Source organism: Paraburkholderia rhizosphaerae (assembly GCF_004366595.1).
Taxonomy (GTDB): Bacteria; Pseudomonadota; Gammaproteobacteria; order Burkholderiales; family Burkholderiaceae; genus Paraburkholderia; species Paraburkholderia rhizosphaerae.
This window is the reverse complement of the sequence record NZ_SORE01000034.1, coordinates 1-57,324: the sequence shown is the minus strand read 5'-3', so window position 1 is coordinate 57,324 and position 57,324 is coordinate 1. Positions and strand designations below refer to the sequence as shown.

Annotated in this window: 52 protein-coding genes and 1 pseudogene (1 of these 53 only partly in view); 34 read left to right on the top strand and 19 right to left on the bottom strand. The window is 60.1% G+C overall.

What is annotated here, in order from left to right:
- Both BX592_RS30250 and BX592_RS30245 read right to left on the bottom strand, forming a co-directional pair.
- On the bottom strand, positions 1 to 561 hold the 5' portion of the coding sequence (locus BX592_RS30250; protein WP_134196968.1) for an alpha/beta hydrolase family protein. Its footprint begins 210 nt before the window's first position; only the first 561 of its 771 coding nucleotides appear in the window; its start codon is at positions 559 to 561; its stop codon lies off the left edge, out of view.
- Positions 562 to 1,105: 544 nt separating this feature from the next.
- Entirely contained in the window at positions 1,106 to 1,375 is a 270-nt protein-coding gene (locus BX592_RS30245; RefSeq protein WP_134196967.1) for a DUF2818 family protein, read from the bottom strand.
- A 641-nt stretch (positions 1,376 to 2,016) separates the two neighbouring features.
- Here BX592_RS30245 and BX592_RS30240 point away from each other — a divergent pair.
- Entirely contained in the window at positions 2,017 to 2,277 is a 261-nt protein-coding gene (locus tag BX592_RS30240) for a hypothetical protein (RefSeq protein WP_134196966.1), read from the top strand.
- Positions 2,278 to 2,577: 300 nt separating this feature from the next.
- On the opposite strand, the gene BX592_RS30235 is transcribed toward BX592_RS30240, so the two are convergent.
- Positions 2,578 to 3,693 carry a lactonase family protein gene (locus tag BX592_RS30235; protein WP_134196965.1) on the bottom strand — a complete coding sequence of 372 codons (1,116 nt, stop codon included), beginning with the start codon at positions 3,691 to 3,693 and terminating at the stop codon, positions 2,578 to 2,580.
- A gap of 592 nt (positions 3,694 to 4,285) precedes the next feature.
- On the opposite strand from BX592_RS30235, the gene BX592_RS30230 reads away from it, so the two are divergent.
- A complete protein-coding gene (locus tag BX592_RS30230) occupies positions 4,286 to 4,684 on the top strand; it encodes a RidA family protein (protein WP_134196964.1) in 399 nt (132 codons plus the stop codon).
- A 251-nt stretch (positions 4,685 to 4,935) separates the two neighbouring features.
- Here BX592_RS30230 and BX592_RS30225 read toward each other — a convergent pair whose 3' ends face one another.
- From BX592_RS30225 to BX592_RS30205, 6 genes are all read right to left on the bottom strand, one after another.
- Positions 4,936 to 6,420, bottom strand: a complete 1,485-nt coding sequence (locus BX592_RS30225; RefSeq protein WP_134196963.1) for a mechanosensitive ion channel family protein — start codon at positions 6,418 to 6,420, stop codon at positions 4,936 to 4,938.
- Positions 6,421 to 6,658: 238 nt separating this feature from the next.
- The gene (locus BX592_RS30220; RefSeq protein ID WP_166676512.1) at positions 6,659 to 8,497 is read right to left on the bottom strand and encodes a flavin monoamine oxidase family protein; all 1,839 of its coding nucleotides are present in this window, start codon (positions 8,495 to 8,497) and stop codon (positions 6,659 to 6,661) included.
- A gap of 336 nt (positions 8,498 to 8,833) precedes the next feature.
- Entirely contained in the window at positions 8,834 to 9,004 is a 171-nt protein-coding gene (locus tag BX592_RS34085) for a hypothetical protein (RefSeq protein WP_166676511.1), read from the bottom strand.
- Between the two features lie 109 nt (positions 9,005 to 9,113).
- On the bottom strand, positions 9,114 to 9,824 hold the full coding sequence (locus BX592_RS30215; protein ID WP_134196961.1) for an SDR family NAD(P)-dependent oxidoreductase: 711 nt from the start codon (positions 9,822 to 9,824) through the stop codon (positions 9,114 to 9,116).
- Between the two features lie 57 nt (positions 9,825 to 9,881).
- Complete coding sequence (locus BX592_RS30210) at positions 9,882 to 10,514, bottom strand: FMN-dependent NADH-azoreductase (RefSeq protein WP_134196960.1); 633 nt, start codon at positions 10,512 to 10,514, stop codon at positions 9,882 to 9,884.
- A complete protein-coding gene (locus BX592_RS30205) occupies positions 10,511 to 10,708 on the bottom strand; it encodes a hypothetical protein (protein ID WP_134196959.1) in 198 nt (65 codons plus the stop codon). The genes BX592_RS30210 and BX592_RS30205 overlap by 4 nt, the downstream gene beginning before the upstream one ends.
- Before the next feature lie 324 nt (positions 10,709 to 11,032).
- Here BX592_RS30205 and BX592_RS30200 point away from each other — a divergent pair, with 324 nt between their 5' ends.
- Positions 11,033 to 12,469, top strand: a complete 1,437-nt coding sequence (locus BX592_RS30200; RefSeq protein ID WP_134196958.1) for a TldD/PmbA family protein — start codon at positions 11,033 to 11,035, stop codon at positions 12,467 to 12,469.
- An 8-nt stretch (positions 12,470 to 12,477) separates the two neighbouring features.
- The gene (locus BX592_RS30195; RefSeq protein WP_134196974.1) at positions 12,478 to 13,857 is read left to right on the top strand and encodes a TldD/PmbA family protein; all 1,380 of its coding nucleotides are present in this window, start codon (positions 12,478 to 12,480) and stop codon (positions 13,855 to 13,857) included.
- 93 nt (positions 13,858 to 13,950) lie between these two features.
- Here BX592_RS30195 and BX592_RS34685 read toward each other — a convergent pair.
- A pseudogene (locus BX592_RS34685) lies at positions 13,951 to 14,109 on the bottom strand (PLP-dependent aminotransferase family protein); the annotation flags it as partial.
- Between the two features lie 306 nt (positions 14,110 to 14,415).
- On the opposite strand from BX592_RS34685, the gene BX592_RS30185 reads away from it, so the two are divergent.
- Together BX592_RS30185 and BX592_RS30180 are read left to right on the top strand one after the other, a co-directional pair.
- Complete coding sequence (locus BX592_RS30185; protein ID WP_134196957.1) at positions 14,416 to 14,691, top strand: hypothetical protein; 276 nt, start codon at positions 14,416 to 14,418, stop codon at positions 14,689 to 14,691.
- On the top strand, positions 14,688 to 15,632 hold the full coding sequence (locus BX592_RS30180) for an AraC family transcriptional regulator (protein ID WP_134196956.1): 945 nt from the start codon (positions 14,688 to 14,690) through the stop codon (positions 15,630 to 15,632). The genes BX592_RS30185 and BX592_RS30180 overlap by 4 nt, the downstream gene beginning before the upstream one ends.
- Positions 15,633 to 15,672: 40 nt before the next feature.
- Here BX592_RS30180 and BX592_RS30175 read toward each other — a convergent pair whose 3' ends face one another.
- Positions 15,673 to 16,128, bottom strand: coding sequence for a DUF3788 domain-containing protein (locus tag BX592_RS30175; RefSeq protein ID WP_134196955.1), 456 nt, complete (start codon positions 16,126 to 16,128; stop codon positions 15,673 to 15,675).
- 840 nt (positions 16,129 to 16,968) lie between these two features.
- Between BX592_RS30175 and BX592_RS30170 the strand changes: the two genes are divergently transcribed.
- The 6 genes from BX592_RS30170 to BX592_RS30145 all read left to right on the top strand — a co-directional run bounded on the left by BX592_RS30170 (position 16,969) and on the right by BX592_RS30145 (position 21,815).
- Positions 16,969 to 17,886: an NADP-dependent oxidoreductase gene (locus BX592_RS30170; protein ID WP_134196954.1), complete on the top strand. Its 918-nt coding sequence runs from the start codon at positions 16,969 to 16,971 to the stop codon at positions 17,884 to 17,886.
- Between the two features lie 49 nt (positions 17,887 to 17,935).
- On the top strand, positions 17,936 to 18,571 hold the full coding sequence (locus BX592_RS30165; protein ID WP_134196953.1) for a nitroreductase family protein: 636 nt from the start codon (positions 17,936 to 17,938) through the stop codon (positions 18,569 to 18,571).
- 186 nt (positions 18,572 to 18,757) lie between these two features.
- Positions 18,758 to 19,303 carry a carboxymuconolactone decarboxylase family protein gene (locus BX592_RS30160; RefSeq protein WP_134196952.1) on the top strand — a complete coding sequence of 182 codons (546 nt, stop codon included), beginning with the start codon at positions 18,758 to 18,760 and terminating at the stop codon, positions 19,301 to 19,303.
- A gap of 147 nt (positions 19,304 to 19,450) precedes the next feature.
- Positions 19,451 to 20,164, top strand: coding sequence for a glutathione S-transferase N-terminal domain-containing protein (locus tag BX592_RS30155; RefSeq protein WP_134196951.1), 714 nt, complete (start codon positions 19,451 to 19,453; stop codon positions 20,162 to 20,164).
- Positions 20,161 to 20,919: an SDR family oxidoreductase gene (locus BX592_RS30150; RefSeq protein ID WP_134196950.1), complete on the top strand. Its 759-nt coding sequence runs from the start codon at positions 20,161 to 20,163 to the stop codon at positions 20,917 to 20,919. Before BX592_RS30155 ends, BX592_RS30150 begins: the two co-directional genes overlap by 4 nt.
- Positions 20,920 to 20,987: 68 nt before the next feature.
- Entirely contained in the window at positions 20,988 to 21,815 is an 828-nt protein-coding gene (locus tag BX592_RS30145; protein ID WP_134196949.1) for an aldo/keto reductase, read from the top strand.
- A gap of 190 nt (positions 21,816 to 22,005) precedes the next feature.
- On the opposite strand, the gene BX592_RS30140 is transcribed toward BX592_RS30145, so the two are convergent.
- The gene (locus BX592_RS30140; protein ID WP_243849804.1) at positions 22,006 to 22,752 is read right to left on the bottom strand and encodes a response regulator transcription factor; all 747 of its coding nucleotides are present in this window, start codon (positions 22,750 to 22,752) and stop codon (positions 22,006 to 22,008) included.
- A gap of 412 nt (positions 22,753 to 23,164) precedes the next feature.
- Positions 23,165 to 23,530 (bottom strand): response regulator transcription factor, encoded by a 366-nt coding sequence (locus BX592_RS30135; protein WP_166676510.1) that lies wholly within the window; start codon positions 23,528 to 23,530, stop codon positions 23,165 to 23,167.
- A gap of 726 nt (positions 23,531 to 24,256) precedes the next feature.
- On the opposite strand from BX592_RS30135, the gene BX592_RS30130 reads away from it, so the two are divergent.
- On the top strand, positions 24,257 to 24,760 hold the full coding sequence (locus BX592_RS30130) for a DUF3331 domain-containing protein (protein ID WP_166676509.1): 504 nt from the start codon (positions 24,257 to 24,259) through the stop codon (positions 24,758 to 24,760).
- 223 nt (positions 24,761 to 24,983) lie between these two features.
- Here the strand turns inward: BX592_RS30130 and BX592_RS30125 are convergent, their stop codons facing one another.
- Positions 24,984 to 25,601, bottom strand: coding sequence for a nitroreductase family protein (locus BX592_RS30125; protein WP_208327999.1), 618 nt, complete (start codon positions 25,599 to 25,601; stop codon positions 24,984 to 24,986).
- A 1,109-nt stretch (positions 25,602 to 26,710) separates the two neighbouring features.
- Here BX592_RS30125 and BX592_RS30120 point away from each other — a divergent pair.
- The 8 genes from BX592_RS30120 to BX592_RS30085 all read left to right on the top strand — a co-directional run bounded on the left by BX592_RS30120 (position 26,711) and on the right by BX592_RS30085 (position 32,259).
- Positions 26,711 to 27,127: a cupin domain-containing protein gene (locus BX592_RS30120; RefSeq protein WP_134196971.1), complete on the top strand. Its 417-nt coding sequence runs from the start codon at positions 26,711 to 26,713 to the stop codon at positions 27,125 to 27,127.
- 250 nt (positions 27,128 to 27,377) lie between these two features.
- Complete coding sequence (locus BX592_RS30115) at positions 27,378 to 27,692, top strand: cupin domain-containing protein (protein WP_134196946.1); 315 nt, start codon at positions 27,378 to 27,380, stop codon at positions 27,690 to 27,692.
- A 96-nt stretch (positions 27,693 to 27,788) separates the two neighbouring features.
- A complete protein-coding gene (locus BX592_RS30110) occupies positions 27,789 to 28,310 on the top strand; it encodes a YkgB family protein (protein ID WP_134196945.1) in 522 nt (173 codons plus the stop codon).
- A gap of 40 nt (positions 28,311 to 28,350) precedes the next feature.
- Positions 28,351 to 28,800 (top strand): GNAT family N-acetyltransferase, encoded by a 450-nt coding sequence (locus BX592_RS30105; RefSeq protein ID WP_134196944.1) that lies wholly within the window; start codon positions 28,351 to 28,353, stop codon positions 28,798 to 28,800.
- 270 nt (positions 28,801 to 29,070) lie between these two features.
- On the top strand, positions 29,071 to 30,033 hold the full coding sequence (locus BX592_RS30100) for an AraC family transcriptional regulator (protein ID WP_134196943.1): 963 nt from the start codon (positions 29,071 to 29,073) through the stop codon (positions 30,031 to 30,033).
- 203 nt (positions 30,034 to 30,236) lie between these two features.
- Positions 30,237 to 30,776 (top strand): carboxymuconolactone decarboxylase family protein, encoded by a 540-nt coding sequence (locus BX592_RS30095; RefSeq protein ID WP_134196942.1) that lies wholly within the window; start codon positions 30,237 to 30,239, stop codon positions 30,774 to 30,776.
- A 123-nt stretch (positions 30,777 to 30,899) separates the two neighbouring features.
- Complete coding sequence (locus tag BX592_RS30090) at positions 30,900 to 31,535, top strand: nitroreductase family protein (RefSeq protein ID WP_134196970.1); 636 nt, start codon at positions 30,900 to 30,902, stop codon at positions 31,533 to 31,535.
- 178 nt (positions 31,536 to 31,713) lie between these two features.
- Positions 31,714 to 32,259, top strand: a complete 546-nt coding sequence (locus BX592_RS30085; protein ID WP_134196941.1) for a carboxymuconolactone decarboxylase family protein — start codon at positions 31,714 to 31,716, stop codon at positions 32,257 to 32,259.
- A 151-nt stretch (positions 32,260 to 32,410) separates the two neighbouring features.
- On the opposite strand, the gene BX592_RS30080 is transcribed toward BX592_RS30085, so the two are convergent.
- The gene (locus BX592_RS30080; protein ID WP_134196940.1) at positions 32,411 to 33,007 is read right to left on the bottom strand and encodes an RNA polymerase sigma factor; all 597 of its coding nucleotides are present in this window, start codon (positions 33,005 to 33,007) and stop codon (positions 32,411 to 32,413) included.
- 859 nt (positions 33,008 to 33,866) lie between these two features.
- Between BX592_RS30080 and BX592_RS30075 the strand changes: the two genes are divergently transcribed.
- The 6 genes from BX592_RS30075 (at position 33,867) to BX592_RS30050 (ending at position 41,985) form a co-directional block, all read left to right on the top strand.
- Positions 33,867 to 34,922: a nucleoside hydrolase gene (locus BX592_RS30075; protein WP_134196939.1), complete on the top strand. Its 1,056-nt coding sequence runs from the start codon at positions 33,867 to 33,869 to the stop codon at positions 34,920 to 34,922.
- 99 nt (positions 34,923 to 35,021) lie between these two features.
- Positions 35,022 to 35,387 carry a hypothetical protein gene (locus BX592_RS30070; protein ID WP_134196938.1) on the top strand — a complete coding sequence of 122 codons (366 nt, stop codon included), beginning with the start codon at positions 35,022 to 35,024 and terminating at the stop codon, positions 35,385 to 35,387.
- A gap of 109 nt (positions 35,388 to 35,496) precedes the next feature.
- The gene (locus BX592_RS30065; RefSeq protein ID WP_134196937.1) at positions 35,497 to 36,801 is read left to right on the top strand and encodes a TolC family protein; all 1,305 of its coding nucleotides are present in this window, start codon (positions 35,497 to 35,499) and stop codon (positions 36,799 to 36,801) included.
- Between the two features lie 8 nt (positions 36,802 to 36,809).
- Complete coding sequence (locus BX592_RS30060) at positions 36,810 to 38,405, top strand: efflux RND transporter periplasmic adaptor subunit (protein WP_134196936.1); 1,596 nt, start codon at positions 36,810 to 36,812, stop codon at positions 38,403 to 38,405.
- Positions 38,402 to 41,635: an efflux RND transporter permease subunit gene (locus tag BX592_RS30055; protein ID WP_134196935.1), complete on the top strand. Its 3,234-nt coding sequence runs from the start codon at positions 38,402 to 38,404 to the stop codon at positions 41,633 to 41,635. The genes BX592_RS30060 and BX592_RS30055 overlap by 4 nt, the downstream gene beginning before the upstream one ends.
- The gene (locus BX592_RS30050; protein ID WP_134196934.1) at positions 41,632 to 41,985 is read left to right on the top strand and encodes a copper-binding protein; all 354 of its coding nucleotides are present in this window, start codon (positions 41,632 to 41,634) and stop codon (positions 41,983 to 41,985) included. Before BX592_RS30055 ends, BX592_RS30050 begins: the two co-directional genes overlap by 4 nt.
- Before the next feature lie 94 nt (positions 41,986 to 42,079).
- On the opposite strand, the gene BX592_RS30045 is transcribed toward BX592_RS30050, so the two are convergent.
- Complete coding sequence (locus BX592_RS30045; protein WP_134196933.1) at positions 42,080 to 42,829, bottom strand: sulfite exporter TauE/SafE family protein; 750 nt, start codon at positions 42,827 to 42,829, stop codon at positions 42,080 to 42,082.
- 116 nt (positions 42,830 to 42,945) lie between these two features.
- On the opposite strand from BX592_RS30045, the gene BX592_RS30040 reads away from it, so the two are divergent.
- From BX592_RS30040 to BX592_RS30015, 6 genes are all read left to right on the top strand, one after another.
- On the top strand, positions 42,946 to 43,842 hold the full coding sequence (locus BX592_RS30040; RefSeq protein WP_134196932.1) for a LysR family transcriptional regulator: 897 nt from the start codon (positions 42,946 to 42,948) through the stop codon (positions 43,840 to 43,842).
- 93 nt (positions 43,843 to 43,935) lie between these two features.
- Positions 43,936 to 44,685, top strand: coding sequence for a sulfite exporter TauE/SafE family protein (locus BX592_RS30035; RefSeq protein ID WP_134196931.1), 750 nt, complete (start codon positions 43,936 to 43,938; stop codon positions 44,683 to 44,685).
- Positions 44,686 to 44,716: 31 nt separating this feature from the next.
- Complete coding sequence (locus tag BX592_RS30030; RefSeq protein WP_134196930.1) at positions 44,717 to 45,256, top strand: carboxymuconolactone decarboxylase family protein; 540 nt, start codon at positions 44,717 to 44,719, stop codon at positions 45,254 to 45,256.
- Between the two features lie 214 nt (positions 45,257 to 45,470).
- Positions 45,471 to 46,103, top strand: coding sequence for a LysE family translocator (locus BX592_RS30025; RefSeq protein WP_134196929.1), 633 nt, complete (start codon positions 45,471 to 45,473; stop codon positions 46,101 to 46,103).
- 291 nt (positions 46,104 to 46,394) lie between these two features.
- Positions 46,395 to 47,231: an arylamine N-acetyltransferase family protein gene (locus tag BX592_RS30020; RefSeq protein ID WP_134196928.1), complete on the top strand. Its 837-nt coding sequence runs from the start codon at positions 46,395 to 46,397 to the stop codon at positions 47,229 to 47,231.
- Between the two features lie 72 nt (positions 47,232 to 47,303).
- Positions 47,304 to 47,672 (top strand): hypothetical protein, encoded by a 369-nt coding sequence (locus BX592_RS30015; protein WP_134196927.1) that lies wholly within the window; start codon positions 47,304 to 47,306, stop codon positions 47,670 to 47,672.
- Between the two features lie 35 nt (positions 47,673 to 47,707).
- Here the strand turns inward: BX592_RS30015 and BX592_RS30010 are convergent, their stop codons facing one another.
- Positions 47,708 to 49,705: a phosphocholine-specific phospholipase C gene (locus BX592_RS30010; protein WP_279589216.1), complete on the bottom strand. Its 1,998-nt coding sequence runs from the start codon at positions 49,703 to 49,705 to the stop codon at positions 47,708 to 47,710.
- A gap of 567 nt (positions 49,706 to 50,272) precedes the next feature.
- Between BX592_RS30010 and BX592_RS30005 the strand changes: the two genes are divergently transcribed.
- Positions 50,273 to 51,223, top strand: a complete 951-nt coding sequence (locus tag BX592_RS30005; RefSeq protein WP_243849802.1) for a Vgb family protein — start codon at positions 50,273 to 50,275, stop codon at positions 51,221 to 51,223.
- Positions 51,224 to 51,289: 66 nt separating this feature from the next.
- On the opposite strand, the gene BX592_RS30000 is transcribed toward BX592_RS30005, so the two are convergent.
- Complete coding sequence (locus BX592_RS30000; protein WP_243849801.1) at positions 51,290 to 51,895, bottom strand: autotransporter outer membrane beta-barrel domain-containing protein; 606 nt, start codon at positions 51,893 to 51,895, stop codon at positions 51,290 to 51,292.
- 317 nt (positions 51,896 to 52,212) lie between these two features.
- Positions 52,213 to 56,217: an autotransporter outer membrane beta-barrel domain-containing protein gene (locus BX592_RS34680; RefSeq protein WP_134196924.1), complete on the bottom strand. Its 4,005-nt coding sequence runs from the start codon at positions 56,215 to 56,217 to the stop codon at positions 52,213 to 52,215.
- Positions 56,218 to 57,324 lie beyond the last annotated feature (1,107 nt).

The window sequence follows — 57,324 nt, the reverse complement described above, 5'->3', positions numbered from 1 at the left end:
CCGGGCGATCCGCGATGCCATTTCGCGACGCGTCAGATCGCCGAAAAAACTCTGTCGCACTGCGAGCGGTCGGTCGGCCAGCAGTACCTCCGCATCGCCACGTGTATCAACAGTGTGAGAGCTTTGAAGCTCAAGCTGTTGCAGAACATGGCGGACATCAAAGGGCGCACCCAGCGTGGCCGCCGCAAGAATGCCCGGCATCTCGCCCGCGGCCATCAAGACGGCCGCGCCACCGAGGCTGTGGCCGATGAGAATGGAGGGTGACTTGCCGTCTCTGGTCATCGCGTCGCCGGCCGCTACCAGGTCTTCCACATCGGCGGCGAAAGTCGTGTCGGTAAAGCTTCGTCCACTATTTACCAATCCGGCAAAATGAAAGCGCAACACGCCGATACCACGAGCGGCCAACGCGCTTGCCAGGCGATTGGCAGCCCGACTGTCATTGCCGTACGTAAAGCAGTGGGCAAGTATGGCCCAACCTTGCGGCTGGCCGTCCGGCAAATCCAGTTTGCCCTCAAGCCGGTCGCCTCGCGCTCCGTGAAATTCGAAGGTTTGTGCAGTCATAAGTCGATACTCTCGTATTGTCGTGAACGTTTATGAGGTGCGTTGCAACATCAGAGTGTGTGATGCGATGCGGGCCCGGCAAAACGGCTTACTCGACGGGCAAGAAGTCAACGTCTGCGCACGAAGCGGCTCAAGTTATGCCTCTTTCGTCAGGGGTTTAAGAGCTTCCACTTTAAGCCTCCTCTGCCTCGATTTCGAGGCTAGCCTTACTCAATAAGACGCCGAAAAGGATCAACCAGACGATGCGGTCCGTGCTTCCTGCATGGCTGCGGAGCCCTTGGGCAGGGGAATACCTTCGCGCGGACGAGAGCGCAGCAATCAGCAGCGCTCGCCCGTTCAGACATCGGGCAAATGGGGGTGCGAGCGCCGGGACGCACGAGAGTAATTGCCTTCCCGCTGATCCGCGCGAGCGAATTGAAAGTGGCGACAGCCATCCGGCATCCGCTGGACGATCTCAATCAGATGGGCGCAATCGGAGGTGTCGAGGTCGAGAGAGTCGAGCGTCTTATGAAGATCAGTCGATAGTGGTTGCGCAATACCGACGTCACAAAAGGAACCGCCACACGAAACCCGGAAACGAGAACACGGTGAGCAGCGATACCGTGATGGCGTAGAATTGCCAGTTCTGGACAAATACGACACCCAGCCGGGCCTCAAGCGAGTAAGCAATCACGGCAAGAACTGCATAAGTCAAAGCGGATTCGGTTATGTAGACCCAGAACCGCTTACCTTGCCGAAGCGGAACAATGCCGAAAGCCCTATTAGTGACGAACGGCAGATTAGCAAGCGAAAGAGCCAATGCGAGAATAAACATCCGGAGGCTGACATATGGTGAGAATCAATAAATGGCGTCGTCTGCAATACGCTATGACGAAAACAAGGCGATCAGGGCTCACAACGAGATAGTCGCGCCCAATCCACACATCGCCCGTCGTCGACATTCGCGGTTTCCCAGTCTTAATTAGATTAAACCTTGGAACGGCGGTCAATATTCCGTTCGTATATCGAAGCACTCCGTGTGGTGTTCGAAGGCCATTTTCGGTGCAGGTGAGTGGTGCACGTCTTCAATGACATTGTCGCGTCATATTTCCGTCTGTTTTGTCATCTGACAGTTAGCAGACGGGAATGATCTGGATGGCGTCGGTGGTGGACGTTACCTTCATTTTTCTTCCGTTTTAAGCGAGCAGGCACCCTGTCGAATCCGGTGTATCCGGATTAAAGGCACCCCTATTGCGCAATCCGGGGAACGGGCTTCGATCTGCGCGGCTTCCCGCCGCCGGTGATGAAAACGCTGAGCGTGGAGACGGGCGAGCCAGTGTCGTCTAACGCACGTGAGCAGGAACCCGCAACAATGAATCTCGCCAGCGATGCTCATTCTCGAGCAACGGAACGACTACACTCAATCGTCAGATGCATACGAGATCGAACGCAGCAGATCCTTCCGGAGAGAAAGTCATGAAAATCCCGCAGATCATCGTCGCAAGCTTGCTGGCCATTCCGTCTGCCTTTGCGTTCGCGCAGTCCACGCCGCCATCGATCAACGACGACGTAAGGGCACAGATGACACAACAGCAGATGACCTATCGATATCCGGATCAAGCCGTTCAGACACAAGCCGCGATAAACGATGCCAAGCGGACCGGCCTGTTGCCGCATCAAATGGCCGAGATGAACATGGGTCGTTATTCGCTGTCAGTCGTGCGCCCGTCGTTTTGATTGGATCGGTCGCGTCCGACGATGCAAGCGTGATGTAACGTAGGCCGTATTGAATTCGTCACCCGCTCGAGCTGGACAACGCCAGCGCGACGATCAGGCAACCCGGACGCCACGCGAACGGGGCGTGGCGGGCCGGTGCTGCTTGCACGTGCGCCGGCTTCAAAGGTCGCGGATCAGGTGCGGCCCTACGGGTTCTTCTACGGGTAGTCGGCCCCGTATCCGCAGGGCGAGGTGGAACTCTCGGCAGCGGCGGCCCGGAACCGTTGCGGGGCTATCGACGGCCCCTTCGCACAGTCAACCTCAGCGCGCGGCGATTCCTTGCGCACCCGCGGGTAGTCCAGTCACAGACCCAATTGGGCTGAGCGTACCGTCAGCGGAAACGCGAAAGCCGGTGATGGCGCCGTTTCCTTCGCGCACATACAGGAACTTGCTGTTTTTGGTGAGCGCGAGATCAAACGGCGCAGTCAGCGCTGCGGCTGTCGCGTTCAGCACGCGGGTTGTACCATCCGCACCGATCTTCAGACTGCTAATCGTTTGGCTGCCGGCGTTTGCCGTGTAGCCAAAGCGGCCATCGCCCGTGGTAACAAGCCAGCATGGCGCATTTTGTCCCAACGGGACAGACCTGCTGATCGTCGTGAGGTGCCCGTTGTCTTCGACTTCATAGGAAGACACTGTTCCTGAACCCGCTTCAGCGACGATGTCATAGCCGCGATTAGTGACAGAGAACCCGAAGGGTGTCACGCCGTTTGATGGATGCTTCCGCGGGCCCGTCGTATAACCGGGCACGCCGACCTTGAACGTATCGATGAGCTGCGTTCCTTTCTCAGTGACGAGTATCTCGTCGCCGTCCGCGGTGAAACCGACCTGCGCCGGTTGAGCATTAGCGCCACCCGCTAGAGCTCGCCTCGAGTTCGGCAGCGGTACGAGACGCCTTCTGAACGCATCGATCAGATAGCCATTGATATTCGGTTCACGGCCGGCGGCGTTCACCACGTATGCGTCGAATCCCTTTACGGCGACGCTTACGGGCATTTGCCCACCGGAAGGCTCCCGGTCGAGCAGCGTCAACCGCGTTCCGTCGACCGCAAACATCGACACATCGTTGCTTCCCGCATTCACGGCGAAAAGGTAGCCCGAGCCAAGCGTCAAAGAACCCTGCGAGCCCAAAGGATCGGTTCCCGTGCCCGCCCCTTTGCCGCCGGTCGGGTAGGAAGCCTCGAATTTGAGGTTGCCGCTTGCGGACCGTGAGTAGACTAGAACGGAGTTCCCGGAGGGCTGGTTAGATAAAACATAGACAGCACCGCTAGATTCGGTCTCGGAGTCCGCATGTGCTGCGTTATCCATTGTTGCAAAGAGAGCGAACGTGATGATCGCACCGCGAAACCAGAACAGAGAACTCGACTGACGTCTTTCCATTACAGAATCTCCATGGTGTTCCGATGAACGGCAGCGGGACGCAACACTCCGGCGCAAACCCCGGAGATGGCTCGCCACCCACCACCCTAAGTTGAAGTACGGTTAAACGCTTGAGGCCGCGCGGATTCTCGCGGCAAGGCTCCACGTTCGGTGTAGACCAACGTAATACGGACGTGCGATAGATCACACCCGCGATTGGTCACGTGGATTTGTCGTTGGCTAATGCGGTAGCGGTGGGGGGCTGCTCTGCCGGACAATAGTATGTGTTCGGTCCCGGACATACAAAACTCAACGGGTATATCTTTTCTATCGCTGTGGCACGCGTGCTGATCGCACGCAGCAACACTTGCCCGGAATTCGTCCATACCGACGTATAGCAACGGTGTACTTCAACGCCGTGGACAACGGTCATCGTGGTCCTAGAATTGAGTGACCATTCCCGACGTTATCTTTTACAGGCACGAACACATTAGATGTGCTCAGTGCCCCAAAACCCGCAAGGCCAAAGGTTGTCGAGCCAGATCGTTAGGTCAGGCATTTTCACTGCGGTGGCTGATGGTCAACCGCCGCCTCACTTTTCACGGAGCAAATCATGACCAGCCGACAAGTCATTTCCCCGAACGCCCGGCAAGCTCTTTACAAAGACCATAGCTATTCGCCGGCTATCCGTGCAGGCGATCTGCTGTTTGTGTCCGGGCAGGTAGGCAGCCTCGAGGACGGCTCGCCCGAGCCCCATTTCGCCAAACAGGTTCAGCTTGCCTTCGACAATCTCGTTGCCGTGCTCGCGGCGGCGGGTTGTACGCTCGACGATGTCGTCGACGTCACCACGTTCCACACAGACCTGAAGGCGCAGTTCGAGGCCGTGCAGCCCATTCGCATCAACGCGTTCGGCAACGGACCTTTGCCGAACTGGACTGCCGTCGGCGTAACCTTCCTTTCCGGTTTCGACTTCGAAATCAAGGTTATCGCTCGTATCCCCGGATCGAACTAAGCGTTCGACGGGATGCTGCTATTTGCGCTTGATACCTGCATCCGCACGTTGCGCCAGCCTTGCCTGGCGCACACGATGTTCGCGTGTATCTTGCGTTCATCGGGGCTTGCGCATTGATGTCTGGCGTTGAAATCACGGGTGCGGTGCTTCGCATCTGATCGAGAAACATGACTGCCGCCGCGATTCCCGCGATGGCGACCATGCAACGAAAGCAGTCAGTCTTCATCTTCCACCTCTTCCAATAGCGGACTTCACCGGTCCCGAATGATGAAGTCGTGCAATAGCTGCAATCTTTCCAGCAGCCAGTCCGTGAAATCGCCCGATGGTCGCGGCATCGCCGGCGGGCTGCCGAAAATCGATTCGTCAACCGCCATCTGTCTCGCCAGCAGGCCACACATTCGTCTCGCAATCTCGGGATGCTCCTGAAGAACCGGCGTCAACGTCTCCTTGCTCAACAACAGCATCGTGACGGCCGTCAATGCCCGGATCGTCCCGTCGATCTTCGTGCCGACCAGGATGCCCGATTGACCGATCGAATCGCCCGGCGACATCCGGCGCACTTCCACTTCCCTTCCGTCCCGCGTGGCGGTCACCGAAGTCACGCCCTTCGCAACGATCTGCAGCGCCTGGTGCAACTCCATACACTCGCCGTCGCAACTCAGAACGACCTGGCCTGCTTGAAAGTCGCGTACCTCAAGGCTTTTCGCGAGCTCCATCAGTTGTCCATCGCCGAGTGTGTCGAGCATCTCCACACGACGCAAAAGACGCATCGTGGAGTCGGTATCGTTGACACGCGATGCCTCACCGACCAGCGGACGTAGCCTGATACCCGCCGCTTCGAGATGACGCTGCGCAAGATCGAGCAGCACATTGCGCGCATGACTCTTGGTTGAACGATCGTCGACGAACGCGACCAGTTCGTACTGGATCGAGTGCGGTGTCGCACGCAGTGCTTTAACGCGGGGTTCCGGAGATGCGAGAATGCAGGTGGCACCGATCGCGCTGTGCGTCAGTGCTTCGACAATCCGGCCAGCATGCTCGTCAGGTGCGATCTCAAGCAATAGCGACAAACCGTGTACACGCGCCGGGCGGCTCTGGTTCACGATGTTCGCTTTTGCCGCCACGCTATTCGGAATCACCACGGTATTGCCGTGCGGATTCATCAGCGTGGTTGCCCGCCAATTGCTTTCGATAACCTCTCCCTCAATCTCGCCAATGAATACCCAATCGCCTATCTCGAACGGTTCCGTCGCGTTCAGCACGACGCCTGAGAAGACGTCGCTCAACGTACTCTGTACGGCGAGGCCCAGCACGACCGCCACCGCGCCCGACGTGGCAAGCAGGCCTCGCACCGGCAGTTCCAGCACGTGCGCAATCGCCGCAACCCCGGCACCAACGAAAATCACCGCCCGGATGATGTCGCGGATCAGTTGTTCGCGGATCCATGCGCGCGGTAACGCCCTGCTCGCGAGAGTCGACGATGCCACGATGGCAAGGTGAAACCACCAGAGCAGCTCAACAAACCGGGAAAAGAAATAGACGAACCGAGGACCTGGAGGCGCAGGCTCGAACGGGTTCAGATTTGCGCCCAGCAACACCGCGGTGAGCGTGACGAATGACGCGAACCGGACCAACAAACGTGTGCGCTCGAACCTGCTCCCCAGAATACGCCACGCGGCGAAGTCCAGAATAAATACAGCCACGCCGAGTGCAATGTCAGTCTTAAGATGACCCATGATGCAAGTCAGAATTCTGCGTCAGCGTCTGCCTCGCGGCAGTATCCGTAGCGCCAGTCAAATCACGAACGGGCAGCAGCGATTCGTCTGCTTTTGCATGCGATGTCGACTGATGCACAACTCATGACATTACAGGTCAATCGACCCTCGTACGCAATATGCTTTAAAGACATCGGGGTAGAGGCTTGATATAGGACTTTATACTTTTGTATTTTTCAATTTTTTCGGTGTCCTGCCGTCACAACGTAAAGCGTTCTGTACTACGTTGCGGATACGCCGAGTCGAATGTGAACGGCGCGGAAAACGCGGCGTCGTGGTTTCGCAGCAGATGCAATACTGCATCGAGCGACATCCGCATCGCCGATTCGACCCAGCCACCGTCGATCGCATAGGCTTCTCCGGCAAGATACAGTTTCGACATCGCGCTGTGCGCCTCGTTATAGCGAAGGAGCGCGTGATTCGGCTGCGCAAACCCCGCTCGGTACATGCGCCCTGCTCCACGTATCGTCGGTTGCCGAAACCAGTGGATCACCGCGGACTGTCCTTCATCGACGTAATCCGACATCTTGCCGCCGATGCCGCTTTGCCTGAGCATCTGATCGAGCATGGCGATGCAGCGCGATACGAGCGCGGTGTCATTGGCTTCGCTTAGCAGGCTTTCGGACAGCTTGTCCCACGTGTAGCTCAGCAACAGCACACCTGGATCGGAAATACGAGGTGTCCTGACCGCGTACCCGTAGGTTGCTTCGAGAAAATTGTCGGCCGCAATCAGTTGTGGAATGTTCGATTTCTCCCAGTAACGAGCCTTCAACGCGACGTACACCTTCGAACTGGCGAGCCACTCGGACATGCGATCGCCGCCGACGACGTCTGGCGGCAACTCGCCGTCGGTGAATCCGATCATCCGGATGCCACACCGGTTGCCGGCCATCGGTGCCGTCAGTAGCACCGCATCGTAATAGCGCTGATGCGAGGAGCACTCGATACGCACCTCGTCTTCGACGCGCATGATCGATTGAACGGCGCTGCGCGTATATAGCCGTACACGGTATCGGTCGTCACGCGACGCGTCATATACGGAGATCGGCCCGATATGCTCACTTTCCACCGGAAAGTACAGCATCGCTTCAGCGACCGATTGCACGCCAAGATATCGTGGCGCGGCTAGCGAATTTCCGAGGCTATCCGTGAGCGATGTGTCACCGGCATGCGGTCCACCGGCGTGGTCGCCATCCGCGTCGAAGCGGCCTTGAATGAGTTGCAGATCATCGAAGAAGCCGAAGAAAAGCATCCGGAAGACGAGCATCGCGGAAAAGTCGAGATAGGCGGCCCATGGTCCTTCGCCAATACCCGCTCGCTCTAGAACGCAAAGCTCATCTTCACTCATGCCGGCACCGCCGAGCTTGCCCGTTGCACCGCGATCGTCCTGCGCGCGTGCCGGCGTCAGCATCACATTGCGAAAGCTGTCGCGCCAGTAGCGTTGCTCGAATGCGTGCCAGAAGGCTGGCCACTGCGGCGTGCCGAACGAGGCCCGCACCGCCGTCACGACGCGCGACGCGAAAAGCTCCCATTTTTGCCGCACGCTTTCCACCTCCGGCGCGACCGGCAAGATGCCGCCGCCCGCCTTCAGGTTGAACGCCGTAGCGCGCTCCGAGTAGACGCCAAACGAAACATCGGCGGTATCGGCTGTCGGAAACGGCTGCGAGGTCACACCAAATCTTTGCGTGTATTGCGCGAAGACCGCCGCCGGGCCAGTTGGTTGCGTGAACATCGGAATGCGCATCGCACCGAGTTCGAAGACGGTATGCTGCCCCTCCACCGGTTCCGAACGCAACCGTCCGCCGATGCGCTCGGACGCCTCGTAAATGTCGAGGTTTGTCACCCCGCAACGGAACAGTTCGTGAGCAGCGGTTAGCCCGGCGATGCCCGCGCCGACGATCGCGACGCGCAAGTCGGGCCGTGCATTCTTCGCGATACCGGCGTGCCGCGTATCGCGTAGTAGCCGCGAGAAGTCAAAATTGAAATCGGCGGGGGACGGATAGCCGACGCGCCAGGTGCCGGAGGGGATGCAGTTCATGCGCACTTTCATCGGTGACTGGTTGGAGGAAAAGAATCGACGCTCTCGCACCACGGGGCTATCGCGACTTCCGTCATGCTTGCGCTACTTAGGTTACCGGGATTGGAAGATCGTCGGACCCGCCTAAGCGCTTCGACGCCGATGCCCGCGAAGCGCCGTCGTGACGGCCGCGTATCGATCCAGCCACGCGTGTCTCTCCGCCGGAAATGACTAATCGATCAGGCGGGAGTTGGCATGGAAAACGATACGAGCGCTGCTGATCGAACCGGACACGACGTGTTTGCGCGGCGCCGGGCGGTACGATCAACGGTGGTTCGATTGTGGACGAACTACGTCCTACGGATAAGCACCAGGAACGGTCGCTTCGACTAGTGCATGTCGGCATGCGCCTGCGTGCCCATAGCCATACGCCGGTGCCCGCGTGTGCGCAATCTTTTCCGTCCAACTGAAACTCGACTCGATCGCGACTTCCAGCGAGAAGCCCTTGTAGTGATAGGTTCGTGACATTGAACTCTCAACCACGTTCACGCAGCGAAACCACCGCGCGCGTGCCAGTCCATCAACGCGCGCCCCAATACCGAAACCGATCGATCATGGCGATCATTGCGATCGCCGGCTAGTGGCCAGCACTTTGCCCGCCGTCGACGTGCAGGATCTCGCCCGTGATGAACGGTGCGGAATCGAGAAAGAGGATCGCGTCGGCGATATCGCTGGTTTCACCCAGGCGTCCGTTAGGGTTGAACGCGGCTAACGCTTCGTGAATTTCGGGCGGGTACATCGGCGTCTTGATGTGCCCCGGAGCGACGGCGTTCACGCGAATGCCCTTCTTCGCGTACTCGATTGCCAACGACCTCGTGGCGGCATTGATACCGCCCTTCGTCATCGCGGCGAGAACCGTGTAGACCCCACTCATTGCGACCTGGTCAACGCTGGCCGTGACGCTCACCACATGGCCGCCCGACTGCTTTTCCATCTCGGCGATCGCGCGCTGCGTGATGTGATAGAAGCCCGACAGGTTCACATTCATCACAGCCGCGTAGTCTTCTTCGGTGTGTTCGGTAAAAGGCTTTCCGATGTAGATGCCGGCGTTGTTCACCAGCGTATCGATCCGGCCAAATCGTGCGACGCCCTCCGAAATGACACGCTGTGCAGTTGCGGGGTCGCCGATGTCACCGGCAATGTTCAGGACGTTCTCGTCGTTAGACGGCTTGATTGACCGTGAGGTTGCGACAATGCAGTAGTCGAGCCGCCGGAAGGCCTCTACGACTTTCGCGCCGATGCCTTGCGACGCACCCGTGACGACAACGACCTTCCGTGATCTGCTCATGCTTCACCCCCTATCAATGTTGTTTCGCCTCAATGCCGATTGTCGGCGCACGAATACTCAAACGAGGCTCTGCACGAGGCCGACCATCGCCGGCTCGAGCGTCTTGACGAGTGAAACGCGAACTTCATTTGCCCGAGCTTCGTCGATAAACGCTGTGGCTTGCATCGTCACGTAATGGACTGTATTGAGACCGATGCAGCGGAATATGGCGGTCAGATACGGAGTCAGAAAATCGGGCTGATTGGCTCCGTCACCCGCGAACACACCACCTGACGTAATCCCGATGAATACCGGACGGTCCTGAAGCAATCCGACCTTGCCGGCTGGTGTTGATTTCATCGTGCGGTCGACACGGAGCACCTGGTCGATCCACGCCTTCAGGACGGACGGTACTGTGAAGTTGTTCATCGGCGTGCCGATCACAACGGCATCGGCGCGCTCGACCTCCTCAATGAGTTGCTCGGCCAGACGTAATTCGTCGGCGGACCGCCCCGCGGCGGCCAACGACGCGGGCGTGGCAAGCGCGGCGGCATACGCGGCGCCCGCATGAGGAATCGGTTCATATCCCAGATCCCGGCGAATAACACGCGCGTCGGGGAGGATCGTAAGAAGCTTTTCGACGACCGCTGCCGACAGTTGTCGACTGTGCGACTCCGGTCGCGGACTGCAATCGATGTGCAGGATATTCATACGACTGTCTCCGGCCGCTTCACGAAGCCATTGGCGGCATTGAGAACCGGTTCGCACTGGGTGAACCGGTTACGTTCGGTGATGATTTCAGATGTCGGCGTGTGGGTCGAGCCGTCGCAAGACGAGTCGTCACGCAACGCTGACGTCATGAAGCGTTGATTAAATGAAATCTCCGAAGACCGGTCAAGTTCCATTGGTATATGAACCTGATACTTTCCACGGAAATTTTCGACGATGATGAGACGGTTCGGGGCACTCCGTGTGCTATCGCGTTCAGTTCGAACTAACGCTCCGTCACGCATGCAATTCAGAATTTCGGCTACAGACAATGAGCCGGAATATCCTGCCTGATTGGAGCGTTCTTCAACGACTTATGGAAGCGGTGTCGCGTGTCACCCGTTCTTACGTTTACGCTTGCGTTTATCGTGGCGGTTAACGCGTGTCCTGCACTTTTCTTACACAGTCGTGCTCGCGGCCTCGGTGCCGCGGCGTCCGGCTACACGCGAGGAGAACTTCGCATGATCGAAGAACACTGGACCCTGGCCGCGCGCGGGTTGCGCGGCGCGGCCGATTTCTGGTCAGTGCGTTTCGTGGACGAACGCACGGACGACCACAGCGTGCGCAACGATATAGCGCTGCCGTCGCGTCACGTACGCGAGCGCGGAGCGATGGTCACGGCCTGGGTTGGCGCCGGCGCCGGCTACGCAGCGACAGCCAATCTATCGGCGGACGGCGTACAACGCGCGCTGGACATCGCCATCGCGCGGGCTCGGGCGTGCGCCGCGCACGCGCTGATCGATCATCGCGAGATAGCGCGGCCCGCGCACAGCGGCAGTTATGAGTCACCGAACGCGCGGGCGGCGCTGCCGTCACGACGTGAGTGGCTCGAGCGTCTTGCGCACGAATGTGCAGCGGCCCATGTCGATGCGCGCATCGTCGAGCGGGTCGCGGGCGTGCAGGTCACACAAAGCGACCAGCTTTACCTGAGCAGCGACGGCGTACGCATCGAACAACAGTTCCGCTTTCTGATGCCGAGTCTGTCCGCGGTCGCGCACGATGACGACGATACCCAGCAGCGCACGCTCAACGGAAACTTCGGCGCGCTCGCGCAGGGTGGCATCGAAGTTCTGGCGCGTTATGGCTTCGACGGTGCGGGCGCGCGCGTCGCCGACGAAGCACTGCAACTGCTCACCGCGCCGAACTGCCCGACCGGGCGGCGCGACCTGCTGCTGATGCCCGACCAGATGGCGCTGCAGATTCATGAGTCGATCGGTCATCCGCTCGAACTCGACCGCATTCTGGGCGACGAGCGCAACTTCGCCGGATGGAGCTTCGTGAAGCCCGAGATGTTCGGCCACTACCAGTACGGCTCCGCGCTGCTGAATGTCACTTTCGATCCGGAGCTGCGTGAAGAGGCCGCCGCCTATGCATTCGACGATGATGGCAATACAGCCAGCAAGCAATATCTGATTCGTGCGGGCGTACTCGAGCGCGCACTCGGCAGCGCGCTCTCGCAGCAGCGCGCGGGCCTGCCGGGCGTCGCGAACTCGCGCGCAGCGGGCTGGAACCGGCCACCGATCGATCGCATGGCGAACCTCAACATCGAACCGGGTGACCAGTCGATCGACTCGATGATCGCGGGCATCGAGCACGGCATCCTGATGAAGACGAACACCTCGTGGTCGATCGACGATCATCGCAACAAGTTTCAGTTCGGCTGCGAGTTCGGCCAGCTGATTGAGCAGGGCAAGCTCACGCACGTCGTCAAGCGACCGGGCTACCGCGGCATTTCCGCGAGCTTCTGGCGCAGTCTCGCGGCGGTCGGCGATGCCTCCACGCGCAAAGTCTACGGCACGACGATGTGCGGCAAGGGCGAACCCGGGCAGGTGATCCGCGTGGGCCACGCGTCTCCCGCGTGCGTGTTTTCGGATGTCGAAGTGTTTGGAGGCGTGTGATGGATGAGATGTTTATTGCGCACGGCGTCGAGCTGGCCGTTATTGTGCGCGGCGTCGACGCGTTCGACTGGCACGCGCACTTCACGCTGCTCGCCGACGCGATCGAACGCATGCGCCGGCCCGGCGAAACGGTGCTGAGTGTGTTTGCGGGCGAGCAGTCCGATTTCATCCGCTTCAACGCGGGCAAGGTGCGTCAGAGCGGCCAGGTCGAACAGGGGCGTCTTACGCTCCGGCTCGTGCAGGATGCGCGCCAGGCATACTCCACCCTTGATCTCAGCGGCAACGCGCACACCGACCTGAGCGACGTGTCCGACGCGCTCGCCGTACTGCGCGAGAGTCTGCTTGACGCACCCGACGACCCGCACCTGCTGTTCGACACTCGTGCGTGGACGAGCAGCACCCGCCGCGACGGCAAATTGCCCGATCCGCAGGCGCTCGTCGAACTCGTCGCGCGCTCGGCGCAGGGGCTGGATTTCGTGGGCTTTTACGCAGGCGGCGCGCTTTCGCGCGGCTTCGCGTCGACCACCGGCAGCCGCGGCTGGTACGAGGTCGAGAATTTCAACTTCAGCTGGTCGTTGTATCAACCGAACGGACTGGCGATCAAGACGACCTACGCGGGCGACGCCTGGGACGACGCCGTATTTGCACACAAGCTGCGCGAGGCAGCCGCGCGTCTACCGGTTCTATTGCGAACGCCTCGCGTACTGAAGCCCGGTGGCTATCGCGCCTGGCTCGCGCCCGCGGCGCTCACGGAACTCTTGCAGTCAGCCGCATCGGACGGCTTTTCGACGCGCGCCCAGACGTCTTCGACGAGTCCGCTCTACAAACTCAATACCGGGGCTGCGACATTCGACGCACGTGTGTCACTGGCGGAATCGCTCGAACTCGGCATTTCGCCGGCGTTCAACGACGATGGCTATCTGCGCGCGAGCGTGCCGCTGATCAGCGCGGGCCAAAGCGTGGGTCGGCTCACAAGTGCGCGTTCGGCGCGCGAGTATGGGCTCGAACCCAATGGCGCGTTACCGCAGGAAATGCCGACCTCGCTTGCGATGGCGGGTGGCGACCTCGCGCAGGACGATGTGCTCGCGCGGCTCGATACCGGGCTTTATATCGGCAACCTGTGGTATGTGAACTTGTCGGATCGCATGAATTGCCGGCTGACCGGTATGACGCGCTTCGCGACGTTCTGGGTGGAAGGCGGCGAGATTGTCGCGCCGATTCCCGCGATGCGCTTCGACGACACCCTGTATGGCCTGCTTGGCGATCGGCTCGAAGCACTCGGCGCGCGGACTGAGCTGATGCTGTCCAATTCGACATGGGGACAGCGCGCAACCGGCGGAGTGCAATTACCGGGCGCACTGGTGAAGTCGTTCGAGTTGGTGCTGTAGTGCTGCCGTGCGCGCACGCGTTGGCGCGCTCGCGCTGCACGATATTCTTCGTGCGCCCAAGTAACGCCTCTAACTGCGCGCTAGCAATAGCGGTAGTGCCATCGCATCCCACGCAATCTGCACGTCGGGCGCGCCGTCCGGGAGCCTGAGCAGTATCGCCAGACCTGCCCTGATTCATTGAGCGTCGTGCATTCCCAGCTGCTCGAAAACCGCATCGCGCTGCGCGGAATATGGACGCTTGAGCCGGCGGACAGCTTCGCGGTCCGGTCGACATGAATTTGCAGGTGTGAGTCCATATCCTTGGTATACATAAAAATGAAGGATCTTGGTTCTTATATTTGCACCGTCGAATGCTCAAAATTCACCGGTCAAGGCCGTGCAATCCGATCATGATCAGTCGTCTGATTCCGTCTTCACTTTACGTGACAGTGGCGATCTTCACGGTGTAGGCTCCGCCGCGCATCGCCCTGGCGAATTCGCGAAACGGAATTGCTAAACCACGGATTCCGGATTTGACAGCGCAAGCACGGGTCGTCTCAGCAGCCTCGGAAATAGCGCGTGGCGCGGTCGGGACGGCTTCGAATCGATCTCGCCGCTTTTTATCTCGGCATTTCAAACGGATTGTTCGTCACGCGCGGCTTTATCACTGCTTCCGGCGTCGCCGGGACTGCCGATGCGACGATCGCGATCGCATTGATTTTGCTGTTCTACACAATGGATGAATCAGGAATGGTGCAGTCGATCAGCACGCTGCTGTGCGGGCTACTGGTTATGCCGAAGCCCGCCGGTTCCGGACCAAACACCGCGTGGAGGAAAGGCAGGACGTCGCAATGATGCAGCTCTCCAGAATCTCCGCGACCGATCTGGACAGCCTGCTCACGCAACTGGATGTCAAAGTTTTTGACCTTGCCGAATGTCACGTAAATCGCGGCTGGCGCCTCACGTTTAGTCCGTCGAGGATGCCCGTCATGCTTTACAACCTCGGCGGTACCGGTGAACTCGTGGTGAGCGGCAATGCGCCAATCCGCTTCTCATCGCACATGCTGATTATCGCGCCGGCGGAGTGTCCATTTCACATTACTGCTTCCGATCCGGCGGGCCACATGCCGATGCGAAAAGTGATGGACTTGCAGCCTGGCGAAGCCGGTGAACGGGAGCACTACGCGGCGGAAAGCGACACGCCGGAAGTGATGCTTGTATGCGGCTATTTTCAGGCGATCTATGGGATAACAATCGGACTGTTCTCGGGACTGACATCGCCTATCGTCGAACAATTCGGTGTCGAAGACCGACTCGACCAGAAGCTGAAATCCGTCCTTGGAGAACTCGCGCGGCAGCAGGTCGGCGCCAGCGCGATGACGACGACGTTGCTCAAGCAAGTGCTTGTCATGTTGCTAAGGCGTTCGCTCACATCGACAAGGGTGTTAAGCGAGCGTTTCTCAATGCTAAGCGACCCTCAGATCGCACGCGCATTCTCGGAGATGGTCAATCGGCCCTGCGCGCCCCATTCGATCCGTTCGCTCGCGCAGCTGGCCGGCCTAGGCCGATCGTCGTTCATGATGCGCTTTGCCGAACTGATCGGCGAGTCGCCGATCGCCGTATTGCGTCAATTACGCATGCGACAGGCGGCGACGATGCTCGCTTCGAACGACCAACTCTCGATCGATCAGATTGCGTCTAACGTCGGCTATTCGGGTCGCAGCAGTTTCCTTCGGGCATTCCGGAAGGTGTACAACATGGACCCTTCCGAATATACGGAAATCGAACGACTGTAGTCGTACCCGTCCGGCGCGCGTCCTGGTCCTTCAGCGACATTCAATCGACTGATGACGGAGGGCGCTTCATACTCACAAGCTCGATCACTTCACGGCGATCGGCTGCGGATGAGATCGGAACCGTCAACCATTTCCCGTCAGGATAGGCTCGGGCTTCATCGTAGAGCTTGACCAGTTGAGGGCTCCATACGTAACGCCGCTCCTCGAACTTCGTCCGCTCTGCTTGCCCCAGCACCACCAGAACCGAAAACGACCTGTATGCCGGCATCAACGTGCAGAATGCCTTGGTCTTCTTGTAGCGCAGTGACCACCCGCGCTTCTTTCCGCCATAGAGCCAATCCGGTTCGAAAACACCCGGGTAGGATGTCTCGATCCAGCTCTGCAGCTCGGTCCAATGCTTGAACGCCGCCGCGCCGATCCAGTCGCGGATGGTGCGCTCATCGGGCGGCGCTGATTTGTCGGTGATCCTGTCGCCGATTTCGGGGGACTCTGTCATGTCACTTTCCTCTTCCTCTTCCTTTTCACGAATGGAATCGCGCTTTAGCGGACAATTTGTTCTAATCGGAGGCTGCAATGACTGCGACCTCAATAAAGCAACCAGGCGGTACTCGTACCGCCAGACTTCCTCACGCAACCGTGACGTGATGCGCCGCCTTCCGGCGCGAGACCGCGTTCGGGCACCCTTCTGACGCATTTTATCCACGCGTTAAATCCCGTTAGAAACGCTCTCGTATTGAGTCCATATACCTATGGAACGTTGACCGGCATCCTGAGATTTCATTTAATCGAAACGTACGAGCGATTTGCGTGAACACCGAAGGATCGGTAGATCGAGCGATGGCGCAGAGATGCGGGCGTCTGCCTGATGTGCGGTGTGGTTGGTCCGTCGCCTTGGATGTCAGGAACAGTGCCATGAGTATCGTCAGTGCCCTGAACCACTTGTCAGCCTCGTCGCATTGAGGCGTTTGTTGCAAACGACGGTGCGGGATCGAAGGGGATGCACAACCCTATCAAACCGCAATAGCTAGTGATACATACGATATCTACGCCTCGCTCGTCATATTGAATGGAACCGTTGGCTTCCTTCCATGAGACGGGTTTTGGAGCGAATCCCAACGCGCGTCTATCGTGCCCCTGAATCGACAAGCGACGCATAGCGTCGACGCTGTGTCGACGATCGCTGTAGCCCGGCAATAAGCGATCCGGCAAGCGAGGTCACGTCGACACCGGCAAAGGGCTACTTCACCTTCGCGTCCGGAAGCTGCCTGTGCCCCTTGGCATGAGATGCCGCATCGGCATTTCAATGCTGCAACATTTCACCAAGGAGAACATTTTCATGAAGGCGATCATTGTGACGGACCAGACCGCTGGAACCGCCGGGATGCAGCTGAAGGAGCGGCCCGAGCCGGAGGCAGCGATAAACGATGTCATCGTTCAGATTCATGCGGCGGGATTCACCTGGGATGAGCTGACGTGGCCTCCGACCTGGACCGATCGCCAGAACCGCGACCGGACACCGTCGATTCCCGGGCACGAACTGGCGGGCGTGGTGACCGCGCTCGGCTATGGCACGACGGGGCTGTCAGTCGGGCAACGCGTATTCGGTCTGACCGACTGGACTCGTGACGGCACACTGGCCGAGTACGCGGCCGTCGAGGCTCGCAATCTCGCGCCGCTGCCGGGCGACGTCGACTTCACGGTGGGCGCGAGCCTGCCGATGCCGGGCCTCACTGCATGGCAGGGGCTGTTCGACCACGGTCGCCTGCGGGCGGGGCAGAGCGTGCTCGTGCACGGTGCGGCAGGCGTAGTCGGGTCGATGGCAACCCAGCTTGCACGTGAGTTCGGCGCGTACGTCATCGGTACCGGACGCGCCGCGCAACGGCAGGCAGCGCTCGACTTCGGCGCGCAGGAGTTCATCGGCCTCGAGAACGATGCGTTGGAAGACGTCGGTGGCGTCGATCTGGTTTTCGATGTGTTTGGCGGTGACATCGTGAAGCGGTCTGCCGGCCTGATTCGAACCGGAGGCACGCTGGTCACTATCGCTGGGCCGACCGAGGCACGGCCTGCCGAAGGCCTGACGGTTGACTTCGTTGTCGAGTCCGATCGTGCACAGCTAGGTCAGATCGTTCAGCGGGTACGCGACGGACGGCTGAGGACGCATATCGGCAACGTGTCGAACCTCGACGAAGCCGTCGCGACCTTCAACGCACCCAAGCGGGTCAGCGGAAAGACGATCATCCGCATCCGTCCGTGAACCACTTAGTCGTGTATCTGAACCTATCCATTTACACGGAGGACTCCGCATGAAAAACGAAATCACCCTGACCAACGCGGTCATCGAATGCATCCTGAGCCGCACGTCCGTCAAATACTACGATCCTGCCGCCACTTTGAGCGACGACGAAATCCGCCAGCTGGTGCAAATCGGCACCACCGCGCCGACATCCTTCCACTTGCAGAACTGGCGCTTCATCGCCGTGCGTACACCTGAGGCCAAAGCACGGCTGCGTCCAATCGCCTGGAACCAGCCGTCGATCACGGATGCGGCCGTTACCTTCATCGTCTGCGGTCAACTGGCCGATTCCAGCGTGATACCGGATCGTCTTGCGCCGCTGGTGAAAGCGGGCGTGATGCCGGCAGCGACGGTGCCGGAATGGGAAATCCCCGCACGCGATATGTATATGGCGTTCCCGCAGCGCCAGCGCGACGAGGCACTACGCTCCGCGACCTTCGGCGCGGCGGCGATGATCTATGCGGCCCGCTCGCTAGGACTGGGTTCGACGCCGATGATCGGTTTCGATGCCGAAGCGGTGCACCGCGAGTTCGGACTGGGTAAGCACGAAATACCAGCGCTGTTGTTGGCGGTCGGTGCCGTGCGCTCGGGAAACTGGGCGCAGAAACCGCGCCGTCCGGTGGCCGAAGTGCTGGATCTCGTGTAGATGCATCGCTGCGGCGGTGCCGCGCTTAACCACCAGTTGGTGGAAGCGCGAGCACTCGCGAGGCTCCTCCCAACTGAAGGCCCGACCCGCTTTCACCGATGAGCGGGGCGCGTCCAGGTAACCCGGGGGAAGGCTCCCATATGCACTCCCCCCGATTTGTGGAACCTGTAACTTACGGAGAATACGATGCCCAGAATAGCGCTGCCCACGCCGGACCAGGTGCCGGCCGAATCGAAACCGACACTCGATGCATTCACCAAAAACATCGGGTTCACGCCGAACATGATGGCGGCCTTCGCGAAGAGCCCGATTGCGTTCAACTCATGGGCCACGCTGCTCGGCTCCTTGAGTAAGGCGCTCGACGTGAAAACGCGTGACAGTATCGGTCTCGCCGTCTCTGAAGTGAATGGCTGCAACTACTGCCTGACGGTTCACAGCTACACGGCGGAGCACATGGCGAGGCTGCCGGCCGATGAAATCATTCTCGCCCGCAAGGGTCATGCGACCGACCCGAAGCGCGATGCCGCGGTCCAGTTTGCGCGCAAGGTCATCGAGACGCGCGGCAAGGTCAGTGACGCCGACCTGAAAGCGGTCCGCGATGCGGGTCACACCGACGCAAACATCATGGAAATCATCGCGCTGGTGGCGCAGTACTCGATGACGAACTTTTTCAATAACGTGTTCGATCCCGAAAAGGACTTTCCCTCCGTTACGCCAGCCGGATCAATCTGAGCTCTTTCCGGTCGCATCGCTCATCTCGCGGTTTCCAGGCGCTCTGATGTGATGCGAACGTAACGCCAAGCCCGGAGGCGCCCAGGGACATGTCCTGGCAACGCTTCCGGGCTTTTTGCATGAGCCGAAAAGTCCACGAGGAAGACAGTGACACTCAATCATCCCATTTTCACGCGCTGGCCGGCGCGGCAGCCGGATCGGCTCCAGCTCTTTTCATTGCCGACGCCTAACGGAGTGAAGGTCGGCATCATGCTCGAGGAGACAGGCCTCGAGTACGAGCCGCACCGCATCGACATCATGGCGAACGAGAACCATGACGCGGCCTTCCTCGCGCTCAATCCGAATGGCAAGATTCCGGCGATCTACGATCCCGACGGGCCAGGCGGCCGACCGCTGGCGTTGTTCGAATCGGGAGCCATCCTGATCTATCTCGCCGACAAGAGCGGCCGGTTCCTGTCGAGCGATCCCAACACGCGGTATGAAACGATCCAGTGGCTGATGTGGCAAATGGGCGGAGTCGGGCCTATGTTCGGTCAGGTCGGCTTCTTCAACAAATTCGCCGGCAAAGACTATGAGGACAAGCGGCCGCTCGACCGATACGTGCGTGAATCGGCACGGCTGCTCGGCGTTCTCGACCAACGGCTCGCGGACCATGAATGGGTCATGGGCGCGGACTACAGCATCGCCGACATCTCACTGCTCGGCTGGGTGCGTAACCTGATCGGCTTCTACGAAGCGCGGGAGCTCGTCGGCTTCGACAACTTTCTTCATGTGCAGACGTGGTTCGGTCGCGGTCTCGCGCGTCCCGCCGTGCAGCGCGGGCTGTTAGTGACGGCAACTGACGAAGGAGGCAAACCATGAAAATCGTCGTAATCGGCGGCACGGGCCTGATTGGCGCGAAGACTGTCGCGATTTTGCGCCAGAGCGGCATGCACGATGTAGTCGCAGCGTCGCCCAAATGTGGCGTCAACACCATGACCCGCGAAGGACTCAGCGAAGCCATGACCGGCGCGCAAACAGTGATCGACGTCTCCAACGCGCCGTCACCAGACCGCGACGCGGTGATGGAATTCTTCGTGACGTCCGGACGCAACCTGCTCGCGGCCGAGGCCGCAGCGCGCGTTCGGCACCATATCGCGCTATCCATCGTCGGCACCGACCGCGTACCGGACCAGGCCTACTTCCGAGCGAAGATCGCCCAGGAGAAACTGATCGAGGCTTCCGGAATTCCGTACACCATCGTCCGCGCGACACAGTTCTTCGAATTCCTCGGCGGCATCGCCGATGCGAGCACGGATGGAAGCGTCGTCAGGCTCTCGGCGAGCCGGTTTCAGCCTGTCGCGGCCGATGACGTTGCTGCCGCGGTCGCTGAGCTGGCCTTCGCCCACCCGCGAAACGGAATCGTCGAGATCGCGGGCCCGGAACGAGCGCCGTTCAGCGAAATGATCGCGCGGTATTTGAAGTCTATTGGCGACCCGCGGCAGGTCGTGGACGATCCCGACGCGCGATATTTCGGCGGCCGACTGGATGACAAATCGCTCGTGCCATCAGACGGCGCGCGACTCGGCCACCTTAATCTGGACGCGTGGTTACGCAACGCGCGGAAGCAAGCTTGATTGCGCCATCTTAGGCGGCATCGACACTGCGCAATGCCGCATTGAAATTAATCGCAAAGGGAAATACCGTGAACAGTTCACATAAGCTCATTTTGAACGATGGCCATACCATTCCGCAGCTTGGCCTCGGTGTCTGGCGCGCGAGCCCTCAGGATACGGTGGTGGCGGTGCGCGAGGCGCTCCTGGCGGGCTATCGTCACGTCGATACCGCTTCCATATACGGGAACGAAGAAGGCGTGGGCGCTGGGCTCCGCGAGAGCGGCGTGCCGCGCGATCTCGTCTTCGTCACGACAAAAATATGGAGCGACGCGCACGGGAAAGACAACGTTCGGCCAGCGCTTCAGAAAAGCCTTCAGCGACTGAAGCTGGATAACGTAGACCTTCTGCTCATCCATTGGCCGATTCCCCAGAAAAACCAGTTTGTCGAAACCTGGCAAGCGATGATCGAGCTGCGGCGTGAGGGATTGGCACGCTCAATCGGTGTCTCCAACTTTGCCACGGCGCATCTGCAACGTATGGTTGATGAGACCGGCGTCCCGCCTGTCATCAACCAGATTGAGCTCCATCCGTACATGCAGCAACGCGAGATGCGCGAGACCCACAACCGGCTCGGCATTCTCACCGAGGCATGGAGCCCGCTGGCACAGAACCTCGCGCTCGCCGATGCCGAGATCAAGCGAATCGCTGAAAAGCACGATAAAACGACAGCACAGGTCATTATTCGCTGGCATCTCGACAATCAGTTCGTGGTCATCCCGAAGTCCGTGACGCCGAGCCGCATTCGAAGCAATCTGGATGTGTTCGACTTCACGTTGGACGCGGATGACATGGCGTCAATCGCGACGTTGAATCGCGACCAGCGCCTCGGACCGAACCCCGAAACCTTCGGCGAGTAGCCGACCCGCTTCCCGCAGGTCGCCGCATCGGCATAATGCGTTCGTTCATCGTCAAAGCGTGTCGCCCAAAATCGAATGGCGTGAATCTCTACGCGGCCTGAAATTCAGCGCGCGCATTTCAATTATCCAATCCTCACGCGCCGACGATAGACCGTTCATCAGCGCACACATGCGCTAGCCAAGCTTGGTGTCACTCCGGGTGGTCGCGCAAGAAACGTACGAATCCTGGCAAAAAACCATTAGACACTTCGCTTGCGCCTCCATCGTATGAGGTTGGGATTGTCTGGCCCACCAATCCCCTCGTGAGACTCTCCACCTTGATCAGTTGCGCGAAGTTGCGCGCTTTCATCTTTTGCATCAGAGTCCGGCGGCCGACCCTGACCGTGATTTCGCTCACGCAAAGTTTCGCTGCAATCTGCTTGTTCGTGAGTCCATCGCCTAACATTCGCAACACCGTTCGCTCGCGAGGAGATAGAGAACGATAAAGTTCTTGCACAGTGTCGCGCGATTCCTCGATCGCGCGCATCCGTCGGTCGTATTCCAGCGCGCCGACTACCGCGTCGAGCATGTCCTGATCGCGAAATGGCTTCTGCAGGAAGTCCCTCGCGCCCGCCTTCATCGCCCGCGCTGTCATTGCCACATCGCCGAACGCCGACATGAAAATGATCTGCCGTGCGCGGTTCTTTTCCACGAGGCGGCTTTGCAGGTCAAGACCGCTGATCCCGGGCATGCGGACATCGACGATCAGACAGCTTAACTGCCCGCCCGTGTCGCTCCCGTCGAATTCGAGAAATTCCTCGGCATTCGCAAAAGCCTTCGAACGAAGGCCCACCGACAATAACAACTCCTGAAGCGCTTCTCGAACCGAATCGTCGTCGTCGATAACAAAAACTATCGGAGCAAGCTGATCGCCCGATCCGATCGCAGATGCTGCCACGCTTGCCTCCTATACGACAGTGTGCAGAGCACCTCACCACCCCGTGCGCACCTGTGCGGAAGCACATCAGCGGAGAAGCGGCGATGGATGATGAAACGAGTTTATAGGGCGCCTCGAATCAGAAAGTCCCAATAGAGTCGCCATTCGTCCGATTTTAAATCGTGTCGATTCGATTCATTGTAAATAACTGAGAATTCTGTTTTGAATGCCGCGCCGTGGCAGTTAAATACGTTTGTCGATTAAACCGGACAAGGCAGAAATGATGCACTTAGCGGAACTCTGCCTTATGGCCTCTGGTTTTTTGTTATCAACCTACGTACGCCCAAATAACTATCAGGATTGGATATCCGGTCTGCGGTTAGTGAAGACGGGACAAAGTGGCGACAGCATAGGTGAGCCGTTCCAGCGGAAATCACGGCGATTCGCGCGATGACAACACCCTTTCGATATGTCCGATCAGCTCAGCGCTGTTGAAGGGCTTCCCCAGGTACGCCGCCGCGCCACGGGCCATCGCCTCGCGCCGCGCGTTCTCGTCGAAATAGGCAGTCATCAGAATAACAGGCGCCCGGCACCGAATCGCACACAGATAATTCTGCAATTGCATGCCGCTCATTCCCTGCATCTGGATATCGGTCACCACGCAATCAACTGAATCAAGATCGCTTGCCGCGAGGAATTGCTCCGCAGAACTATAACTCCTGACTGGTAAGCCCAGCGAGGCGATGAGATTTTCAACGGCCTCGCGAACTGACGTGTCGTCGTCTATGACTACGATCATCTTGCGCTCTAGAGAACAGGAGGCGGGACGTGCTTGAACAGCGATGCAAGGCTCGCGTTGGTTAATCGTGTTCCGCAGGCCTCCGTCGCCAATTGACGTGTGGGAATAGGGACGCGAGGCTAATACGATAGTACTCCACACATAGCGGACCGAGCTTATACATTCGTATCGATTTTTAGTTGCCATTTAATCGGGCACCGGTATAAGCGCATTCACGGTATTTTGAATATGCGTTACCGAATAAATCCGATATCAAGTGTACGTCTATATGCAAAATTCACCAATCAACCGATATGGAATGAGCGAGAGATCGAATATATGACCCGATTCGAAGTGATGAGAACCTTTTCGTTCGTTGTTTAGATGAATCACTATACGAAGGCTTCTCAGTTATTGAATCTCTCGCCATCTGCGAAGAGATTTTGTCCGATTCGTGCGCTTTGCGGTCGCGTTGCTCAACACGCTGGCAATCGGCAGGAAAACCCGCCGCGACGTTCCTGGAAGAACATACCGCCGGATGGAAATCAATACGTTCGTTTGGTTGTCTATGTCGAGTGATCGTGGCGTAATGGACGACAAGGCTCCTGGCCGTCCGTCGAGATCAAACGATGCACGTAGGTACGGTAACGAATAATCATAGAAGTAGAGAATGAGTCGCTCGACATGACTTCCTGCGAGGCCGGCGGAAACTTGAGGTGACTATCACAGGAGGGAAGCATGGGCCGGATGAGCAAAGACGAACTCATCGAGCGAGCGCTCGTGGACCTGGTTGTTCGACCGGCGCAGACTGTCGAGGAAATCCGCGCGCGGCTCCACAGGAAGTGGGCGAAGATCCACGCGTGCGGCGCACTGCTCGACGAGGCCGATAGGCCCCGCGCGCATACGACAAAGCTTAACGCAGAGATTGTCGACAGACTGACCCTTAGCACAATAGCGGTGCGCTGGAGCGACTCGCGATCCGGTGTCTATGGCGAGCAGACATGGCGTATATCGCGGGCCAGTCGCTACTCGCACTGCGCGGCTACAGGTCTCGACATTCAACCGGGCGATGCCGTCTTCAAACCGGCGCTCATTCACTACAAGGTGCCATTCAACGGGAATCGAATGATCCTGGCTTCGGCTGTCGAATCATGCATGACCGGAGGCGGTGGAGAGAGCGCGGTAGGCCGGATCGATCCGCGGCGCGTTGACAGGTTGAGGATACGACACGTGTCGCAGCAGGAACGCTGAATGTGCGCGTCAATGCTCGAGACGGAAGCCGCAATCCGTTTGAATTCGCCGCTTATGCCGGACGCGCAACGATACGGTTAATTCTGCGCGTGACCCGTGTATCGACGATCGTGTATGTCTCGCTCATCGAAACCGGCCCAGGCCTTCAGGCGGGAGGTATCTTGCGATCGCCTCCCGCGTTGCAGCCTCGTCATTCGACGCTACCGCTGTCGCAACGATGCATCTATACGAGATCCAGCACTTCGGCCACCGGACGGCGCGGTTTCTGCGCCCAGTTTCCTGGACGTTCCGGTCCCACGGCCAACAGCAAGACCGGCACTTCGTTCTCCCCCAGCCCGAACTCGCGGTGCACGGCTTCGGCATCGAAACCGATCATTGGCGTCGAACCCATGCCTAGCGAGCGCGCCGCATAAATCATCGCCGCCGCACCGAAGGTAGCGGTACGCACAGCTTCGTCGCGCTGCCGCTGCGGGTACGCCATATACAGATCGCGTGCGGGGATTTCCCATTCCGGCACCATCGCTGCCGGCATCACACCCGCTTTCACCAGCGGCGCGAGGCGATCCGGTATCACGCTGGAATCGGCCAGCTGGCCGCAGACGATAAAAGTAACCGCGGCATCCGTGATCGACGGCTGGTTCCAGGCGATCGGCAGCAGCCGCGCTTTGGCCTCAGGTGTGCGTACGGCGATGAAGCGCCAGTTCTGCAGATGGAAGGATGTCGGCGCAGTGGTACCGATTCGCACGAGATCGCGGATCTCGTCGTCGCTCAAGGTGGCAGACGGATCGTAGTACTTGGCTGCGGTACGACTCAGAATACATTCGATGACGGCGTTGGTCATCGGAACTTCGCTTTTCATACGTATTCCTATTCGTAAAGGCAGATTCACGTACGCGAGTGATTTCGCTCGCTTCTCAGGAAACGTCGAAGGGATGGGTCCGCTCGACATCGAGTGCCAAGGTCACCGGAAGTTACCCAGGTTGCCCCAGCGGACCCGACAGGACGCGTCTGGCCGGAAGTAATCCGTCGGTATCCTTATCATGAAGAACAGGTCAGGGAACGTATATGCATGGCTAATGGGTCCGGTCGCCACCTGCTTGAACAGGACTAACCAGAGCGAGACAGCACGCGGAAGTTCATATTTCTGCACTATCTCCTGGTGATTGTATTTTTGACGTGACCGACAGCCATCGTTAAGACGACTTGATTAAATGAGATATGAGAATTGCGGTCAACGTTCCATTGGTATATGAACGCAATACGTTTAAACCGGGGATATTCGACGAAGATGAAGCGCGCATACAGTTGAATCCGTCCGGATGGTCTAAATACGATGGATACCTTACCGCATTCCGTGGAATGTCAGCGATAGGAGCGCGTAAGAGGCGACAGCGACTGGCAAAGTTTGTGCTGTACGGACTGATCGTCTGTAGTTCTTCGCGGGCGGACAGCCGGTTCACCATCAAGGTTCATCGCGCGGCGGATGCTCGCTCAAGATGGACACGCGGCCGCTGGGCCCAAGGTTCGCCTTTTTCAACGCGTTGCCGCACATACGGAGGTATAGCAACTATGTACTTCCTGCGCCGTGAATAACGGTCGTCTGTATCTTAAAATCGATTGTGCGGGCCCCACGTCGAAGGTTAACCGGAGACCGCAAATGATCCGTATCACCACCGCGAGGCGACGCAGTGCTGGTCGCCTCGCAATCGACGCTCGACGCGTTGACAAGCAAGTCAGATTTCCGCAGAACGTGGTCGGGATCATGCCAATCAGTCTGAACGCTTCTACGGGCTGGTCAGGTTTCCGGTGCGGCGATACGGACTTGAGTTCGTTGAGCGGGGCAATCGTTTAGGCGCGCCCGCGAGACATTTGCGGCGTGTCGATCGGACCGGCCGAGTCCGCTTGCGAGCCAAAAATCACTAATACGGGGTTTAAAGGAGAAACATGCTCATGAACATGAGGTCTGTCATCCGTGCTTCCCTTACGGCCGTTGCGCTCAGCGCGGCGTTGCCGGCCATGGCGGACGGCTCCGGCCAAACGGTCACGCCTACTTTTAATCACGCTATTCCCAACATTCCCGGCAAATCGTTGATTGCCGTAGTGGTTGACTACGCGCCAGGCGGCACATCGCCGTCGCACGTGCATGCAAAGTCCGCCTTCATCTATGCGTACGTCGTATCGGGTGCTGTCGAGTCGCAGGTCAACGACGGCCCGGCGCGGGTGTATCACGCAGGCGAAAGTTTCCTCGAGGAGCCTGGTTCGGTTCACCGTGTTAGCCGCAATGCGAGCAAGACGAAACCCGCGAAGCTGCTCGCGGTGTTCGTGGTGGATACTGAAGACAAGACGCTGACCACTCCAACCAGGTAATGTTGTGCGTCAAGGAGTAAGCCGATGAGCAAGCGCCTGACCACAATCCGATCGTGCTGACGTGCGCGAACGGCCTTGCCGGTGTCCTTCGATGCATCGTGCAGAGTCGCCTTCGGCCAATACCCGGCGATCTGGCGGTCTTCGCAACGGTAGCGGGTCGTTCAGCGCGACATTGTCGCTTCCATGTCGGACGACGAGGAATACGACTTTAGGCGAAAACGTTCGACAAACTCTTTCAGGCTATCGACGCATGAAATTGTTTTTCCCCAACATTCCCGGCAAGTCGTTGACCGTCGTGGTCATCGACTATGCGCCCGGTGGCGACTCGCCACCTCATGAGAATGCGAACTCGACATTCATCTACGCCCACGTCGTATCGGGCGCTATCGAGTCGCAAGTGAAGGATGGGCCGAAGCGGGTCTATCAAGCGGGGGAAGGCTTTTTTGGGGAGCCTGGCGCTCTTCATCGTGTTAGCCGCAACGCGAGCAAGACGGAAACGGCGAAGCTGCTTGCGATGTTCTTTGTTGATACCGGTGGCGAGGCCCTTACCCATCCCCCCGGGTAATCCGATAGATCGATGAGAAAACAGATCAAGGCTTTCAAGGCATGACGTTTTTTATTAAGAGAGGCATATATGGTTTACCTGGATGAGGAATCGCGAATGACCAATAGTACGAATCATCTTCGCCTGCAGATTGCGGAAAGGAGTGCTGGATCTCTGTATATGCTCGGTCTGCTCAGGTGGGCGCTGGTGGTTATCTTTCTGTGGTTTGGGGGAATGAAATTCACCTCGTATGAAGCGAATGGTATCGCTCCGTTCATCGCACACAGCCCGTTCATGAGTTGGCTCCATGCCGCGTTCGGCGTCAGGGGCGCGAGTAGAGTCATCGGCGTGCTTGAGTTATCGACTGCGGCTGCGCTCATTATCGGGGCATTCAAGCCGTTCTTTTCCGCGTTGGGCGCGGCGATGTCCGCGATGACCTATTTCTTCACGCTGAGCTTCTTCTTGACCACGCCGGGTGTGGCAGAGCCGACGGCAGGTGGATTTCCGGCAATTTCAGCTGCGCCCGGCCAGTTTCTTCTTAAAGATCTCGTTTTGCTTGCGGCTTCACTGTGTCTGCTCGGCGCATCCGTGAGGGGATCGTGGCTTATGGTCAAGGAGCCGCAGGAAAAGAAGTCGTAGTGCGTTGACGTCAGCAGGTTACGTGTTTCTGGAGAATGCTATGCAGTCCGTGGAGATCAAGGTCATTGATCGCAGCGATTTTGATGCGTGGTTTTCGCTGTGGAAAAACTATCAGCGATTTTATAAAGTGGACCTGCCGGAGTCCGTGACGCTCGAGACCTGGGCGCGCTTGCTGGACCCGGTCCAGCCGATGCATGCAGCGCTTGCGATGGTGGGCGAACAGGCATTAGGGCTTGCGCATACGATCTACCATCGATCCACCTGGGCCACGGCCGACGACTGTTATCTTCACGACCTGTTTGTCGCGCCGGATGCACGTGGGAGCGGCATCGGGCGCGCGTTGATCGATCACGTCTATGAGGATGCAAGACGTCGCGGAGCGTTCCGTGTGTACTGGCTGACGCAGGAATCTAACCATAACGCGAGGCAACTTTACGACCGCGTCGCCGATCGCTCCGGTTTCATCCACTACTGGAAACGATTTGACTGACGCGCGGGTACGGTCCGCGCGCTGGCCTCGACGCTGCACATCGCTATGCTCCGCGATCGTGGATAGACCGTGATGGAGGGCTGCCCAGCGTAGCCCGACCGGCAAGCAGCCTCCTTGACGGCGCCGCGAGCGCAACGGAACCGTTTGCCGTCCCGTTTTCCGGGCGAGTGCGCGCCACGTGTCCCGGCACCCCGGCCCCGGAGCGAAGAAACGCGTACGACCGTATGCACATCAACACGATGCTTGAGCGTTTCGCGCTCCTTTAGACCTATGTCTGGATCCGACTGGCTAAGCCATCTCGTGCAAATGATCGCCATCACTGGCCGACCGGAGATCCGCTGCACGTACGGGGCGCCCTGGCGGGTGACCTGGCCTCAGTCGGGGGCGCACGAGATTCCGTATCACGTCGTGCTCAAGGGTCGGGCGATTATCGAGGATCCGAAGACCGAGACGGCCAGGGAACTGATAGAGGGCGATATCGTGCTGCTGCCTCACGGGTCGGCGCATGTGCTGCACGATGGCAGCGGACATACGCCTGGACCGACTCAAGAACGCCAGGATCCTGCCGGATTGACGTTCAGCGAGAACGACGGTCAGGGCGAGCACCTGGACATGCTGTGCGGGCGATTTCTCATCGGGCCGCCTCATGATCGGCTGATTCACAATTACCTGCCCACGAATCTCGTGGTACGGACGATGAAAGGCCATCATGAAACCGGTAGCGGGTCTGCTTCGAACCATCTGGCCAGTTTCGTCGGGTTGATGCGCGAGGAATTTACTAGCGACAAACTGGGCGGATACGCGATTCTCAACGCCCTTTCCTCCGCGCTGTTTACGCTGGTCCTGCGCGCGGCGAGCGAATCCGAAGAGGCCCCGGCGGGCTTGTTGGCGCTCGTCGGCAATCCAAGACTCGCGCCGGCCATATCAGCGATGTTCGCCGATCCCGCGCGGCCCTGGAACCTGCCTGAACTGGCCGACTTATGCAGCATGTCACGCGCCACCTTCATGCGCCACTTTCAGGACAAGTTGGGGTTCTCGGCCGTCGAACTGCTGACTGACATCCGGATGAGCCTCGCCGCCAACGAGCTAAAGAAGCCGGGGGTGACCACCGAGGCAGTGGCCGAGTTCGTGGGTTATCGATCCGTTTCGGCCTTTGGACGCGTGTTTGCCGAGTGGACGGGAATGAGACCGGGCCGATGGCGCCGTCTGGCGCGCGAAAGCCGTAGCGACTAGTTAATCGCTTCGCTTCCGGTGTCAAGCATCGGTGAAATGTCAGCGGAGTGCACGCGAAACGGCCGTTTCTACTCGCAAAAGACCGACCGATTGCCGGCGTCGTTTTGATCCTTTTGCGATATTTGTTGAGCAGATTCAGTCTCGAACTTGATACCGGGTAGGCCTAAAGTGGGGACTCCACGCCACTGATGAAGAGTTCCACCATGAGCCGAATCACGATTCCCGATGTCACGTCCGCCACCGGCGCCACTGCTGATATCTACGCGCGGGTCAAGAAGATCTCCGGTAACCGCGTCCCCAATACGTACGCCGCGTTGGGCTACCTTGTTCCGGCGTCTCTGGGTGCGGTGCTCGACGCCCAGGGCACCTTGAACTCGGGCGGCTTGAGCCGGCAGGAGCACGAAATCATCAAGCTGTTAGTCAGTGAGAAGACCGGTTGCGACGTTTGTGTCGCCGCGCACAGCTTCGTGGGCAAACTCGTAGGTCTGCCAGTAGATGTGTTGCGTGCCGTTCGCGCGGAGCAGCCCACCGGCGACGCCAAACGCGATGCGTTGGTGCGCTTCGTGTCCCACCTGCATACCACACGCGGCACGATCAGCGACGACGAGTTTAACGCGATCCGCGCGGCCGGCTACACCGATGCGCAATTGGCAGAGATCGCGTTGACCATGGCGCTCGGCATCTTCACCAATACCTTCAATCGTATCAACGGCACCGACGTCGATTTTCCGGCTGTCGAGTAAGTCGCATTGCCGGGCGTGCATCGCATCACCCATTCAGGTCTCGCCCGGCCCGTTGAACGACAGCGACTCTGCATCGAGCGAGAGCTCAAGTACCGAATCCCTCCCTTTACACCGAGGAACACCATGAAGCGCGAAAACATCACCTCTAACGTCGTTATCGAAAACATCCTGAGCCGCAGCGCCGCGAAGTACTACGACCGTAACGCCACGTTGAGCGACGACGAAATTCGCAATCTCGTGCAAATCGGCACGTCCGCGCCGACCTCGTTTCACATGCAGAACTGGCGCTTCATTGCCGTGCGCACAGCAGAAGCCAAAGCCCGTCTAAGTCCGATTGCGTGGAGCCAGCCGGCGATCACCGATGCGGCCGTGACCTTCATCATCGTCGGCCAGCTGGCCGATTCCAGCGTCATACCGGATCGCCTGGCGCCGCTGGTGAAAGCGGGGGTCATGCCGGCCGAGATGGTACCGGAGTGGGAAATCCCCGCACGCAATCTGTATATGGCGTACCCGCAGCGCCGGCGCGACGAGGCGGTTCGCACCGCCACTTTCGGCGCGGCCGCGATGATTTATGCGGCCCGCTCGCTGGGCCTGGGCTCGACGCCGATGATCGGTTTCGATGCCGAAGCCGTGCAACGCGAGTTCGGCCTGCGCGAGAACGAAGTGCCGGTGCTGCTGTTGTCGGTCGGCGCGGAGCGTCCGGGAAACTGGGCACAGAAGCCGCGCCGTCCGGTAGACGAAGTGCTGGATCTCGTCTAAGTGCTCCGCGGTAGCGATGGCCTTGAGCAACCAGGCAGCCTCAAAGTGGGAGTCAACCGCAAAGACCTCTCACCTGGATGCCTCCCCTTCGACCCGGTTTCCGGGGCGCGAAGTAACCCGAGGGGGTTCCCGCATGAACCTCCCCAAGCAGTGAAATCTGTTACTTACGGAGATTGAAATGTCGACCACTACGACTGTAAAACCGGACCACGTACCGGCCGAATCCAAACCGACGCTCGACGCGTTCACCAAAAATATCGGGTTCACGCCGAATATGATGGCGACCTTCGCGCAAAGCCCGATCGCGTTCAACGCATGGGCGACTCTGCTTGGCTCGTTAAGCAAAGCGCTCGACGTGAAGACGCGTGACAGTATCGGCCTCGCAGTCTCCGAAGTGAATGGCTGCAACTACTGCCTGACGGTGCACAGCTTTACCGCCGAGCACATGGCGAAGCTGCCGGCAGATGAAATCATTCTCGCCCGGAAGGGACATGCTACCGACCCGAAGCGCGACGCCGCCGTCCAGTTTGCGCGCAAGGTGATCGAGACGCGTGGCAAGGTCAGTGACGCCGATCTGAAGACGGTCCGTGATGCAGGCCACACCGACGCGAACATCATGGAGATCATTTCGCTGGTGGCCATGTATTCGCTGACGAACTTCTTCAACAACGTATTCGATCCCGAGAAGGACTTTCCCGCTGTTGCGCCAGCGGGCTCGATCTGAACGCTATCGGTTCGCATCGACCCTCTCCGGTGGCTGGAAGGATTCACCCGATGCGAACGTAGTGCCAGGCCCGGAGGCGCCCAGGGACATGTCCTGGCAACGCTTCCGGGCTTTTCGCGTGAACCGAAAAATCAACATTCTGTTCGGCCCATCACCGGATGCTGCCATCTTTCTCGCGGTTCGCAAGCTCGCTTGGACGAAGGCCGTTACTCAGCGCATCCTCAATTTCACCGAGAACGGACGGTCTTACGTGGTGGTTCCTGTCGCGGCGCCGGTCGCCCCTGCGTCTGGCATTCACGTACCGGCTGACCTTGAAGTGCGCCATGGACAGTGCATTCAACACACGGCTGACGGGTTCGTTCGTGATCGACGCGATATCCCACAGGCTCAGTTGCTCAAGGTGTACCAGCAGGACGACAGCGCGCTCCAGACCTGACAAAGACAGCACCGCATTGACAAGTTCTTTGTGGTCCGCGTCGACGTTTGCCACATCGGGCAAAGATTCCTGCTCGCAAGCCTGGAAGCAAGTGCCTCCCAGGTCGCATTTCCATGCGGCGTACATTTCCCGCAAAGCCAGGGCTGGCGTAATCCTCTCGTTTGACGATATGTCCGCCAGACCCGCGAGGCGGATCAATGTGCGACCCGTCAGATTCTCAGCAAGACCGGACGTGCCAGATAAACGGAAAGCGAATGACCAAAGGCGTGGGAGCAAGATTCGCAGGCTCGAAGCGATAGTCTCAGCAGTCATTCGAACATCTCCGTATCAATTGAAACGTGTTGCGCACTATTGCGTCGCCGATCGAGTAGCAACCGGGCGGGTCGAGCTCCTGCTCAGATCTGGCGCCCGACGTGTTTCCGCGACGTGTTTCCGCGACGTGTTCCCCTCGATGTGCTCCCTGTATGCGGGCGGTGACGAACTCCGCGCGCGCTGCGTCAGATCGCGAAATCGCTAAACGTTTGCTTGATCGACGTGGTCGGTCCTTGTCGGCGCTGTCAAAAAAGAAAAGCGCCAACACGGCAGTAAATTCCGTTTGCTCGCGTTCGGAGTTACCGGACGCCTCGCGCGGGGCGATTCGTACCGCCTTCCACTACGCGGTACATGTGTACGTCACCATCGTCGACCTTTGCCTCGGCGAAGCCCGGTAACACGCGGGCGCAAACAGGGAAGATCAACTTCGGGAAGGAGACTTCGCGCGACGTAGCAAGGCAGCCCTTGGCCGATACTCGCTTTCAACCGCGACAAGTGGTTTGCCGGGCCGATCTGGAACCGGTTGTTCAAAACTTCCGCTTCACGACTTCACTACAGTCATGCGCAGGCGAAACCAACGCTCGTGAAAAATCGCTACCATTGCGCGAAATGCAGCTATTTTTGCGTGACGTGCGGTCAGGATTGGACGAAGGAACGTGGTCGGGTAGCACTGTCTTGATCGCTGAATTTTGATCCTTCGATCACACAAATATAAGAACCAAGACTCCGGCGTTTCTGTATACCAAAAGCATGGCCAGTTCAATGCGGTCGATTGACGCTCTGCTCGCGCGTGACGGTCACTTTCTTCTAAACTCTGCCGGGCATATCCCGTGCCCTCACAACCTGCGCAAGCAACACCATGCAGACAGATACGATCCCCAAAGTCATCATCGATAGCGACTACACCACGTTGGGCGACGACGGACAACTTGGCGTGATGGCTTGTCAGCTGCACGCTCAAGGCTCGATCAATTTGCTCGGTATCACCGTCGTGTCAGGCAATCAGTGGCTCAAGCAAGGTGTCGCGGACGCGTTAAAGTCAGTCGAACGCGTCGGAATGGCGGATCGCATCGGGGTGTACGCCGGAGCGAATCTGCCGCTGTCTCACGATTTCCCGGCCGTCCAGGAGGAGCGGCAAACCTATCCTGGTGGCAACGGATGGCTTGGCGCATGGACATCGCCCGAGCCGAAATCAGATCATGACCTGATCGCACCGCCCGATGGCTTCGCGACTAGCGTCCAGGTGCAAAGCAAAAGCGCCGTTGAATTCATCGCCGATTCCGTTCATCGACATGCTGGCCAGATAACCATCCTCGCGGTAGGCCCGCTTACCAACCTGGCGCTTGCGACTCGTCAACACCCGGAGATCGTGCCGCTGATCAAGCGGGTTATTTATATGGGTGGAGCGATAGACGTACCGGGAAATACGACAGCGACGGCGGAATTCAACTGGTGGTTCGACCCGCAAGCCGCGCAAGCGGTCCTGCGTTTGCCGATCGACCACGTGGTCATTCCTCTCGACGCAACGGATACTGTCAAGATGGACAAGCGTGTCTACGATCGCATCGCGCACGATCAGAACAAGCAGACGATCATCACGCACTTATTCAGGCAACTGAACGGCTATGGATCCGATGGGAAGCATGGCTTTGAGACCGATCCGGAATACTCGGAGTGCGTCTGGGATACGTTGACACTCGCGTATCTCGTGGACCCGACGTTCGCGACCGACACGGTTCAATGTTGGATCGATATCGATTCGAGCTCTGGTGCAAACGTTGGGCATTCCACCGGCTACGCCAATCCGCGGCCAGGTCTGCAGCGTGCAACCGTGGTCAAGCGCTTCGACAACACGCGCTTCTTCAATTTTTACGTGGATCTGCTGACGCGGCCAGTTCCCTGCCCCGAGGGGTGAGCCAGGGCTGGCCAATGAGAACAACGCATGGGATCCTGCGATCGAGCGACGCGCAGATTTTGCAAACCCGCTAGAATGTCCCGTCGCTCGACTGCCGCCATGAAATTCATCCGGACGCTCTTCCTGTTGTTGCTGTGCGCGATGCTGCCCATCACGGGGCTGGCAGCGACCGGCCTGACCGGCGAGTGCCCGATGCAGCGGTCTGTCGCGACGCAGGATGACAGCAGCATGTCCGATGCAATGCCGGGTTGCGATTCGATGAAGCCGTCACCGCACAGCAAGTCATCAAAGGCCGGATTCTGCAAGATGACGGCTCAGTGCCAGTTCGGCAGTCTCTACTATCCCAGCGCCAGCGAAACCGTCGTACGCCCCGCGGCGCCGGACAATCGCATGGTCTTCCATTACTCGCAGTCGCTTTCCATCCGCGCGCCGGATGGACTCTGGCGACCTCCTCGGTCCCTGTAACTCCGATCCTCTGGCACACCGCCCCAAAGCGGTGACGTTCGTCCTGACTCAGGACGTGAGCCGCTACGCCTGCTCGCGCACGGCGTAGGCTCGACCATTCGGGGTTCACATGCTTTTCCCATTTTCGCCGCCGCGCAGCCGGCGCGTCGCGTTGCGCGTTGTCGCACTCGCGGCATTCGTCATGTTCGCCACACCTGCCGCATGGGCGCAGGGCACGGGCATGACACTTAATGAGGCGCTGCAGGTCGCGCAGGACCGCTCTTCGTCGATCGAGGCCACCCAGGCCGCCGTTCGCGGTGATTCGGCTGTCGTCGTCAAGGCGGGACAGCTACCCAATCCGACCTTGAAGCTGAGCGTCGAGGATCTGCCGATCAACGGATCAAAGGCATTCACAATCGGCCAGGACGACTTCACGATGCGCGGCATCGGCATCGAGCAGGAGTGGGTATCGTCATCAAAGCGTCGCCTACGCACGGCGCTTGCCAATCGCACCGTCGACCAGGACCGGACGACTTATCTGGAGAAGCTCGCCGAAGTCCGTCAGCAGACTGCGATCGCGTGGCTCAACGCCGTCTACGCGAAGAAGGCCGTTGCGCTGAACCAGGCGCTCGTCGATCACCTGAACGACGAACTCGCGGCGCGGCAGGCGTCGTACCGCGGCGCGCAAGGAAGCGCAACGGATATCGCGCAGGCGCGCGTGACGCTCGGCAATGCGCGCGATGCGCTGATCGACGCGCAGCAGGATGAAAAGGCCGCATTGATCGATCTGTCGCGCTGGACTGCGGCCGGCAATGTGCTCGAAGTCGCCGACGCGATACCGCCGCTCGAGTCGCCCGTGTCGGGCATGAGCGCAGAGCAGCTCGATCAGGTACAGCCGTCCCTGATTGCCGCACGCGCGGCGATCTCCGTTGCCGATGCGGCGACCGACGTGGCCCGCAGCGACAGAAATCCCAACTGGACGTGGGGGCTCACCTATTTCAAACGCGGCGGAAATTTCTCCGACTACGTGTCGTTCGGCGTGTCGATTCCATTGCCGATCAACCGGAAAAATCTCGAAGACCGCGACGTCGAGCAGAAATCGCAGATGGGCACACAGGCGCGGCTCAACTACGAAGACCTCGAGCGGCAGGTCATGGCCGGTATCCAGACTCTCGCAACCAGGCTTTCGAGCGGCCGCGAGCGGCTGGCCAACCTGCGGCAGACCGTGCTACCCGCCGCCGAACAGCAAGTGCAACTGGCCAACGCCGCCTATCGGTCCGGAACAGGCACGCTCGCCGATGCGTTCGACGCACGGCACAGGCAGCTCGAAACGCAGCTTCAGGTGCTCACGCTCGAGCGACAGGTTTCGCTTGTCTGGGCCGGGCTTGAATATCAGGTACTGCCGCCGGAAGTGATCGCGTCCGCTGGCCAATAAGGATAAACATGAACACAAAACGACTCGTACAGACTGTCGCCTGCATGTTTGTGAGCGCGACCCTGCTGGCAGCGGGGTATGTCATCGGCACGCATCACGCCGTTGCGCCTGCGTCGATGGCAGCTACCACGTCCACTACCGCGCCGGGCGACAAGGCCGGCCCGCGGAGCGGCCGCAAGGTGCTTTACTGGCACGACCCGATGGTGCCGAACCAGCACTTCGACAAACCGGGCAAATCGCCTTTTATGGACATGCAGTTGCAACCTGTCTACGCGGACGAAGGCGGCAACAACAACGGCGTACACATCGATCCGGGCCTGCAGCAGGATCTCGGCATCCGCTACGCGACCGTGCACCGGCGCGACACGGCGGAAGGATTCGATGCGATCGGCACCACGCAGTTCGATGAATCGCAGGCCGACGTCGTGCAGTCGCGCGTCAACGGCTATATCGACCGCCTGTATGCCAGCGCGCCGATGCAGCGCATCGCGAGGGGCGCGCCGATCGCGTCGCTGTTCGTGCCCGACTGGCTCGCGCCGCAGGAGGAATATCTGTCGCTCAAGCACGGAGGGATGGACGACGCGCTGCTGCAGGCGTCACGCGCGCGCATGCGTGCGATGTCGATTCCCGATGGCGTAATCGCAAGTCTCGATCGCACCGGCCACGCACAGACGCATATCGTGCTGACGTCGCCGGAAAACGGCGTCGTCAGCGAGTTGAACGTACGCGATGGCGCAATGGTGACGCCCGGACAGACGCTCGCGAAAATCGCGGGCCTGTCGACGTTATGGCTGATCGTCGAGATTCCCGAGTCGCTCGCGCTCGACGCGCGGCCCGGCATGCGCGTCGATGCAACGTTTAGCGGAGATCCGACGCGGCACTTCACGGGCCGCATCCGCGAAATCCTGCCGGGCATCAGCACGACGAGCCGCACGCTACAGGCGCGGCTCGAGATCGACAACGCCGATGGCAGGCTCACACCCGGCATGCTGATGCGCGTCCATGTGAGCGGCGCGACAGCGGTACCGCGCCTGCTCGTGCCGTCTGAAGCGGTGATCACCACCGGCAAGCGCTCGCTCGTGATCGTCAGGAACAGCGACGGACGGCTGCAGCCTGCCACGGTCACGATCGGCCACGACGTCGGCAACGAAACCGAAGTACTGAGCGGCCTCAACGACGGTGACAGCGTGGTCGCATCGGGCCAGTTCCTGATCGACTCGGAAGCGAGTCTCAAGTCAGTGCTGCCGCGAATTGAAGGTGCGTCGGCAGCGCGTGCAATGAGTGCGTCGGGCGCAATGGGTTCAATGACCGGCACCGCGGCAGACGCCGCGACCGCCTCCGGTGCGGCTTCGGCATCCGCCACTGCCGCCGCTCCCACCTACGACACGATCGGCAAGGTCGAGCAGATCACGCCCACCGGCATGACGTTCTCGCATCAGCCGGTTCCCGCGCTCGGCTGGCCCGCGATGACGATGTCGTTCAACAAGCCCGCGCCGAACGCGTTCGCGCGCGTAAAAGTCGGCGACACCGTGCATTTCGTCTTCAAACAGTCGGATGACGGTTACCAGCTCACGAAGGTCGAACCGGCAGGAGGCGCCAAATGATCGCGCGCATCATTCGATGGTCGATACAGAACCGCTTTCTCGTGCTGCTGGCCACGGTGCTCGTCGTCGCATGGGGCGTGGTTTCGCTGCATGAAACACCGCTCGACGCGCTGCCCGATCTGTCGGACACGCAGGTGATCATCAAGGCGTCGTATCCGGGCAAGGCGCCGCAGGTGATTGAAGATCAGGTGACGTATCCGCTCACCACCACCTTGCTCGGCGTGCCCGGCGCGAAGACGATCCGCGCCTACTCGTCGTTCGGCGATGCGTTCGTCTATGTGTTGTTCGATGACAAGACCGACCAGTACTGGGCGCGCTCGCGCGTACTCGAGTATCTGAACCAGGTGCAAAGCCGTCTGCCGCCGGGCGCGACCGTGTCGCTCGGACCGGACGCGACCGGCGTCGGCTGGGTGTACGAGTACGCGCTCGTCGATCGGACCGGCCATCATGACCTCGGCCAGCTGCGTGCGCTCAACGACTGGTTTCTGAAGTTCGAGCTGAAGGCGGTGCCGGATGTGTCGGAGGTCGCGAGCATCGGCGGCATGGTGCGGCAGTATCAGGTCGTGCTGGATCCGGACAGGCTGCGCGCTTACGGTATCACCGAGCAACAGGTCGCCGATGCGTTGAAGAAGGCGAACCAGGAGTCAGGTGGCTCGGTGGTCGAACTCGCGGAGTCGGAATACATGGTGCGCTCATCGGGCTACCTGCATTCGCTCGACGACTTCCGCAACGTCGTGCTGCGCACCAACGATGCGGGCACACCCGTTTTGCTCGGCGACGTCGCGCGCATCCAGATCGGCCCCGAAATGCGCCGCGGCATCGCTGAGCTCAATGGACAAGGCGAGGTGACCGGTGGCGTGATCGTGATGCGCTCCGGCAAGAACGCATTGACCACGATCGAAGGCGTCAAGGCGAAGCTTGCGGAGCTCAAGCGATCGCTGCCGCCGGGCGTCGAAATCGTCACGACGTACGACCGCTCGCAACTGATCGAACGCGCGGTGGACAACCTGAAGGACAAGCTGATCGAGGAATTCATCATCGTCGGGCTAGTCTGCGCGGTGTTTCTGTTCCATCTGCGCAGCGCGTTCGTCGCGATCCTGTCGCTGCCGCTGGGCGTGCTCGCCGCGTTTATCGTGATGCGCTATCAGGGCGTCAACGCGAACCTGATGTCGCTCGGCGGCATCGCGATTGCGATCGGCGCGATGATTGACGCAGCGATCGTAATGATCGAGAACGCGCACAAGCATCTGGAAGCGTACGAGCATCATCATCCGGGCGAGCCGATCGATGCCGCGCAGCGTTGGGAAGTCATCGCGACCGCAGCCGCCGAAGTGGGCCCCGCACTGTTCTTTTCGCTGCTGATCATCACGCTGTCGTTCATTCCGGTGTTTTCGCTCGAAGGCCAGGAAGGCAAGCTGTTTTCGCCGCTGGCGTTCACGAAGACCTACACGATCGCGGCGGCGGCGGGCCTGTCGGTCACGCTCGTGCCGGTATTGATGGGCTATCTGATTCGCGGCCGTATTCCGCACGAATCCAGCAATCCGCTCAACCGCGTGCTGGTGAAGCTGTACCGTCCGCTGCTCAACGGGACGTTGCGGCGCCCCTGGTTCGTGATCGCGCTTGCAGCCGTCGCGCTCGCGCTCACCGTCATTCCAGTCTCGCATCTGGGCGGCGAATTCATGCCACCGCTCGACGAAGGCGACCTGCTGTACATGCCGACCGCCCTGCCCGGCATCTCGGCGTCGAAGGCATCCGAACTGCTGCAGCAGACCGACCGGCTGATCAGGACGGTACCGGAGGTTGAGACGGTATTCGGCAAGTCGGGCCGCGCCGATACGGCCACGGACCCGGCCCCGCTCGAGATGTTCGAGACGACGATCCAGTTCAAGCCGCGCAGCGAGTGGCGGCCCGGCATGACGCCGCAAAAACTGGTCGACGAACTGGACCGCACAGTGCAGGTGCCCGGCCTCTCGAACGTGTGGGTGCCGCCGATCCGCAACCGTCTCGACATGCTGTCGACCGGCATCAAAACGCCCGTCGGCGTGAAGATTTCCGGCCCGGACCTGACCACCATCGACCAGGTCGCCGCGCAGGTCGAGGCAGCGGTGAAAGACGTGCCGGGCGTCACGTCGGCGCTCGCGGAACGGCTGAACGGCGGGCGCTATATCGACGTCGACATCGACCGGCAAGCCGCCGCGCGCTACGGCCTCGCGGTCGGCGATATCCAGGATGTCGTGTCGACCGCCGTGGGCGGAGACGACATCGGTGAAGTGATCGCAGGTCGCGAGCGTTTTCCGATCAACATCCGCTATCCGCGCGAAGTGCGCGACTCGATCGAAAAACTGCGCGAGTTGCCAGTCGTCACCGACCGTGGCGCGCAGATCACGCTCGGCGATGTCGCGCATCTGTCGATCGAGGACGGGCCGCCGATGATTCGCAGTGAGAACGCGCGGCTTTCCGGCTACGTCTACATCGATATCCGCAATGTCGATCTCGAAACAGCGGTAAAGACCATGCAGCAGGCAGTCGCGCAGAAGGTCACGCTGCCGCCCGGCTATTCGATTGCGTGGTCTGGGCAATTCGAATATCTCGAGCGCGCGGCGGCCAGATTGCGCATGGTGATTCCGGTCACGCTCGTTGTGATCTTCGTGCTGCTGTTTCTCACGTTCAACTCGGCGGCCGACGCATTGATGCTGATGTCGACGGTACCGTTCGCACTGGTCGGCGGATTCTGGCTGATCTGGATGCTCGGCCATGCGATATCGGTCGCGACCGCGGTGGGCTTTATCGCATTGGCCGGTGTCGCGGCCGAATTTGGCGTGGTGATGCTGCTGTACCTGAAGGAGGCGCTGAATCGCCGGCTAAGAGCGGGCGAGCCGCTCACCGAAGCCTTGTTGATCGACGCGATCCGCGAGGGCGCGGTGCTGCGCGTGCGGCCCAAGGCGATGACCGTTGCGGTCGTGCTAGCCGGCCTGATTCCGATCATGGTCGGACATGGCGCCGGCTCCGAAGTGATGCAACGGATTGCCGCGCCGATGGTCGGCGGGATGATCACCGCCCCGCTGCTGTCGATGTTCGTGATTCCGGCCGCATGGTTGCTGCTGCAGCGCCGCCATTTGCCGCGTCATCGTGAAGTACCCAAAGCGTTTGCAGTCCCGACCGGCACGCGAGTGCCATCGTCCCCTATCGGCACATCCGTGCCACACACCCAGACTGGAGAAACACCATGAAAAAATCGATGATTCTGACCGCCATGTGGGTCGCAACGGCCGCTGTAAGCGGCACTGCTTTGGCCGACGATATGTCAGGCATGAAGATGCGCGACGGCGCGATGAGCCACGCGCCTACCGCCCGCGACGAGGCGCTGACCGATGCAGTGGTCAAGCATGTCGATGCGGCGAACGGCATGGTGACGCTGAAGCACGGCGCGCTCGCCAACGTCGGCATGCCGGCCATGACGATGGCCTTCAAGGCAAAAGACGCGGCGATGGTCAACAGCGTCAAGGATGGCGATAACGTGAAAGTTCACGTCGAGAATGTGGACGGCACGCTGACCATCGTGAAAATGATGCGGCAGTGATCGAAAGCGATTCGGGTCGCGTACCGCACGTCTGCGAGTCGACGGGTTCGACGCCCGTCTAGCTCGTCAATAATGGGTGAGCTCAATGGATAACTCAGGAGAACAGATGCAGCGTGAGTTCGAGACCCAGCACGATGAGTATCAGGAGAAAGCAACGGCGGAAGGTTTTCGGACTGATCCGCTGCCGCACGATCGAGCCCAACCACATTCCCGCGAGAGCGGGAATGACAGACAGCACCGACACGCCGAGCTGGTCGAGTCGAAACGCGCCATGCGCCAGCAGCCCTCCCGCGAGCGCAATCGTGGACACGGTGAACGAAAGACCAAGCGCCTGCACGAGTTCATCTTTCTGAAGACCTATCGACTGCAAATAAGGCACCGCCGGAATCACGAAGACGCCGGTAGCGCCGGTCACCACTCCGCTCACAACGCCGACGATCGGCGAAAACCACGGCTCGAGCCGTTTCGGGATTGAGACCGTCGGCGAAAACAGTGCATAGGCCGCGTAGGCAATCAACGCGATTCCCAACGCACGGCTCGACAAGACGGGATCGACGACGACCAGCAGTCGCGTCCCCAGAACGGTACTGATCACGATGCAGAGCATCATGAGCCACAGCCGTCGCATCAGGCGGAATTTGTCCGGCCCAACCAGTATTTGCCAAACATTCGTCACGAACGACGGAATGATCAGAATCGCCGCAGCAGTAAGCGGCGACATGACAACCCCAAGCAGGCCCGTGGCAACCGTCGGCAAGCCCATGCCAGTCACACCTTTGACAACACCGGCTCCAAGAAACGTAGCAAAGAGCAAGACGATCAAACCAATGGTCGGAGTATGCATGGGACGATGGCCAGAGTATTCATAGTGGGTATTACATATCTCACCAGAAAGCGGCACAATGCGGTTTTCCCGATCATTCCTTCGGGTCTTCCGAAGGAACCCGTCCTGGTGAATGTATGAGATTCGATCTCGCAGACCTGCGCCTGTTCGTGTGTGTGGTCGATGCCGGCAGCATTACCGCCGGAGCCCGGCAGGCCAATCTCGCGCTGGCGTCGGCAAGCGAGCGGATCAGTAACATCGAGTCGGATGCCGGCGTCGTTCTGCTTGAAAGAAGCCGCAGCGGGGTGGTCACCACCGAGGCCGGCGAGGCGTTAGCGCACCATGCGCGTCTGATACTCCGACAGCACAGCCTGTTGCAGGGAGAACTGCGCGACTTTGGCGCCGGTGCGCGAGGTACGTTGCTGCTGTACGCGAATACGGCGGCGTTGATGGGCCTCCTGCCACAGAAACTCGCGCCGTGGCTGGCTCAGCGTCCGCGCCTGAGCATCGATCTGAGAGAGCGTACGAGTGCCGAGATTGTGAAGATGATCGGCGCGGGCCTCGCCGAAGCGGGTGTGGTATCGGATGCGGTCAAGCCCACAGGGCTCACCATCCAGCCTGTCGCTAGCGACCCTCTCGTCCTGATTGTTCCTGTTGCGCACAGACTCGCGGAAGCGAAGGCTGTCTGCTTTGCCGATGTCACGGATGAGCGGTTTATTGGCCTCGAGGCCGGCAGCGCGCTTCAGGACCATATCAACCAGCACGCTGCCGATCTGCACAAGAGGCTAAAACTCCGTATCCGTATGAAGACCTTCGAGGGATCGTGCCAGATGGTGTCGCATGGAGTGGGGGTAGCGATTATTCCACTGGCGGTCGCGAAGCGCCTTCGGCGAAGATATCCGTTCAGAACGATCACGCTCAGCGACAACTGGGCACGCCGACACCTCTCCCTGTGCTTCCAGCAATGGAACACACTGTCTGCGCCGATGCAAAGCCTGCTCACGCATCTCGGTGGTGGACCGCAGACTGTGTAGCCGAGGCGCTGACCGATTACCTTCGGGCAACCCGAAGGTGATATCGGAAAAACCGCATTGTGCCGCTTTGCGCTTGCGGGCGTAATACCGTGCATGACCACTCTAACCATCGAATTGTCCTGCCTGCTCCTTGCCACGTTTCTCGGAGCCGGTCTGGTTAAGGGCGTGACGGGAATGGGCCTGCCCACAGTTGCGATGGGCGTGCTTGGAACTGCCATATCGCCGGTCGCGGCGGCAGCGATCCTGATAGTCCCGTCGCTCACGACCAACGTATGGCAAATGCTGGCCGGGCCAGACAAGCTCCGCCTGATGCGGCGGCTATGGCCGATGATGCTCTGCATCGTGATCGGTACCGTTCTGGGCGCGCGACTGCTGGTCATCGTCGACCCAGTGTGGTCCGGACGTACGCTGGGACTTGCGCTGATCGCCTATGCAGCCTATGCGCTGTTCTCGCCGGCTGTCTCGATCCCGAACCGGCTCGAGCCCTGGCTTTCTCCCGTAATCGGGATGGTTACCGGGGTGGTGACCGGCGCCACCGGCGTGTTCGTGATTCCTGCGGTGCCCTATTTGCAGTCGCTGGGTTTTCAGAAAGACGAAGTGGTGCAGGCTCTTGGCCTTTCATTCACCGTCTCCACGGTTGCGCTCGCCGGAGGGCTGCTGGCCCATGGCGCGTTCCGGCTTCACCAGATCGGTCTGTCGCTGCTGGCTGTCATCCCCGCGCTTATCGGAATGTGGCTGGGCTCGATCGTGCGGCAGAAGATCAGTCCAAAAACCTTCCGCCGTTGCTTCCTCCTCTTCCTCGTGGTCCTGGGCCTCGAGCTGACACTGCGTCCGTTTTCATGAGTCCCGGCCACATTATTTGAAGGGTTTCACCATGAGCCGTATCGCTATTCCCGACGTCACGTCCGCCACCGGCGCCACTGCTGATATCTACGCGCGGGTCAAGAAGATTTCCGGTAACCGCGTCCCCAATACGTACGCCGCGTTGGGCTACCTTGTTCCGGCGTCTCTGGGTGCGGTGCTCGACGCCCAGGGCACCTTGAACTCGGGCGGCTTGAACCGGCAGGAGCACGAAATCATCAAGCTGTTAGTCAGTGAGAAGACCGGTTGCGACGTTTGTGTCGCCGCGCACAGCTTCGTGGGCAAACTGGTAGGTTTGCCGGTCGATGTGTTGCGTGCCGTTCGCGCGGGGCAGCCCACCGGCGACGCCAAACGCGATGCGTTGGTGCGCTTCGTGTCCCACCTGCATACCACGCGCGGCACGATCAGCGACGACGAGTTTAAAAGCATCCGCGCGGCCGGCTACACCGATGCGCAATTGGCGGAAATCTCGTTGACCATGGCGCTCGGCATCTTCACCAATACCTTCAACCGTATCAACGGCACCGACGTCGACTTTCCGCCAGTCGAGTAAGCCGCGTTACCGGGCGCGCATCGCATCACTCATCCAGTCTCGCCCGGCACCGCATTGACGCGACGCGCATCAACGGGTTCGCACAACTGGCGCGGCGAGATGGACCGCCATCAGAGAACGTGAACCGCGCTTTACGTCGGTTTCGGTCGGCCGGAGCCTCGATCCGCCGGCGCGCGCGGGCATTACCGCGATCTTGTTGTCATGGAGTCATTCAATGTCTGAACACACGTCTCTTCTTGCCTTCGGCCTTATCGCACTGGGCATCGCGCTGACGCCGGGCCCGAACATGATTTACCTGGTCTCACGTTCGATTTGCCAAGGGCGTACCGCCGGGTTGATCTCGCTCGGCGGCGTCGCACTCGGCTTCGTCGTCTATATGTTGTGTGCGGCGCTTGGCATCACCGCGCTGCTACTGACGGTGCCGTTTGCGTACGACGCATTGCGCTTCGGCGGTGCGCTTTATCTGCTGTGGCTCGCGTGGCAAGCGGTGAAGCCGGGCGGACGGTCGGCTTTCCAGGTGCGCGACCTGCCCGCCGACAGCCCGCGCAAGCTGTTCACGATGGGCTTCGTGACCAATCTGTTGAATCCGAAAATCGCGGTGCTTTATCTTTCGCTGCTGCCGCAGTTTATCGATCCGCGGCACGGTAGCGTGCTGGGCCAGTCTCTTGCACTCGGCTCCGTACAGATTGCTGTGAGTATCACCGTGAACGCATTAATCGCGATGACTGCGGGTTCGATCGCCGGATTTCTTGCGCGCCGGCCCAGATGGTTGGCGATGCAGCGCTGGATGATGGGAACGGTGTTGACGGGCCTGGCCCTTCGGATGGCAATGGAAGCGCGCCGTTAGCGTGTGCGCCGCAGGCTTCGGTAAGCGTGTCTCGCTTTCGCGCGAGACCACGTAATACGGCTTGGTGCACACAAAAGTCGGAGATCTTGATTCTTATATTCACGTCATCGAACGTTCAGAATTGGCCGAGCAAAACAGTGCAACCCGACCATGGTCATTTGTTGGATACCGACTGCATCTATCTAGCGCGACAGTAGCGATCTTCACGAGCGCCGATTTCGCCGGCGGCGGGATCATCAACCACCCGGTTGACCTCAAGTGACCGCGGTTGCTCCCGTTTCCCGCACTCACATGAATCGGACAGACAGCCGCCATGACGATCAATCTCGACGCCTATTTTCACGCATTGGATACACCGGTCCTCGCACGGCCACGCTCGAAACGCTTCACGCATTGCACGCGCTCCATCCCGACGCGATCCCGTTTGAGAACCTGTCGGTACTGCTTGGCGAGGAGGTTCTGATCGATCTGAACTCGTCGCAAAGCAAGCTGGTCAATGCAGGGCGAGGCGGATACTGTTTTGAGCACAACACCGTATTCAAGGCGGTGCTCGATGCGCTTGGCTTCAAGACGCGAGCACTCGGAGCTCGGGTCGTATGGGCCAACGCGGTCCTGCCGGCACGGCTGCATACGCTGACGCTGGTGGAAATCGATCAAGAACGCTGGATTGCCGATGTCGGCTTCGGCACCCTCACTTTAACGGCTCCGCTACGGCTCGATGTGCGCGAAGCGCAGCAGACGCCGCACGAACGGTTCCGGATCGATGTCATGGAGGAAGGGGGCTTCTTGCTGCAGGCGGACCTCCGCGACAGATGGGCACCGGTCATCCAGTTCGACTTGACCGCGCAGCTCAGCGCCGACGACACACTGGGCAATTTCTATGTGAATTTCCATCGGGATTCGCTTTTTGTGAATAACCTGCTTGCGTCGCGCGCTGTCCGCGGCGCCCGATATTCGTTGTTCAACGGCGAGTTCAGCACCTACACACCCGAGCCCACGCACAGCCAACTGACTGAGGTCGGCGAGTTGCGAGCCGTACTGCGGGATTCGTTCGGGATTTCGCTTCCGGAGTCGAACGCAGCGCTCGATGATGTGCTCGCGCGCTGCCTCGCACGCCCTCGCCGTTGAAACGCGTAGCTCGGCGGGGAAGCCGGAAACTATAACGCCGGACAGCGGCGCGGCGTCTGTGAAGGAGATTTCATGAAGATTTTCGGCTCTTTCTGGCATCGACAAGATCGAAACGAAAATCAGAATGCGCTGCTCAACAGCGCGCTCGATATCGCGCTCGATTTCGATAACTGGCTAAACCCGATACAGGGCCGGCTCAAGACTCGTCATCCATCGCTGGACGAGCAGAACCTTCAGAGGTTAAATGAAGTCTGTATCGAGGCCGTTCGTTTTGGGCAGCAGACAGCATTGCAACTGTGCGGGACGATGGATCTTCCTTCGGTGCAAGGGCGCTTTGATGAGTTATTCGTCGAGCGCTACCCTTGGGTGAACGAGGAGAATCTCGAGCGCGCCTACCGACACTGCATCTATCTTGCAACCAAGACCGCTCGCGCAGGTTGATGGGCAGTTAAAGAGGAACGATCGCCTCCATAAGCCTATGTTGCCGCCGGGTCGCTAATGAGGTCGTGTCCGTTTTCGATGCGCCCGGCAAAGCGACGCAGAAACGCTGGCTGAGTATCGACCGTCACGCTGAAGTCGTACCAGTTTCCATTTGCGGCTACGAGCCAACTCTTGCTGACGTTGCCACCCGCCGGTACCGAAAACATCCACTGGCTTTGACCGGTGCGATAGGCATTCGATCGGACCGCAAACCGGCACCCTGCCTGGCCGGAATTGCGCATGGTCACGCAGACCGCATTATTCGCGACGTCGTAAGTCACTGTGATTTCGGGCCTTACGGTCCTTTTTCCAGCGAAATCGCCGCGAAAGATCCGCAAGAAACCATTCGCACCATGCAACGCGATCGAATACTTCGTGTCGTTCAGCTGAGCTTGTGTCCAACTATCAGAAAGCTGCGTGCCGGGATCGAGGGCATAGCGACGCGGTGAATGGCTGCCCGGTTCGAGATCGTAAGCGAAAAACACTGCCCCCGTCTTTCCGCTGTTGATTAGCGAAAGCGTGAACGTACCCGTATCCGCATCCACGCTCGCGTTCGCATGAAACTCATACGGCAATGCCCGCGAAGGCCGCGTGCCAGGTTCCTGTTTCGGCATGGACTGGACTGCTGGAACCATGGGAGTCGGCAGTGAACTGCATTGCAGATTGGCACGCGCCACATAGGCACGCGTGTCGGGTAACGCGGGCCAGCCTGGTTCAGGCTTATTGAAGTTGAACGCGGACGTCAGATCGCCGCAAATCGAACGGCGCCAAGCGCTAATGTTCTTGCAATGAAGCCGGAACCGTCGCTCGATAAACCGGATGACCGACGTGTGATCGAACACTTCCGAACAGACGTAGCCTCCTCTCGACCATGGTGATATCACCGTCATCGGGACACGAAATCCGAGTCCGATCGGTAGGCCGTCATAGATCTCGCCAGCCGTCGCGACCGTGGTTTTTCCCTCCGCGTCGCCCCCGGGCGGCGTGGGCGGCGGCACATGATCGAAGAAGCCTCCTGGCTCGTCGTAGTTCAGAAGGAACACAGACCGCGACCAGACCTCGGGGTTTGCCGCCAGGGCGGCCAGCAATCTTGCGCTCAGGTCCTCTCCAGCCTGCGGATGGTAGTTCGCGTGCTCGGACAACGCCGCCGGCGCGACAATCCACGAGACCTGCGGTAGCCTGCCCGACTTCGCATCAGATGCAAAGGCCTGTGCGATATCGTCGACCGTGGCCATGCCCTTCCTGTAAAGCGCACTGGCCGGCGGAGCCGACTTGAAGTTATGGAATAACGCGAGGGCGTTGTCGTCGAAGTTGTCGGGTTGCTGATACACGCGCCAACTTACACCGGCCGACTCGAGCATTTCGCCGACGGTTTGCCACTGGTACCCTCGGGTCGGTTCCGCATTGTCGAGCGCTGGTTCGAAGCCTGCGGAAAGACCGCTACTGCCACTGACCAGGTACAATCTGTTCGGGTTGGTCGGTGTCAACGTCGACGCATAGTACTGGTCGCAAATCGTGAAGGCGTCGGCCAGTGCATAGTAGAACCGTAAATCGTCGCGTGAAAAGTAACTCATGCCGAGTCCTGGCAAGCGCGCCGTATTCCACGCGTTGCAACGTCCCTTGTTCCACATCGCGATGTCGGTCAGATAGCTCATCGACGGCGCTTTCGCGCAGGTCGCGCTAGTGGTCGACGTGCTTATATGGAATGGCAGGATGTAGCTCCGGCCCGTCGGCTGCTTCCATACCGGGTCACCGTTGGGCAATCTGATTGCGGTCCGGTCGTTAAATCCGCGCACGCCGCGCAGTTTGCCGAAATAGTGGTCGAATGAGCGATTCTCCTGCGTAAAGATCACGATATGCTGGACATCGTCGATCGTACCGGTCGATCTGTTTGCGGGAATCGCGAGCGCTTCGCGGACCCAAGGCGGAAGCAGTGCCGTCACCATCGATACGCCGAGAGAATTTGCCGTCATGCGCAAAAAATCCCGGCGCACCCTGGCGAGGCCACCGCGGCTTTCGCCAGCCGGATGTGCCGGGGGCTCCGGGAGTTTCAGTAGTTGTCGGCGACACCGTTTGTCCATGGCCCGCTCATCTGGCGTGCACCGAGTTCGGCGACGGTTCGGCGCAGCGCAGCATCCTGCCGCGATAAATGTTCCTTCCGATTAACCGGACGGTTTAACGCGGCGCTAACCGTGCACGAAGACAAGCGCATATGGCAACCATGTGAGAATGGATCCAGTTGGGCTGCGCGGGCATCGCGTATGCTGCCGCAGCGTAACGCCAACACCTTAAGGAAACCTGATCTGATCGATTCAGTCTGAAAGTGATCGAGGCCTCGCGCTCGCCATTCATACAATGGCTGGCGCACGTTGCCGGGCCCTTGGCTCAGACGAACCGGAACAGTATTTGCGTTGCGTCAAACTGGCTTGCACCGGAAACAGCTCGGTGGAGCTGTCACGGAGGCTAACGTGGTTCACATCGCAAATACAGCGGTTTTGTCGACGGTGAGCGGTGTTATTGCATCCCGGTTCTTCCGGTATTTTGTGTCGGTTCTTGTTGGTATGACATCCGTAGTAGGTTCGGTGCAGGCTCAGTCCGCTTCGTTCGACTCATTCGCTGTGCCCGCCGGCACCGCACCACACGATGTCGCGCCGGCCCCGGGCGGCCCAGTCTGGTACACGGCGCAGGCGCAAGGCGCAATCGGAAGGCTGGACCCGCGCACCGGCAAGACCGAACGGGTCCCACTCGGCAAGGGATCGGCACCGCACGGCGTGATCATCGGTCCCGATGGAGCAGCATGGATCACCGATAGCGGGCTGAACGCGATCGTACGCGTCGATCCGACAACACTCGCAGTCGCGCGCTTCCCGTTGCCCAAAGACCGACCGAACGCCAACCTGAACACGGCGGTCTTCGATAAACGCGGGCACCTTTGGTTTACCGGGCAAGGCGGAATCTACGGTGAGCTTGACCCGCGCACCGGCAGCATGCGCGTGTTCAATGCACCGCGCGGGCCGGGCGCCTATGGAATCTGTGCCACCGTTGACGGCAGCTTGTACTTCGCTTCGCTGGCCGGCAGTTACCTCGGCCGCATCGATCCGGTGAGCGGCGCGGCGGAGGTCATCGAGCCGCCCACTCCGGGACAGGGAGCGCGCCGGGTATGGTCCGATTCAAAAGGACGCATCTGGGTCAGCGAGTGGAACGCAGGAAAGGTTGCAGCGTTCGACCCGGCGACCCACCGGTGGCGCGAATGGAAACTCCCGGGCTCCGAGCCGCATGCGTATGCGATATTCGTTGACGACAAGGATATCGTCTGGCTCAGCGAATGGAGCGCCAATGCGCTGGTGCGCTTTGACCCACGGACCGAACGATTCGAGACATTTGCGCTGCCGCGGCCACACGCGAACGTACGTCAGATGATGGGTCGGCCGGGAGAGGTCTGGCTGTCCGAGTCCGGCACGGATCATCTGCTGCGCTACCGGTCCAGCGCAGCGACTGCCGGCAGCAATTAAGGCCAAAGCAAGCGTTGCTCGATCGAGGCGAGTCCAGGCACCGTCGAGAACGCAAGTGCCGATGCGTCAACGGATGGCGCGGTTTGCGCAGGCGCGCGTCTGTCGCAAACAGATTGACACGTGGAATCTCGAGTGGCTATAGCGAAAGCTGCCGCGCGACGACCAATGGAACTCCGGTGACCGTCGCGAGGCATAGCGTGCGCCGACGTCGCCCCAGACGCCCTTGCGGCTCCCGCTCACGGAGTCAGTGATCGTGAAACCGTAGCCGAGCTGTCCGTAGAGGCTCAGGCGCGCCGCGACCTTCGCGGTCACCCCGGCGGCGAAGTCCATTCGCGTGAATTGTTGTCTGAGCGGGACATGGTCGGATCCCGAGTACACCGTCGTCGCCCGTGCGCCCCAATCCCGCCAGAGATTCGCGCGAACGTACGGCTGCCACACCTGTCCGTTGGCGCCCTCGATGGTCCGCTGGGCGCGCACACCGAGCCGCCCGGTGACACCCGACGTGGCGCCCGGATCGACCAACCCCAGCCCGTCGTTTTCCTCGCTGAAGCCAACATGCTGCCAGATGACCTGCGCTTGGGGTTCGAGTACGAAGGCCGGGCCAAGTGGCAGGTGAAACGGATAGCGTCGAGCGTCTCTTAATGGCCGGGTACGGCCTCCTGCACCTTGCATGCGCGCCTGCAACCTCGTGAGTCGTGATCGGCAACAAGCGACCCATTGCGGGCATCCACCTCGCTGAGCGCGAGCATCGGTTTTGTGGTGCGAAGCGGTTATTGGAATCCCCATTGAAAGCTAATGTGAACGGCAGTGGCCAGCCATCCGACGCGGCCCACGCGGCCAACACGGCCAACACACCCCGCAGCGACCGATCGGCGGAATTGCCCGAGTGAATTATCGACGGTCCGAAACCGAACCGCACGTACCGAGCATTGCGATTTTCAGCTCACTGCGTATATCGCTGCCCATTCTGAGAATTGGCGAAGAATGCGTTACCACAGGTACCGCAGCCCAATGTCGCCCCAAACCCCCTTGCGGCTGCCGGTCGCCGAACTGTTGACCGAGAACTGATAGCCGAACTGGCCATACAGGCTCATGCGTGCGTCGAGCTTCGCGGTAACGCCGGCGGCAAAGTCCATCCGCGTGAATTGCTGCGCGAGTGGTACCTGCTCGACCCCAGAGTAAGTCGTGCTCGCCTGCGCGCCCCAGTCCCGCCAGATATTGGCGCGCACGTACGGCTGCCACACTTCCCCATTCGCGCGCTCGATGCTCCACTGCCCACGAACCCCGAGCCGCCCAGTCACCCCTGATGTCGAACCAGGATCGACCGAACCCAGCCCGTCATCATTCTCGCTCAACCCGACATGCTGCCAGATGACCTGCGCCTGAGGCTCGAGCACGAAGCCCGGTCCAAGCGGCAGGTGAAACGGATAACCTACTTCCAGCGACGTCGCAAACCCTGAACCGGAAATTGGCAACTGTGCAAACTGTGTCGTCGCATCGCCGTCGTAGTGGGTGCCCTGCAGGATCGCGTCGATATACCATCCGCCGGGGCCATAGTGAGTCCAGTACGCACCGCCCGAATACGCGTTGAGGTTTACCGTACCGGTGTGGCTCAATACATACGCGCTCGCCTCCGCATTGGTGGTCAGGCCGTCTACATCGACATTGCTGTTGCCGTACGCGAAATAGACACCGGCAGCATCGCGATGGCCGGGCAGAAAGCTGCCGCGCCAGAGATCGACGCCAGCCTGTACGCCGACCATCCGGCCATTGGCGCGCGCATCGGTGTAGGTCTGGTAGTGATTGTCGATCTGCTGTCCGAACACCCGCACCCAAGTCGATTTGGCTATGCCTGCGCTGCCGGTGCCGCCCCCCGCGTCGGTAAGCGTGTCGCCGATGCGCTCGTGCATCGTGCCGAGCATGGTGAGGCCCAGTTGCCTTGCTAGCGGCTGCACCACCGAGTAGGTAGCAAGTTCCGGCCCGATGATCGGGTACTCGCCCGGAGGCAGCACGGACGGGGGCGGATCGATCGGGAAAATGTCGTCCTCGTGGACGACAGGTGGCTCCGGCTCCGGCCCGACTTCGAACGACGAGCGCAGGAACCAGTCATAGGGGTTGCTGCCCTGATGGCCGCCCCGGAACAGATCGTAGGTAAAGGCCCCGCCGCGCACCTCGCCAGCTAGCGCGAAGGCCCCGGCCGCGGTGGTTCCCCCATCGATCGCCTCCACCACCGGAATGCCGTTCGCGACGGTCAGCGCACCGGCGCCGCCGGCGTTGGTGACATGCACCAGCGTATTGCCGGTCGCGCTGCCACCTATGATCACCAACTTGTCCGACGGAGAATTATCGCCCGCGAGCACCGTATTGATGTTCATCCTACCGCCAGCCCCGGCATAGTTGCCATTCGACACTGCCAGTACGTTGCCGACGATCGGATCCGAAGCCAGGTTGACCGTTCCTCGATTGAGCAGGTTGCCGATGACGGTGAAGGTGCCCGCCGGTGACGTGCCAAACCCTGGCGTGCCGTTGCCGGCCGCTACCGTACCGTCATTGGTGACCGCCCCCGTGACACTGCCGAAGCCGCCCAGCGTGGCGCCCGATGCCACCGTGATTGGCCCGCCTCCCGACAGCGCTGCAGACCGATGTGCGGGGTCGCCGACGATGAGCGTGCCGGCGCTGACCGTGGTGCCGCCTCCGTAGGGATTGCGGTTGGTCAGAATCGTGGTGCCGGTGCCGGTCTGCGAAAGACCGCCCGTGCCCGAAATCTCGCCGGGGAAGGTCACCGTATCGCTGCGATTGAAGGCCAGCGTGCCGTTGTCGGTGACATTGTTCACGATGCTTCCGCTGGTTCCGCCATTGCCGAGCTGCAGCGTGCCGGCGGCGATCGTCGTGCCACCGGCGTAGGTGTTCGCGCCAGTCAGTATCACCGTACCGCCATTCACCCCATCCTGCGTGAGGCTTCCCCTGCCAGTGATCGCGCTGGGAACCATCACGGCGTCGCTGCGGTGGAAGACCAGCGCGCTATCGTCGAGAACCGGTCCGCTGCCGATGGTGCCGGCGGCCCCGCCATTGCCGACCTGCAGCGTGCCGGCGGAGATCGTCGTGCCACCGGAGTAGCTGTTGTCCGCAGCCAGCACCAACGTACCTGTGGCCTGCATCGCGAGCGTGCCAGCCGAGGCGCCGTCGGAGATGGTGCCTGACAGCGTCTGCACTGTGCCCGAGGGTGGCGTGAAGTAGCCAGTCCCGGTGATAGCAATGTGGTTGCCGACCGTGAAGTTGCCGTTGGTGAAGGACAGCGTCGTCCCGTTGGCCATCCTCAATGTGGACTGAGATGCATTGCCGAGCGCCGAGTCGTTGCCGACGCTGATCGTACCTTCACCAAGAAGCGTATCGCCAACATAGGTGTTGCTGCCGGTCAAGACCAGTGTGCCGGGGCCGAGCTTGGTTAGCTGGCCGCCATTCTCGAGGTTCTGGGAGACCATGAATACATTGGCACCGTCTGCGACGTCGAACCCGCCACCGTTCGCGGCCCAGGTAATCCCTCGCGTAGGCTCGATCGCTATGTAGCCTGTGCCTGTAACCTGGAGGATGCCGCCGTCGAAAGTCAGTCCGCTGTTCGCTGGGGTGCCGAGACTAACGCCGCTTGCGACTGACAGCTCACCGCCGAGCAATGTCCACGGTGTCCCCGCCTGCACAGGCGTGCCGGTAAGCGTCCAGACGCTGGAGCCAGTTTTCACGAACTCAGTGAAGCCCTGGTACTGTGCAGGGGCGCCAACGCTCGACGCACCGAAGCTTCCATTGTCGCTGCCGCCGAGCGCCAGCGTGCCTGATGCGCCCGACTGGACGACGACGTTACCCACGATAGAGAAGCCCTGCCGCAGCTCGAGATAGTTGGCGCCGCCGGTAAAGGTGATCGCATTAACCTGCGACGGACTGATACCGCCCGGCAGATTGCCGCCAGTGAACCCGCCAATAATGTCCCCGCTGTTATAGATTGTCAGATTGTCACCGATGATCCCGACTCCACCGCTGCTTGTGGCGCTGCTGCTGGCACGTAGTGTGGCGCCGCCATTGCCGCCTTGAATCGTGCCGCCGCTGTTGTTGGTGATGGTGAGGCTGGAGCCGCTGATGCCAGCGCCGCCATTGCCGCCAATGGTGATAGCGCCTGGCGTCGGCAGGGATGCGTCGCCGCCATTGCCGCCGCGAATCGTGCCGCTGTTCTCGATGCTGAAGGTATTGATCGGGGTGGCGTTCACCGCAGTTGCCCTGATGCCGGCGCTGCCGTTACCGCCCTCCGTAAAATTTCCGTTTCCGCTGTTTCCGCCGCGGCCTCCCTGGATCGTGCCGGTATTGGTTAGCCCGACTCCGGTGGCGTTGAGATTGACGAAAACACCGAAACCGCCGTCGCCACCCTCGCCAGCCGAACCCTGAATGCCGCTTCCCGTCACCCCGCCGGTCCCACCGGCTCCGCCGGCTCCGCCGGTGATCTGCCCATTGTTGGTGAAACTGACTCCACTGTTGATCACGACGCCATAGCCGCCGGCGCCACCGCCACCGCCGCCGATCGACGCTGTCCCGCTCGGCACGCCACCATTGCCACCATTCCCGCCCGCACCACCGGCGATCACGCCGTCTGCGGGGTTCTCCAGTGACGACGGCAGGACCCCATGGGCGCCGCCGCCGCCGCCGCCGCCACCACTGTTGGGGCCGCCGTTGCTGCCAATGGCACCCTGGCTTCCGCCGCTACCGCCGGCAGTTCCGCCACCGGCGCCACCGGTGCCACCAGCGGTTCCGGCGCCGGCGCCGCCTCCGCCGCTGGAACCGCCGCTCGTGGTCGCAGCACCAGCGCCGTTCGTGCCTGCTCCAAGCGGATTGCTGGCACCGCCGGTGCTCGGCGTATTACCCGTCGTGGCCCCGCCGCCATAGCCACCGCAGCCATCGACCTCCTCCGCAACGAAGTTGCCGGTGGAGTCAAGGCAGGGAGGCTGCGCCATCGCGCGTTCCGACGGTTGCAGGGCGGCGAGCACGGCGAGATTCAGCAGAATGAGCGCGGATGCGTGAAGCCTCCGGCCTGGAGTGGCCGGCCCGCCACGGCGCGCCGGGCCAGGTCGGCTAGCCAGATCGCAGGAGGGCGCGCAATGGGGGGCTTCCAGCGCAAGCCATGTAGCGAGAGGCAGCGCAACCAGTCCCGGCAATTGGCCGGGTTGCCTTATCGCGACATTCAGGAACGATGTTATTGGCAATAGGACTGGAATATCTGACGAAGCTGTGCATTGGATTCGCCTGCTCGGTACGAACGGGATTCTTTTCAGTTGCCTATGCTTCACCATTTCCCCCTTAGGCCAGGTCGACTTCTGTCGAAACGGGAATGCGCGGGACGTCGGCGATATGCCACCGACAGTTCGAAAAGCTGGCAAAAAATCTCCCAACAAATATAGACACTTTCAACGGGGAGCGGGGCGCGAATATGTGATTGAGACGTGAGACCCATCGTGAAACTATCGGGACGCAAATTCTATGTTGTCCTAATGTTATCGAACATTAAAAAGCCTTCCGCTATAGAGGGATCGGCAAGACGCACGAAGCAAGGTGCGATGAATCAGCGGCACGCTTCCAAGTGTGCCTGCTATGTTTCCATGAACCGCAGCCGTTGAACGGCTTTGACGTCATACCGGCGCGCCCTGCCACATGCTCGTGAATGTCGGCTACCGCTACCGGAGCGGGCGTTTGAGTGTCTTGGGGACACGCCGGCGAATGGCGGAAGGTGGCCGATTCTTGACGACCGCACTTCGTCCCTCATCGACCCAACGCAGACGGGCGATGCGTCTTTCTGAACATCGAATCAGCGCGCAAAAGCAGTCGTTTGGTTGCCATTACCCGGAACGTACAAAACGCGCAGCAAACTTCACGTTTGAGACGAGAAATTCTCCTTCGGGCGTGATGACGAGGTTCGTAATATTCGCGCGCTGAAAACTGTCCACGCGCGACGGGTCATCGACCCTGAGGGGACCTATCCGTGATTTCGTGGGCGAGGCATATCATGAGCGATAAAAATCATGGATATGCCAATGAAGAAGAAACGCACGGTGGCGTCTCAGGCA

Excerpts from the sequence above, each read along its gene's own strand:
- BX592_RS30090 (WP_134196970.1), top strand. The coding sequence starts at position 30,900 with ATGAAGCGCGAAAACATCACCTCTAACGTCGTTATCGAAAACATCCTG.
- BX592_RS30085 (WP_134196941.1), top strand. The coding sequence starts at position 31,714 with ATGTCGACCACTACGACTGTAAAACCGGACCACGTACCGGCCGAATCC.
- BX592_RS30125 (WP_208327999.1), bottom strand. The coding sequence starts at position 25,601 with ATGACCAACGCCGTCATCGAATGTATTCTGAGTCGTACCGCAGCCAAG.
- BX592_RS30170 (WP_134196954.1), top strand. The coding sequence starts at position 16,969 with ATGAAGGCGATCATTGTGACGGACCAGACCGCTGGAACCGCCGGGATG.
- BX592_RS30135 (WP_166676510.1), bottom strand. The coding sequence starts at position 23,530 with ATGATCGTAGTCATAGACGACGACACGTCAGTTCGCGAGGCCGTTGAA.
- BX592_RS30040 (WP_134196932.1), top strand. The coding sequence starts at position 42,946 with ATGAGATTCGATCTCGCAGACCTGCGCCTGTTCGTGTGTGTGGTCGAT.
- BX592_RS30050 (WP_134196934.1), top strand. The coding sequence starts at position 41,632 with ATGAAAAAATCGATGATTCTGACCGCCATGTGGGTCGCAACGGCCGCT.
- BX592_RS34085 (WP_166676511.1), bottom strand. The coding sequence starts at position 9,004 with ATGTCACGAACCTATCACTACAAGGGCTTCTCGCTGGAAGTCGCGATC.
- BX592_RS30245 (WP_134196967.1), bottom strand. The coding sequence starts at position 1,375 with ATGTTTATTCTCGCATTGGCTCTTTCGCTTGCTAATCTGCCGTTCGTC.
- BX592_RS30210 (WP_134196960.1), bottom strand. The coding sequence starts at position 10,514 with ATGAATATCCTGCACATCGATTGCAGTCCGCGACCGGAGTCGCACAGT.
- BX592_RS34680 (WP_134196924.1), bottom strand. The coding sequence starts at position 56,217 with ATGGCGCAGCCTCCCTGCCTTGACTCCACCGGCAACTTCGTTGCGGAG.
- BX592_RS30005 (WP_243849802.1), top strand. The coding sequence starts at position 50,273 with ATGACATCCGTAGTAGGTTCGGTGCAGGCTCAGTCCGCTTCGTTCGAC.
- BX592_RS30160 (WP_134196952.1), top strand. The coding sequence starts at position 18,758 with ATGCCCAGAATAGCGCTGCCCACGCCGGACCAGGTGCCGGCCGAATCG.
- BX592_RS30225 (WP_134196963.1), bottom strand. The coding sequence starts at position 6,420 with ATGGGTCATCTTAAGACTGACATTGCACTCGGCGTGGCTGTATTTATT.
- BX592_RS30095 (WP_134196942.1), top strand. The coding sequence starts at position 30,237 with ATGAGCCGAATCACGATTCCCGATGTCACGTCCGCCACCGGCGCCACT.
- BX592_RS30025 (WP_134196929.1), top strand. The coding sequence starts at position 45,471 with ATGTCTGAACACACGTCTCTTCTTGCCTTCGGCCTTATCGCACTGGGC.
- BX592_RS30110 (WP_134196945.1), top strand. The coding sequence starts at position 27,789 with ATGACCAATAGTACGAATCATCTTCGCCTGCAGATTGCGGAAAGGAGT.
- BX592_RS30020 (WP_134196928.1), top strand. The coding sequence starts at position 46,395 with ATGAATCGGACAGACAGCCGCCATGACGATCAATCTCGACGCCTATTT.
- BX592_RS30165 (WP_134196953.1), top strand. The coding sequence starts at position 17,936 with ATGAAAAACGAAATCACCCTGACCAACGCGGTCATCGAATGCATCCTG.
- BX592_RS30120 (WP_134196971.1), top strand. The coding sequence starts at position 26,711 with ATGAACATGAGGTCTGTCATCCGTGCTTCCCTTACGGCCGTTGCGCTC.
- BX592_RS30045 (WP_134196933.1), bottom strand. The coding sequence starts at position 42,829 with ATGCATACTCCGACCATTGGTTTGATCGTCTTGCTCTTTGCTACGTTT.
- BX592_RS30000 (WP_243849801.1), bottom strand. The coding sequence starts at position 51,895 with ATGCAAGGTGCAGGAGGCCGTACCCGGCCATTAAGAGACGCTCGACGC.
- BX592_RS30030 (WP_134196930.1), top strand. The coding sequence starts at position 44,717 with ATGAGCCGTATCGCTATTCCCGACGTCACGTCCGCCACCGGCGCCACT.
- BX592_RS30065 (WP_134196937.1), top strand. The coding sequence starts at position 35,497 with ATGCTTTTCCCATTTTCGCCGCCGCGCAGCCGGCGCGTCGCGTTGCGC.
- BX592_RS30205 (WP_134196959.1), bottom strand. The coding sequence starts at position 10,708 with ATGGAACTTGACCGGTCTTCGGAGATTTCATTTAATCAACGCTTCATG.
- BX592_RS30240 (WP_134196966.1), top strand. The coding sequence starts at position 2,017 with ATGAAAATCCCGCAGATCATCGTCGCAAGCTTGCTGGCCATTCCGTCT.
- BX592_RS30175 (WP_134196955.1), bottom strand. The coding sequence starts at position 16,128 with ATGACAGAGTCCCCCGAAATCGGCGACAGGATCACCGACAAATCAGCG.
- BX592_RS30150 (WP_134196950.1), top strand. The coding sequence starts at position 20,161 with ATGAAAATCGTCGTAATCGGCGGCACGGGCCTGATTGGCGCGAAGACT.
- BX592_RS30130 (WP_166676509.1), top strand. The coding sequence starts at position 24,257 with ATGAGCAAAGACGAACTCATCGAGCGAGCGCTCGTGGACCTGGTTGTT.
- BX592_RS30220 (WP_166676512.1), bottom strand. The coding sequence starts at position 8,497 with ATGAACTGCATCCCCTCCGGCACCTGGCGCGTCGGCTATCCGTCCCCC.
- BX592_RS30070 (WP_134196938.1), top strand. The coding sequence starts at position 35,022 with ATGAAATTCATCCGGACGCTCTTCCTGTTGTTGCTGTGCGCGATGCTG.
- BX592_RS30230 (WP_134196964.1), top strand. The coding sequence starts at position 4,286 with ATGACCAGCCGACAAGTCATTTCCCCGAACGCCCGGCAAGCTCTTTAC.
- BX592_RS30235 (WP_134196965.1), bottom strand. The coding sequence starts at position 3,693 with ATGGAAAGACGTCAGTCGAGTTCTCTGTTCTGGTTTCGCGGTGCGATC.
- BX592_RS30180 (WP_134196956.1), top strand. The coding sequence starts at position 14,688 with ATGATGCAGCTCTCCAGAATCTCCGCGACCGATCTGGACAGCCTGCTC.
- BX592_RS30035 (WP_134196931.1), top strand. The coding sequence starts at position 43,936 with ATGACCACTCTAACCATCGAATTGTCCTGCCTGCTCCTTGCCACGTTT.
- BX592_RS30080 (WP_134196940.1), bottom strand. The coding sequence starts at position 33,007 with ATGACTGCTGAGACTATCGCTTCGAGCCTGCGAATCTTGCTCCCACGC.
- BX592_RS30015 (WP_134196927.1), top strand. The coding sequence starts at position 47,304 with ATGAAGATTTTCGGCTCTTTCTGGCATCGACAAGATCGAAACGAAAAT.
- BX592_RS30075 (WP_134196939.1), top strand. The coding sequence starts at position 33,867 with ATGCAGACAGATACGATCCCCAAAGTCATCATCGATAGCGACTACACC.
- BX592_RS30105 (WP_134196944.1), top strand. The coding sequence starts at position 28,351 with ATGCAGTCCGTGGAGATCAAGGTCATTGATCGCAGCGATTTTGATGCG.
- BX592_RS30055 (WP_134196935.1), top strand. The coding sequence starts at position 38,402 with ATGATCGCGCGCATCATTCGATGGTCGATACAGAACCGCTTTCTCGTG.
- BX592_RS30200 (WP_134196958.1), top strand. The coding sequence starts at position 11,033 with ATGATCGAAGAACACTGGACCCTGGCCGCGCGCGGGTTGCGCGGCGCG.
- BX592_RS30060 (WP_134196936.1), top strand. The coding sequence starts at position 36,810 with ATGAACACAAAACGACTCGTACAGACTGTCGCCTGCATGTTTGTGAGC.
- BX592_RS30115 (WP_134196946.1), top strand. The coding sequence starts at position 27,378 with ATGAAATTGTTTTTCCCCAACATTCCCGGCAAGTCGTTGACCGTCGTG.
- BX592_RS30100 (WP_134196943.1), top strand. The coding sequence starts at position 29,071 with ATGTCTGGATCCGACTGGCTAAGCCATCTCGTGCAAATGATCGCCATC.
- BX592_RS30215 (WP_134196961.1), bottom strand. The coding sequence starts at position 9,824 with ATGAGCAGATCACGGAAGGTCGTTGTCGTCACGGGTGCGTCGCAAGGC.
- BX592_RS30195 (WP_134196974.1), top strand. The coding sequence starts at position 12,478 with ATGTTTATTGCGCACGGCGTCGAGCTGGCCGTTATTGTGCGCGGCGTC.